The organism is Pseudomonas sp. ICMP 460, from assembly GCF_002723595.1.
Taxonomy (GTDB): Bacteria; Pseudomonadota; Gammaproteobacteria; order Pseudomonadales; family Pseudomonadaceae; genus Aquipseudomonas; species Aquipseudomonas kitaguniensis.
Genome location: NZ_LKBR01000003.1, coordinates 1 through 56,881, shown reverse-complemented (window position 1 = coordinate 56,881; position 56,881 = coordinate 1). Strand labels below are relative to the sequence as shown.

The 56,881-nt window shown below is 57.7% G+C and carries 50 protein-coding genes and 4 pseudogenes (1 of these 54 cut by a window edge); 30 read left to right on the top strand and 24 right to left on the bottom strand.

What is annotated here, in order from left to right:
* From ada to AO240_RS03545, 4 genes are all read right to left on the bottom strand, one after another.
* Positions 1 to 686: the 5' portion of a bifunctional DNA-binding transcriptional regulator/O6-methylguanine-DNA methyltransferase Ada gene (gene ada / locus AO240_RS03560; protein WP_099235171.1), read on the bottom strand. The gene continues 397 nt to the left of window position 1, outside the view; the window shows 686 of its 1,083 coding nt (coding positions 1-686); it begins with the start codon at positions 684 to 686; the stop codon falls past the left edge of the window.
* A 75-nt stretch (positions 687 to 761) separates the two neighbouring features.
* A complete protein-coding gene (gene alkB / locus AO240_RS03555) occupies positions 762 to 1,427 on the bottom strand; it encodes a DNA oxidative demethylase AlkB (protein WP_099235170.1) in 666 nt (221 codons plus the stop codon).
* A 3-nt stretch (positions 1,428 to 1,430) separates the two neighbouring features.
* On the bottom strand, positions 1,431 to 1,598 hold the full coding sequence (locus tag AO240_RS28585) for a hypothetical protein (RefSeq protein WP_099235169.1): 168 nt from the start codon (positions 1,596 to 1,598) through the stop codon (positions 1,431 to 1,433).
* Positions 1,599 to 1,624: 26 nt separating this feature from the next.
* Positions 1,625 to 1,927 (bottom strand): DUF1883 domain-containing protein, encoded by a 303-nt coding sequence (locus AO240_RS03545; protein WP_058413999.1) that lies wholly within the window; start codon positions 1,925 to 1,927, stop codon positions 1,625 to 1,627.
* 212 nt (positions 1,928 to 2,139) lie between these two features.
* On the opposite strand from AO240_RS03545, the gene AO240_RS03540 reads away from it, so the two are divergent.
* Both AO240_RS03540 and AO240_RS03535 read left to right on the top strand, forming a co-directional pair.
* Positions 2,140 to 2,490 (top strand): hypothetical protein, encoded by a 351-nt coding sequence (locus AO240_RS03540; protein ID WP_099235168.1) that lies wholly within the window; start codon positions 2,140 to 2,142, stop codon positions 2,488 to 2,490.
* A gap of 192 nt (positions 2,491 to 2,682) precedes the next feature.
* Entirely contained in the window at positions 2,683 to 2,913 is a 231-nt protein-coding gene (locus AO240_RS03535; RefSeq protein ID WP_058413997.1) for a hypothetical protein, read from the top strand.
* Between the two features lie 9 nt (positions 2,914 to 2,922).
* Here the strand turns inward: AO240_RS03535 and AO240_RS03530 are convergent, their stop codons facing one another.
* Together AO240_RS03530 and AO240_RS03525 are read right to left on the bottom strand one after the other, a co-directional pair.
* The gene (locus AO240_RS03530; protein ID WP_099235167.1) at positions 2,923 to 3,207 is read right to left on the bottom strand and encodes a hypothetical protein; all 285 of its coding nucleotides are present in this window, start codon (positions 3,205 to 3,207) and stop codon (positions 2,923 to 2,925) included.
* 144 nt (positions 3,208 to 3,351) lie between these two features.
* Complete coding sequence (locus tag AO240_RS03525; RefSeq protein WP_082649065.1) at positions 3,352 to 3,537, bottom strand: hypothetical protein; 186 nt, start codon at positions 3,535 to 3,537, stop codon at positions 3,352 to 3,354.
* A 310-nt stretch (positions 3,538 to 3,847) separates the two neighbouring features.
* On the opposite strand from AO240_RS03525, the gene galU reads away from it, so the two are divergent.
* Complete coding sequence (gene galU / locus AO240_RS03520) at positions 3,848 to 4,687, top strand: UTP--glucose-1-phosphate uridylyltransferase GalU (RefSeq protein WP_058413995.1); 840 nt, start codon at positions 3,848 to 3,850, stop codon at positions 4,685 to 4,687.
* A 114-nt stretch (positions 4,688 to 4,801) separates the two neighbouring features.
* Entirely contained in the window at positions 4,802 to 6,160 is a 1,359-nt protein-coding gene (gene gorA / locus AO240_RS03515) for a glutathione-disulfide reductase (protein ID WP_099235166.1), read from the top strand.
* Here gorA and AO240_RS03510 read toward each other — a convergent pair whose 3' ends face one another.
* Positions 6,161 to 7,168, bottom strand: coding sequence for a DNA-binding protein (locus AO240_RS03510; RefSeq protein ID WP_099235165.1), 1,008 nt, complete (start codon positions 7,166 to 7,168; stop codon positions 6,161 to 6,163). It abuts the gene before it with no gap.
* A 170-nt stretch (positions 7,169 to 7,338) separates the two neighbouring features.
* Here AO240_RS03510 and AO240_RS03505 point away from each other — a divergent pair, with 170 nt between their 5' ends.
* From AO240_RS03505 to ahpF, 3 genes are all read left to right on the top strand, one after another.
* A complete protein-coding gene (locus AO240_RS03505; protein WP_099235164.1) occupies positions 7,339 to 8,271 on the top strand; it encodes a site-specific integrase in 933 nt (310 codons plus the stop codon).
* A gap of 132 nt (positions 8,272 to 8,403) precedes the next feature.
* Positions 8,404 to 8,967 carry an alkyl hydroperoxide reductase subunit C gene (gene ahpC, locus AO240_RS03500; protein ID WP_056839222.1) on the top strand — a complete coding sequence of 188 codons (564 nt, stop codon included), beginning with the start codon at positions 8,404 to 8,406 and terminating at the stop codon, positions 8,965 to 8,967.
* Positions 8,968 to 9,097: 130 nt separating this feature from the next.
* Positions 9,098 to 10,663, top strand: a complete 1,566-nt coding sequence (ahpF, locus tag AO240_RS03495) for an alkyl hydroperoxide reductase subunit F (RefSeq protein WP_099235163.1) — start codon at positions 9,098 to 9,100, stop codon at positions 10,661 to 10,663.
* Between the two features lie 63 nt (positions 10,664 to 10,726).
* Here ahpF and gloA read toward each other — a convergent pair whose 3' ends face one another.
* Positions 10,727 to 11,248 (bottom strand): lactoylglutathione lyase, encoded by a 522-nt coding sequence (gloA, locus tag AO240_RS03490; RefSeq protein ID WP_099235162.1) that lies wholly within the window; start codon positions 11,246 to 11,248, stop codon positions 10,727 to 10,729.
* 198 nt (positions 11,249 to 11,446) lie between these two features.
* Between gloA and AO240_RS03485 the strand changes: the two genes are divergently transcribed.
* A complete protein-coding gene (locus tag AO240_RS03485) occupies positions 11,447 to 11,983 on the top strand; it encodes a DUF4946 domain-containing protein (RefSeq protein ID WP_099235309.1) in 537 nt (178 codons plus the stop codon).
* Between the two features lie 110 nt (positions 11,984 to 12,093).
* Here AO240_RS03485 and AO240_RS03480 read toward each other — a convergent pair whose 3' ends face one another.
* The 3 genes from AO240_RS03480 to AO240_RS03470 form a co-directional block, all read right to left on the bottom strand.
* Positions 12,094 to 12,459, bottom strand: a complete 366-nt coding sequence (locus AO240_RS03480) for a histone-like nucleoid-structuring protein, MvaT/MvaU family (protein WP_058413989.1) — start codon at positions 12,457 to 12,459, stop codon at positions 12,094 to 12,096.
* A gap of 199 nt (positions 12,460 to 12,658) precedes the next feature.
* Positions 12,659 to 14,200, bottom strand: coding sequence for an EAL domain-containing protein (locus AO240_RS03475; RefSeq protein WP_099235161.1), 1,542 nt, complete (start codon positions 14,198 to 14,200; stop codon positions 12,659 to 12,661).
* A 111-nt stretch (positions 14,201 to 14,311) separates the two neighbouring features.
* Positions 14,312 to 15,181: a LysR family transcriptional regulator gene (locus tag AO240_RS03470; RefSeq protein WP_099235160.1), complete on the bottom strand. Its 870-nt coding sequence runs from the start codon at positions 15,179 to 15,181 to the stop codon at positions 14,312 to 14,314.
* 76 nt (positions 15,182 to 15,257) lie between these two features.
* Between AO240_RS03470 and AO240_RS03465 the strand changes: the two genes are divergently transcribed.
* Positions 15,258 to 16,181, top strand: a complete 924-nt coding sequence (locus tag AO240_RS03465) for a DMT family transporter (RefSeq protein ID WP_099235159.1) — start codon at positions 15,258 to 15,260, stop codon at positions 16,179 to 16,181.
* 245 nt (positions 16,182 to 16,426) lie between these two features.
* Positions 16,427 to 17,503 carry a 4-hydroxyphenylpyruvate dioxygenase gene (gene hppD / locus AO240_RS03460; RefSeq protein ID WP_099235158.1) on the top strand — a complete coding sequence of 359 codons (1,077 nt, stop codon included), beginning with the start codon at positions 16,427 to 16,429 and terminating at the stop codon, positions 17,501 to 17,503.
* A gap of 55 nt (positions 17,504 to 17,558) precedes the next feature.
* Here hppD and rarD read toward each other — a convergent pair whose 3' ends face one another.
* The 3 genes and pseudogenes from rarD to AO240_RS03445 all read right to left on the bottom strand — a co-directional run.
* Positions 17,559 to 18,440 carry an EamA family transporter RarD gene (gene rarD / locus AO240_RS03455; protein WP_099235157.1) on the bottom strand — a complete coding sequence of 294 codons (882 nt, stop codon included), beginning with the start codon at positions 18,438 to 18,440 and terminating at the stop codon, positions 17,559 to 17,561.
* A 141-nt stretch (positions 18,441 to 18,581) separates the two neighbouring features.
* Entirely contained in the window at positions 18,582 to 19,589 is a 1,008-nt protein-coding gene (locus AO240_RS03450) for an aldo/keto reductase (protein WP_099235156.1), read from the bottom strand.
* Between the two features lie 81 nt (positions 19,590 to 19,670).
* Positions 19,671 to 19,898, bottom strand: a pseudogene (locus tag AO240_RS03445) (LysR substrate-binding domain-containing protein); the annotation flags it as partial.
* 1 nt (position 19,899) lies between these two features.
* On the opposite strand from AO240_RS03445, the pseudogene AO240_RS28810 reads away from it, so the two are divergent.
* Positions 19,900 to 20,237, top strand: a pseudogene (locus AO240_RS28810) (IS3 family transposase); the annotation flags it as partial.
* Here AO240_RS28810 and AO240_RS03440 read toward each other — a convergent pair.
* A pseudogene (locus AO240_RS03440) lies at positions 20,223 to 20,738 on the bottom strand (IS5 family transposase); the annotation flags it as partial. The pseudogenes AO240_RS28810 and AO240_RS03440 sit on opposite strands and share 15 nt — an antisense overlap.
* Before the next feature lie 229 nt (positions 20,739 to 20,967).
* Between AO240_RS03440 and AO240_RS03435 the strand changes: the two are divergent.
* The 5 genes from AO240_RS03435 (at position 20,968) to AO240_RS03415 (ending at position 25,312) form a co-directional block, all read left to right on the top strand.
* Positions 20,968 to 21,069: a pantocin A family RiPP gene (locus tag AO240_RS03435; protein WP_082649064.1), complete on the top strand. Its 102-nt coding sequence runs from the start codon at positions 20,968 to 20,970 to the stop codon at positions 21,067 to 21,069.
* A 75-nt stretch (positions 21,070 to 21,144) separates the two neighbouring features.
* A complete protein-coding gene (locus tag AO240_RS03430; RefSeq protein ID WP_099235154.1) occupies positions 21,145 to 22,269 on the top strand; it encodes a ThiF family adenylyltransferase in 1,125 nt (374 codons plus the stop codon).
* A complete protein-coding gene (locus AO240_RS03425; protein ID WP_099235153.1) occupies positions 22,262 to 22,927 on the top strand; it encodes a 2OG-Fe(II) oxygenase family protein in 666 nt (221 codons plus the stop codon). The genes AO240_RS03430 and AO240_RS03425 overlap by 8 nt, the downstream gene beginning before the upstream one ends.
* A gap of 7 nt (positions 22,928 to 22,934) precedes the next feature.
* Positions 22,935 to 23,846, top strand: a complete 912-nt coding sequence (locus tag AO240_RS03420; protein WP_158231383.1) for a DMT family transporter — start codon at positions 22,935 to 22,937, stop codon at positions 23,844 to 23,846.
* Positions 23,843 to 25,312: a carboxypeptidase M32 gene (locus AO240_RS03415; RefSeq protein ID WP_158231382.1), complete on the top strand. Its 1,470-nt coding sequence runs from the start codon at positions 23,843 to 23,845 to the stop codon at positions 25,310 to 25,312. The genes AO240_RS03420 and AO240_RS03415 overlap by 4 nt, the downstream gene beginning before the upstream one ends.
* Positions 25,313 to 25,405: 93 nt before the next feature.
* Here the strand turns inward: AO240_RS03415 and AO240_RS29190 are convergent.
* Together AO240_RS29190 and AO240_RS03405 are read right to left on the bottom strand one after the other, a co-directional pair.
* Positions 25,406 to 25,624, bottom strand: a pseudogene (locus AO240_RS29190) (integrase); the annotation flags it as partial.
* A gap of 108 nt (positions 25,625 to 25,732) precedes the next feature.
* Complete coding sequence (locus AO240_RS03405) at positions 25,733 to 27,043, bottom strand: MFS transporter (RefSeq protein ID WP_099235150.1); 1,311 nt, start codon at positions 27,041 to 27,043, stop codon at positions 25,733 to 25,735.
* A gap of 161 nt (positions 27,044 to 27,204) precedes the next feature.
* On the opposite strand from AO240_RS03405, the gene AO240_RS03400 reads away from it, so the two are divergent.
* From AO240_RS03400 to AO240_RS03385, 3 genes are all read left to right on the top strand, one after another.
* The gene (locus AO240_RS03400) at positions 27,205 to 28,311 is read left to right on the top strand and encodes a sugar diacid recognition domain-containing protein (RefSeq protein WP_099235149.1); all 1,107 of its coding nucleotides are present in this window, start codon (positions 27,205 to 27,207) and stop codon (positions 28,309 to 28,311) included.
* A 91-nt stretch (positions 28,312 to 28,402) separates the two neighbouring features.
* Positions 28,403 to 29,539 carry a glycerate kinase gene (locus AO240_RS03395; protein WP_099235148.1) on the top strand — a complete coding sequence of 379 codons (1,137 nt, stop codon included), beginning with the start codon at positions 28,403 to 28,405 and terminating at the stop codon, positions 29,537 to 29,539.
* A gap of 1,035 nt (positions 29,540 to 30,574) precedes the next feature.
* Positions 30,575 to 31,087: a GNAT family N-acetyltransferase gene (locus tag AO240_RS03385; RefSeq protein ID WP_099235147.1), complete on the top strand. Its 513-nt coding sequence runs from the start codon at positions 30,575 to 30,577 to the stop codon at positions 31,085 to 31,087.
* On the opposite strand, the gene AO240_RS03380 is transcribed toward AO240_RS03385, so the two are convergent.
* Positions 31,084 to 31,776 carry an aspartate/glutamate racemase family protein gene (locus AO240_RS03380; RefSeq protein ID WP_099235146.1) on the bottom strand — a complete coding sequence of 231 codons (693 nt, stop codon included), beginning with the start codon at positions 31,774 to 31,776 and terminating at the stop codon, positions 31,084 to 31,086. The two genes, AO240_RS03385 and AO240_RS03380, sit on opposite strands and share 4 nt — an antisense overlap.
* Before the next feature lie 163 nt (positions 31,777 to 31,939).
* On the opposite strand from AO240_RS03380, the gene AO240_RS03375 reads away from it, so the two are divergent.
* Positions 31,940 to 32,434, top strand: a complete 495-nt coding sequence (locus AO240_RS03375) for a hypothetical protein (protein WP_099235145.1) — start codon at positions 31,940 to 31,942, stop codon at positions 32,432 to 32,434.
* A gap of 83 nt (positions 32,435 to 32,517) precedes the next feature.
* Here AO240_RS03375 and AO240_RS03370 read toward each other — a convergent pair whose 3' ends face one another.
* Together AO240_RS03370 and AO240_RS03365 are read right to left on the bottom strand one after the other, a co-directional pair.
* Positions 32,518 to 33,918 carry a DUF1254 domain-containing protein gene (locus AO240_RS03370; protein WP_099235144.1) on the bottom strand — a complete coding sequence of 467 codons (1,401 nt, stop codon included), beginning with the start codon at positions 33,916 to 33,918 and terminating at the stop codon, positions 32,518 to 32,520.
* Between the two features lie 302 nt (positions 33,919 to 34,220).
* Positions 34,221 to 34,586, bottom strand: coding sequence for a response regulator (locus tag AO240_RS03365; RefSeq protein WP_099235143.1), 366 nt, complete (start codon positions 34,584 to 34,586; stop codon positions 34,221 to 34,223).
* A gap of 302 nt (positions 34,587 to 34,888) precedes the next feature.
* Between AO240_RS03365 and AO240_RS03360 the strand changes: the two genes are divergently transcribed.
* The 5 genes from AO240_RS03360 (at position 34,889) to AO240_RS03340 (ending at position 41,456) form a co-directional block, all read left to right on the top strand.
* Positions 34,889 to 38,386 (top strand): response regulator, encoded by a 3,498-nt coding sequence (locus AO240_RS03360; protein WP_099235142.1) that lies wholly within the window; start codon positions 34,889 to 34,891, stop codon positions 38,384 to 38,386.
* Entirely contained in the window at positions 38,387 to 39,217 is an 831-nt protein-coding gene (locus tag AO240_RS03355; RefSeq protein ID WP_371918586.1) for a protein-glutamate O-methyltransferase CheR, read from the top strand.
* The gene (locus AO240_RS03350; protein ID WP_099235141.1) at positions 39,214 to 39,813 is read left to right on the top strand and encodes a chemotaxis protein CheB; all 600 of its coding nucleotides are present in this window, start codon (positions 39,214 to 39,216) and stop codon (positions 39,811 to 39,813) included. Before AO240_RS03355 ends, AO240_RS03350 begins: the two co-directional genes overlap by 4 nt.
* Positions 39,807 to 41,000, top strand: a complete 1,194-nt coding sequence (locus tag AO240_RS03345) for a hybrid sensor histidine kinase/response regulator (RefSeq protein WP_099235140.1) — start codon at positions 39,807 to 39,809, stop codon at positions 40,998 to 41,000. Before AO240_RS03350 ends, AO240_RS03345 begins: the two co-directional genes overlap by 7 nt.
* 78 nt (positions 41,001 to 41,078) lie before the next feature.
* Positions 41,079 to 41,456 (top strand): response regulator, encoded by a 378-nt coding sequence (locus AO240_RS03340; protein ID WP_003217591.1) that lies wholly within the window; start codon positions 41,079 to 41,081, stop codon positions 41,454 to 41,456.
* Between the two features lie 41 nt (positions 41,457 to 41,497).
* Here the strand turns inward: AO240_RS03340 and AO240_RS03335 are convergent, their stop codons facing one another.
* The 4 genes from AO240_RS03335 to AO240_RS03320 all read right to left on the bottom strand — a co-directional run bounded on the left by AO240_RS03335 (position 41,498) and on the right by AO240_RS03320 (position 50,760).
* On the bottom strand, positions 41,498 to 46,210 hold the full coding sequence (locus AO240_RS03335; RefSeq protein WP_099235139.1) for a YopT-type cysteine protease domain-containing protein: 4,713 nt from the start codon (positions 46,208 to 46,210) through the stop codon (positions 41,498 to 41,500).
* 177 nt (positions 46,211 to 46,387) lie between these two features.
* A complete protein-coding gene (locus AO240_RS03330; RefSeq protein WP_371918590.1) occupies positions 46,388 to 48,010 on the bottom strand; it encodes an ATP-binding protein in 1,623 nt (540 codons plus the stop codon).
* A gap of 47 nt (positions 48,011 to 48,057) precedes the next feature.
* Positions 48,058 to 49,557: an ATPase domain-containing protein gene (locus AO240_RS03325; RefSeq protein WP_099235137.1), complete on the bottom strand. Its 1,500-nt coding sequence runs from the start codon at positions 49,555 to 49,557 to the stop codon at positions 48,058 to 48,060.
* Positions 49,558 to 49,701: 144 nt separating this feature from the next.
* Positions 49,702 to 50,760: a tetratricopeptide repeat protein gene (locus AO240_RS03320; protein ID WP_099235136.1), complete on the bottom strand. Its 1,059-nt coding sequence runs from the start codon at positions 50,758 to 50,760 to the stop codon at positions 49,702 to 49,704.
* Positions 50,761 to 51,016: 256 nt separating this feature from the next.
* Between AO240_RS03320 and AO240_RS03315 the strand changes: the two genes are divergently transcribed.
* Genes AO240_RS03315 through AO240_RS03295 form a run of 5 tightly spaced genes read left to right on the top strand, consistent with a single transcriptional unit; the run spans position 51,017 to position 56,577 of the window.
* Positions 51,017 to 52,666, top strand: a complete 1,650-nt coding sequence (locus tag AO240_RS03315) for an AMP-binding protein (RefSeq protein WP_099235135.1) — start codon at positions 51,017 to 51,019, stop codon at positions 52,664 to 52,666.
* A 21-nt stretch (positions 52,667 to 52,687) separates the two neighbouring features.
* On the top strand, positions 52,688 to 53,455 hold the full coding sequence (locus tag AO240_RS03310; protein WP_099235134.1) for an SDR family NAD(P)-dependent oxidoreductase: 768 nt from the start codon (positions 52,688 to 52,690) through the stop codon (positions 53,453 to 53,455).
* Between the two features lie 12 nt (positions 53,456 to 53,467).
* Complete coding sequence (locus tag AO240_RS03305) at positions 53,468 to 54,652, top strand: acetyl-CoA C-acyltransferase (protein ID WP_099235133.1); 1,185 nt, start codon at positions 53,468 to 53,470, stop codon at positions 54,650 to 54,652.
* 12 nt (positions 54,653 to 54,664) lie between these two features.
* Positions 54,665 to 55,792: an acyl-CoA dehydrogenase gene (locus tag AO240_RS03300; protein WP_099235132.1), complete on the top strand. Its 1,128-nt coding sequence runs from the start codon at positions 54,665 to 54,667 to the stop codon at positions 55,790 to 55,792.
* 11 nt (positions 55,793 to 55,803) lie between these two features.
* Positions 55,804 to 56,577 carry an enoyl-CoA hydratase gene (locus tag AO240_RS03295; RefSeq protein WP_099235131.1) on the top strand — a complete coding sequence of 258 codons (774 nt, stop codon included), beginning with the start codon at positions 55,804 to 55,806 and terminating at the stop codon, positions 56,575 to 56,577.
* Positions 56,578 to 56,881: the final 304 nt, after the last annotated feature.

The window sequence follows — 56,881 nt, the reverse complement described above, 5'->3', positions numbered from 1 at the left end:
TTGCGAAATTTATCCTGCAGCTCGCGCACCAGCGTGTCCGGGTCGTCCCCCAGCAAAATCGCGCAGACGCCGCGTTGGCTCTGCGCCACCAGAATCGCGCCCAGCGAGCATTGGCCCACGGCAAACAGAATCTGGCTGTGGCTGCCGCCGGCTTTGTAATCGCTGGGTTTCATGCCGAGCAGTTGCTCGGCCGCGGCATAAAAGCGGCTGTTGGAGTTGAAGCCGGCCTCGTACAGCGCCTCGGTCACCGAGTGCTGGCGGTGCAGGCCGTCACGTATTTTGCGCGAACGCAGGGCGCTGGCATAACCCTTGGGCGTCAGGCCAGTGACGCCTTTGAATACCCGATGGAAATGGAAAGGGCTTAACCCGGCCAGGCGTGCAAGCGCTTCCAGGTTGGGCGGCGTTTCAGCCTGCTCCAGGTGCCTGCACGCATTCGCCACCAACTGCGCGTGGTGCGCGGCCAATTGAGTCTGGTCACCCAGCGCGCGTTTACTCGGGCGATAGCCTGCGGCTTCGGCGAGGGCGGCGCTGTCGAAGAATTCAATATTGTCCGGGCGCGGCAAGCGCGAGGCACTGCTGGGGCGGCAATACACGCCGGTGGTTTTTACGCCATACACAAACAGCGCGTCGGCCTTGGCGTCGCGGGCGACGATGGCGGCCCAGCGGGGGTCTTGTTGGTTGCTCATGGCCTGCACTCTTGACGGGTCACGCGCAGATTAACCGCGTTGGTCACGCCAGGCACCCTCAAGCTTGCGGTCAAATCAGCCGGCGGTGCGAAAGGTCAGGTTGATGCGTTGCGGGCCCATGATCGGGTGCGCACCTTCCTTGATCGGCAGCACCCCATGAAAGCGCAGGCGATCGACGCCGCCCCAGACCACCACGTCGCCGTGGAACAGCGAGATCTTTTGCGTCTTGTCGCTGCGCGCGTGGCCGCCAAACAGAAAAATCGCCGGCAGGCCCAGCGACACCGAGACCACCGGCGCGCGGTAGCAGCGCTCGTTTTTGTCTTGGTGCAGGGACATTTTAGCGCCAGGCACATAGCGGTTGATCAGGCAGGCATCCGGCAAAAACGCGTCGAACCCAGCGTCGGTCGCCGCCAGCATCGCCAGTTGGCGCAACGCCTCTGGCATCGCCGGCCACGGTTGCTGGCTGCGCGGGTCAAGGGGGCTGTAACGATAACCGGCACTGTCGGTGGTCCAGCCCAGCTCGCCGCAACTGCTCAGCGCCGCCGACATGGTGAACCCACCGGGCGTGACCATCTGCCGAAACGGCGATTGCGCCAGCACCCCACGCAGTTCAGGCAGCAGGCGCTCAATCCAGGGCAGGGCGTAGCCCCTGAGCACGTAAGACTCTTCGCCAATCTGCTCGCGCCGCGCGGGTTGTTGCAGGGCGTCATCGGCGAACAAATCAGCAGTCGGGCCTGGCATGGCTTACAGCGCCTTGCTCACTTTTACATCGGTGATTTTGTCGCTGTCATCGTGCATCTTCGCCAGCGCATGCTTGGCTTCATCGACGCTGTTGGTTTTTAACTGCGCGAATTCAAAGCGGCGTTCGCCGTTAAGCTTGTAATTAATGACGTATTTAGTCGTGGTGGTCACAGCTATCTTCCTGTCGAGTGCTCGGATCAGCTCAGTTTGCTGCTGGTGCGACGAACGATGCGAATCTTGTGGGACAAAGCAGGCTTGCGCGTAACGCTGATGGCGCGGCGGGTGACCACGTCCAGGGTAATGTTCCAGAACCCGGTGCTCGGCGCGGTGATTCTGGCCGGGAAGTCCTCGAATGCGCCGCCGTGGTAGGTGTGGCGGCCACCGTTCTTGAAGCTGCGGAAGTTGGCGTCGCTCATCAAACGAATGTTGCAGGTCTGCGAGCATTCGATGACCACGATGTCGCCCTCGTTGAGATGCTCGCGCTGGTGGATGAATTTCATGGGGTGTCTCCAGAAGGGCTTTTTCTGAAAAATCAGAATGATACGTAGGATAAGATAGAGTTTATCAGCCCTAGCGCGGTTATTATCGGGTCGTCGTCGATGAGTTCGACAATTTAAAACAGTTATTTCTCAGGTTTTTAGAGATAAGTCCTACATTGATGGGAGAAATTTTCTCTCGGCGCTGTCCTAGGGTCTTTATCGGAGGTGTTCGTATGAAGTGGAGTGTGTTGGTGCTGGCCTTGGCGTTGGGTGGCTGTGCTTCGGTTGCAGATATCAAGCAGACCCCGCCAACCCTGGTGGTCATTTCAGGCAAAAAACCGCCTGAGTATGCCGCATGCGTGGTCCGCAAGTTGGCCGCGACTCGCCGCCCGCCGCAGATCGAACCGCATAAGGACGGTGTGCAGGTCATTGTGCCGCAGAAATTCTCGTCTGACCCGTCGGCGATCTTCGAAATTGACGACCGCTCCAGCGGCAGCAGCATCAAGCTCTATGAGAGCATGTCGAATGTGCCTATCCGCCCGGGTGACGTTAAAAAAGCCGGGGAAGATTGTATCTCCGGCTGAGCCTTCACAGGTTTAACCCGCACACAGTTGAGTCCGATAAAAAAGCCTGACGCTGCGGTTGCAGTGTCAGGCTTTTTTTGTGCTGATGTCGGCGCGGTGGCGAAGGCGCCGTTAAACTGTCGGTTATTCAATGCAAAAAATGCCGCGCAACGGTTGAGGTTGCACGGCACTTGTCTTTTTTGGAAGCCCGCCATGAAACGTGAACACGTCAGAGCCCGCCACGCCGAGGGTCAGATCTCGGCCACCCATGTCATCCAGAACCCTGCCGATCTTGGCGAGTGGATCGTATTTTTCAAGAAAAGCGGCGGGCGCAGTTATTTCCTGGTGGATGAGCAGGATGAGGTTGAGTCATTTGCGAAGCTGGACGATTTGATCGAGTTGCTGCGCGAACTCGGGATCAAGTTCGCCGAAATTCACCTGTAGCCCTGCGGCTTACTTGCAGACCACAACCACGCTGCGGCCCTTGAAGTTGCCGACGTCTTTGCCGAGGGTCTTGTCGTCTTCTTTCAGCGACGGCGTGCCTTCGGTTCCGACGATGCGGTAGCCGGTGCCGGCGCAGGAAGCGTCAGCTTTCTCGTAGCAACTGGCCCAGGAGTTCGCCTCGCCAGAACAGTCGATGGTCAAACCTTGCTCGCCGTTTTTCAAGTAGGTATCAGAGGTGGTGGTGCAGCCGGTGATCAGCGTCAGTGCCGCAGCCAGTGCCAGAATCTTGTTCATGTGTAAGGTCGTCGTCGAGGTGTTGGAGGGGCGCTGACACTGTCGTGGGGCGTTTGCAGCAGATTATAGCTAACTGCCATCAAGGTACAGACAAACACTACAAAGCCCCGTTCAACGGGGCTTTGTGCGCAAGCTTTTGAACGCTTACTTCTTCTTCGGCCGTGCGCTGGACGCGTGACCCGCTTCATCCACAAATACTTCGGCGACTGCCACTGCCTGACTCTCGGTCGCGAATGCGCCGGCAACACTGTCACCGTGGAAGTTGATCAAGTGCCAGCCGTCTGCGCGCTGGGTGATCAGGTAGCCGTTTACACCTTTTGGTTCTGACATCTATTAACAATCTCGTGGTCTGGTTCAAGGGCGCAATGATAGCGCCAAATGCCCCGAACGCGCGCAAGTTGTTGCAGCGCAGTGTTCTACACCCAAAAGCGTGCTAAAACAGTCAGAGGCCTTTTAAACAAAGGCGCTCAGGCCGGTTTTGTGTAACCACTGGTGACGCTCTTTGTATGATTAGCGGAACTTACGCCGACATTTTTTCTCTATGTTGACATCGCAACGCCAGCAGGAGCCATTGTAAGGTGACTGCGGCCTCATTAGACTGCGCCGAATTCCGTACGCACAGCCCTTTGTAAGGACTCATATGATCAAGAAATGCTTGTTCCCAGCAGCCGGTTACGGCACTCGCTTCTTGCCAGCGACCAAGGCCATGCCCAAAGAGATGCTGCCGGTGGTGAACAAGCCACTGATTCAGTACGGCGTCGAAGAGGCACTGGATGCCGGTTTGAACGAAATCTCCATCGTCACCGGCCGCGGTAAGCGCGCACTGGAAGACCACTTCGACATCAGCTACGAGCTGGAAAACCAGATCAAGGGCACCGACAAGGAAAAGTACCTGGTCGGTATCCGCAAACTGCTCGACGAGTGCTCGTTCTCCTACACCCGTCAAACCCAGATGAAAGGCCTTGGCCACGCAATCCTCACCGGTCGCCCACTGATCGGTGACGAACCGTTCGCCGTGGTGCTGGCGGATGACCTGTGTGTAAACCTCGACGGCAAAGGCGTTCTGGAACAGATGGTTGATCTGTTCAAGAAATACCGTTGCACCATCGTTGCGGTGATGGAAGTAGACCCATCGCAAACCAACAAGTACGGCGTGATCGCCGGCGACGAAATTGGTGATGGCCTGATCCGCGTTCGCGACATGGTCGAGAAGCCAAACCCGGAAGACGCTCCGTCGAACCTGGCGATCATCGGTCGTTACATCCTGACCCCGGACATCTTCAAGCTGATCGAAGAAACCGAGCCAGGCAAGGGCGGCGAAATCCAGATCACCGACGCCCTGTTGAAGCAAGCCAAAGACGGCTGCGTAATCGCCTACAAATTCAAAGGCCAGCGTTTCGACTGCGGCGGTGCTGAAGGCTACATCGAGGCAACCAACTTCTGCTTCGAGCACTTCTACAAGACGGGCAAGGCTTACTGATTCAGGCTTGCCTGACTGCTATGCCGATGTAAGTAAAAAGCCACCTTCGGGTGGCTTTTTGGTTTTTCGGCCCCATCTAAGTCGGTATGCTGATGCCCTGCCGAGGAGAATGAAATGGCCTACGATTTTGATCTGTATGTAATTGGCGCCGGTTCCGGCGGTGTGCGCGCGGCGCGTTTTGCCGCAGGTTTTGGCGCCAAGGTAGCCGTGGCGGAAAGCCGCTACTTGGGCGGCACCTGCGTCAACGTCGGCTGCGTGCCAAAAAAATTGTTGGTCTACGGCGCGCATTTCGCCGAGGACTTCGAGCAAGCCAGTGGTTTCGGCTGGTCGTTGGGCGAAGCAAAATTTGATTGGGCGACCTTGATCGCCAACAAAGATCGCGAAATCAATCGCCTTAATGGCATCTACCGCAACCTGCTGGTCAACAGCGGCGTGACCCTGCATGAGGGCCACGCACGCCTGGTCGATCCGCACCAGGTAGAGATCAATGGCCAACGCTTTACCGCCAAGCACATCTTGATCGCTACCGGCGGCTGGCCGCAGATTCCGGACATTCCAGGGCGCGAACACGCCATCGGCTCCAATGAAGCGTTCTTCCTCAAAGAGCTGCCCAAACGCGTGCTGGTGGTGGGTGGTGGTTACATTGCGGTTGAGTTCGCCGGCATTTTCCATGGCTTGGGCGCGCGCACCACGCTGCTGTACCGCGGCGACCTGTTCTTGCGCGGCTTCGACGGTTCGGTGCGCAAGCACCTGCATGAAGAGTTGACCAAGCGCGGCCTGGACCTGCAGTTTAATGCCGACATCGAGCGCATCGACAAACAGGCGGACGGCAGCCTCAAGGCCACGCTGAAAGACGGCCGCGAGCTGGAAGCCGATTGCGTGTTCTACGCCACGGGTCGCCGGCCAATGCTCGACAACCTCGGCCTGGAAAACACGGGCGTGAAGTTGGACGAGCGCGGTTTTGTCGAAGTGGATGAGCAGTACCAGACCGCCGACGCATCGATCCTGGCGATTGGCGATGTGATTGGTCGCGTGCAATTGACCCCGGTTGCGCTGGCCGAAGGCATGGCGGTGGCGCGGCGTTTGTTCAAGCCTGAGCAATACCGCCCGGTCGATTACGCGATGATCCCGACGGCGGTGTTCAGCCTGCCGAATATCGGCACTGTCGGCCTGACCGAAGAAGAGGCGAAGAAGAACGGCCACCGTGTGCAACTGTTCGAAAGCCGCTTCAGGCCGATGAAGTTGACGCTGACCGACTGCCAGGAAAAAACCTTGATGAAACTGGTGGTCGACGCCGACACCGACAAGGTGCTGGGTTGCCACATGGTTGGCCCCGACGCTGGCGAAATCATCCAGGGCTTGGCGATCGCGCTCAAGGCTGGCGCGACCAAGCAGCAGTTCGACGAGACCATTGGCGTGCACCCGACGTCGGCGGAAGAGTTCGTCACCATGCGCACGCCTGTCGACGACTGATCAGGTGTCGGGCGTTGCCTCTGGCGCCGTTGCAACGGCGGCCGCCAGGCGCAATGCCTCAATGCTGGCCTGGGCCTTGATCAGGTCCAACTCCAGGGCTTTGTGGGCGTTTTGCTGTTCGGTCAGGGCTTGCTGGCGTGATTGGCTCTCCAGCACTGCCACTCGCAAACGTTCTTGAAGCAGCGTGCGTTCACTTTCAATCAGGCTGACCTGCTGGCTCAACGTGAGCTGCAGCGCTTGGTCTTTGCGGGTTTGCTCCTGCAGCGCGGCCAATTCCTTCGCCGTCACCCGATGCTCGATCAATAGCCGCTCATTGTCGCGGTGCAGCTGGGTGATTTCATCCTGGCGCACCATCGCACTTTGCTGGGCCTGACGGAGTTCTGCCTGTACCTGTTGCAGTTGGCCTTCGTGGCGACGTTGCTCCTGCTCACGCTGCTCTTTGATCGCGTTGCGGTAATGCTCCAGCGCATCGCGCGCGTGCAGGTGCTTTTCTTCCAGCGAGCGAATCTGCTCGTCCTTGTCGTTAATCCTTAATTCGTAATCGCTGCACGCCTGGCTGAGCCCGGCGTTACGGGTTTGCTCGGTCTGCAAGCTGGCGCTGGTGGTGAGCAGGGCCGCGCTTTCTTCGGCCAGCGCCGCGCCTTGAATATCAAATTGCTGCTTGAGCTGGCTGTGCGCGGCTTCCAGCGTTTCTACCTGGGCGAGCAGGGCGGCTTTGTGCTGTTCGAATTGCGCCAAGGCCAGGTCGATGGGCTCCTGCGCCTTTTCTTTCAAGCGCTGCGCCAGCCGCGCCACCAGCTCACCGAGTTCGTCGTCAATCGGCGCTTCGGTGATGGTCAACCGGGTTTCGCTGTCGTCCAGCTCTTTCAAATAGCGGTGAATCGTGGTTTTCGAGCCGGTATTGCCCATTTCGATGCGTACCGCGTCGATGCTGGGGTTTTCGCCACGGGCAATGAGTGCCAGGCGCGCCGTTTGAACCACTGCTTTGTTTATGCCGCCGCGTGCCATGAGGTCTCCGTCGATTTAGTACTGTGTTACGTAGTATGTATATACGTACTATAACACGATTCTAAAAACGTTTAAATTTAGGATTTATCAGATGGGATATTGGCGTATTATCCCGTCTCACTAGCGTTTTAACCGCCGATACACCCGCTGGCAGTACGAATAGGCCCCTTATGAGCGACTTGGACCGTTACCTCAATGCCGCCACCCGCGATAACACGCGGCGCAGTTACCGTGCGGCGATCGAACACTTCGAAGTTAGTTGGGGCGGGTTCCTGCCGGCTACCAGTGACAGCGTGGCGCGCTACCTGGTCGCGCATGCAGGCGTGTTGGCGGTGAACACCTTGAAGCTGCGGCTCTCGGCACTCGCGCAGTGGCACACCAGCCAGGGTTTTCCCGACCCGACCAAGGCGCCGGTGGTGCGCAAAGTGCTCAAGGGCATTCGCGCCGTGCACCCGGCGCGTGAAAAACAAGCCGAGCCTTTGCAGCTCAAGCATCTGGAGCAGGTCGTCGGGTTTCTGCAAGAGGATGCAAACGCTGCGCGCGAGGCTGATGATCAGCCGCGCTTGCTACGCGCCAAGCGCGACACTGCGTTAATTCTGCTGGGCTTCTGGCGCGGTTTTCGCAGTGACGAGCTCTGCCGCTTGGCGATTGAGCATGTGCAGGCCACGCCCGGCGCCGGCATCAGCCTGTACTTGCCGCGCAGCAAAAGTGATCGCGAGAATCTCGGCAAAACCTATCAAACCCCGGCGCTGCTGCGCCTGTGCCCGGTGCAGGCGTACAGTGAATGGCTCAGCGCTTCGGCCTTGGTGCGTGGCCCGGTGTTCCGCGCGGTGGACCGTTGGGGCAACCTGGGCGAGGAGGGCTTGCACCCCAACAGCGTGATCCCGTTGCTGCGTCAGGCGTTGGAGCGCGCCGGCATTCCTGCCGATCAATACACCAGTCACTCGCTGCGGCGCGGCTTTGCGAGCTGGGCGCATCGCAGTGGCTGGGACCTCAAGTCGCTGATGAGTTACGTCGGCTGGAGCGACATCAAATCTGCGATGCGCTATGTTGAAGCCGCGCCCTTTCTCGGCATGACCCTGGCCACCCCGGCGCTGATTTGAGTTTTCTTCTATTAATACCGTCACTTGATAGGGAAAACCAATCGTTAGCATCAGGTTTGCCAATGAGCCACCAGCCGAAAGAGTGGGTAGGATTCACCCCATCAACTTCTTAACCCTGACGGAGATTCAACGATGCCTATCATCAACAGCCAAGTAAAACCGTTCAAAGCTACCGCCTACAAAAACGGCAACTTCGTAGACGTGTCGGAAGCTGATCTGAAAGGCAAATGGTCCGTAGTATTTTTCTACCCGGCTGACTTCACCTTCGTTTGCCCAACCGAACTGGAAGACCTGGCTGACAACTACGCCGAATTCCAGAAACTGGGCGTCGAAATCTACAGCGTTTCCACCGACACCCACTTTGCTCACGCTGCCTGGCACAACACTTCGCCAGCCATCGGCAAAATCCAGTACACCATGATCGGCGACCCAACCCTGACCATCTCCCGCAACTTCGACGTACTGATCGAAGAAGCTGGCCTGGCAGACCGCGGTACTTTCGTGATCAACCCGGAAGGTCAGATCAAGATCGTTGAACTGAACGACGGTGGTGTTGGCCGTGACGCTTCCGAGCTGCTGCGCAAAATCAAGGCTGCTCAGTACGTTGCTGCTCACCCAGGCGAAGTCTGCCCAGCCAAGTGGAAAGAAGGCGAGGCCACCTTGGCTCCGTCCCTGGACCTGGTCGGCAAGATCTAAGTCTGTGAACGACCTCAGGGCGGATTTTGCCGCACCTTAAGTAAGCTGCACCGCCCTCAAAACGCCTGGGCGAGTTTCGCTCGGGCGTTTTTTTGTCTGCAATAAATCGAATTAATAGGAAATCGCCCGTATGTTGGACGCCAATCTTAAAGCTCAGTTGAAGTCATACCTGGAACGGGTCACCCAGCCGATCGAGATCATCGCGTCCCTCGACGACGGTGCGAAATCCCAGGAAATGCTGGCCCTTTTGCAAGATGTAGCCAGCCTCTCCACGCTGATTACCCTGAAAAGCGATGGCGATGATGCGCGCAAGCCTTCGTTCTCCCTCAACCGCCCAGGTGCCGCTATCAACCTGCGTTTTGCCGGCATCCCTATGGGGCATGAATTCACTTCGCTGGTGTTGGCCCTGCTGCAAGTCGGTGGCCACCCGTCGAAGGCGAGTGTCGAGGTGATTGAACAAATCCGCGCACTCAAAGGCGAGTTCAGCTTCGAGACTTACTTCTCGCTGTCCTGCCAGAACTGCCCGGACGTGGTCCAGGCGCTAAACCTGATGGCCGTGCTTAACCCGAACATCCGCCACGTTGCCATCGACGGCGCGCTGTTCCAGGCCGAAGTTGATGAGCGCCAAGTCATGGCGGTGCCCAGCGTTTACCTCAACGGTGTGAATTTTGGCCAGGGCCGCATGGGCCTGGAAGAAATCCTCGCCAAGCTCGACACCAGCGGTATCGAAAAAGCCGCCGAAAAAATCAGCGCCAAAGACGCGTTTGATGTGCTGGTCGTCGGCGGTGGCCCAGCGGGCGCTACCGCCGCGATCTACGCAGCACGTAAAGGCATCCGCACCGGTGTGGCCGCAGAGCGTTTTGGCGGGCAAGTGCTGGACACCATGTCCATCGAAAACTTCATTTCCGTACAGGAAACCGAAGGGCCGAAACTGGTCAGCGCGCTGGAAGCTCACGTGCGTCAGTACGACGTCGACATCATGAACCTGCAGCGTGCAAGCAGCCTGGTGCCGGCAAAAAATCCCGGCGAGCTGCACGAGATTCGGTTTGAAAGCGGCGCGACGCTCAAGTCCAAGACGTTGATTTTGGCGACCGGCGCACGCTGGCGCGAAATGGGTGTGCCGGGCGAGCAGGAATACAAAGCCAAAGGCGTGTGCTTCTGCCCGCACTGTGATGGCCCGCTGTTCAAAGGCAAGCGCGTAGCAGTGATCGGCGGCGGTAACTCCGGCGTTGAAGCGGCCATCGACTTGGCCGGTATCGTCAGCCATGTGACCTTGCTTGAGTTCGACAGCAAGTTGCGCGCCGACGCCGTGCTGCAACGCAAGCTTCACAGCCTGCCTAACGTTGACGTGATCACCAGTGCGTTGACCAGTGAAGTCAAAGGCGATGGCCAAAAAGTCACCGGCTTGGCGTACAAGGACCGCGACAGCGGCGAGTTCAACACCATCGACCTGGAAGGTATCTTTGTGCAGATTGGTTTGCTGCCCAACACCGACTGGCTCAAAGGCACTGTAGAACTGACGCCGCGTGGCGAGATCATTGTCGATGCGCGTGGCGAGACGTCGCTGCCAGGTGTATTCGCCGCCGGTGACGTGACCACGGTGCCGTACAAGCAGATCGTCATCGCGATAGGCGAGGGCGCCAAAGCTTCGCTGAGTGCCTTCGATCACCTGATCCGCACGTCTGCGCCAGCGTAAATATTGCTGCGTAAATGAAAAAACCCCATGAGTGATCATGGGTTTTTTTTGTAAGCGCGACGTTTACATCGGCGCCGGCTGAATGATCTCAACCCAGTACGCGTCCGGGTCTTTGATGAACGCCAGGCTTTTCATGCGGCCATCGGTCAGGCGCTTCTGGAAATCACAGCCCAAGGCTTCGAAGCGTTCGCACGCCGCCACAATATCCGGCACCGAAATGCAGATATGGCCAAAGCCACGCGGGTCAGTGTTGCCATTGTGATAGGCAAAGTCAGCATCGTTTTCGGTGCCGTGGTTGTGGGTCAATTCGAGAATGCCCGGGATCGACTTCATCCACTGGGTGCGTGCGGCGGCGTCGGCCGGGATCTGCGCCTTGTCTACCAGGGCCAGGAAGTACAGGCTGAATTCGGCTTCGGCGAAGTCGCGCTTTTCAACCAGAGAAAAACCCAGCACGCGGGTGTAGAAATCCAGCGATTTGGTAATGTCCTTGACCCGCAGCATCGTGTGGTTGAACACAAAGTTGGCGGTGGCGGTGTCAGGTTGGGCGGTAACGCCCGGAAAAGTGTTGAGATCGTGCAGGCTCATGGGCCCTCCAGAAAAAATCGGGCAAACGCCGCGTGCAGTGATAAGAGCGTTCCATTGGCGTGCGGCAAGCATCCATGCGGGCGAACCATGATACGCAAGGCCCGCCTGTTGCGCCAAACGAAAAAGGGCACGCCGCACTTGCGAGGTGCGTGCGGCTGGCCGCAAACTTTGGCGCTTGAACCTTGGGTGTTTTTCGTCATGAGCAAATTGCGTAAACCGCTGTTGAGCGCGTTGTGTTTACTGTTGGGCAGCCCGTTGGTGCTGGCTGCCGACCCGGAAATTCATTGGCCCGATGGCTGGCAAGTCGAAGCAGTGCAACCCGATGGCGAGCCGCCCAAAACAGCTCAGGCCGTGTCGCGGCAGCGCGCGATCAAGAATGATGAAGATGGCAACACCTTGATGGTCATCGAGTTGACCGGTACACCGATTGAAGCCGGGCACACCGTTAATCTTCAAGGTGTATTGCTGGAAATGCGTAAATCCATCCAGAAGGATTTTGCGCAAGGCGGTTATCAAAGCGTGTGCAGCAAGATGCACCCTGCAACATTGAGCCGTCTTGAGGCGTTGGAAACTACCTGTGTGATTACCGAGAACGGAAGACACGTATTGTCACAAACATTGGTGGGCGCAGTGGATGCCGATAAAGCGTATGTTTTTTCATACGCTGGCCAAGCGCAAGCATACGATGCGAGCAAGGACGAAGTGAGTTCGGTGCGCGACAGCCTGAAACTTTGAAGGTGTTACCCGGCTGGATGTTTCACCGTATGAAATATTAGTTAAGTCAGGTTTCAATTCGCTTAACAAAAAGCCCCGACCTGCGGGGCTTTTTTGTTAGTGCGTGCTGATCAGCCGCGCAGCCAGGATTCGACAGTGGCGGCGCCGTGCTGTTCTTTCCAGGCTTTCAGGCCGCGGTGGTTGCCGCCCTTGGTCTCGATCAATTCGCCGGTGTGCGGGTTGTGGTAAACCTTGACCACGCGCGCGCGACGCTGTTTCGGTGCGGCGGCAACAGCGGTGCCGGCCTTGCCGTGGTTAGGGTCAAGGATCGAAATGATCTCGCGCAGGCCTTTGCCGTAGTGCTTCATCAAGCCTTGCAGCTTTTCTTCAAATTCGATTTCTTTCTTCAGGCCAGCGTCGTTCTTCAGGGATTCCAGCTGGGCCAGCTGCTCTTGAAGGGCTTTTTCTGCTGCGCGAAATTCGGCGAGTCTGGACAAAATCTTTACTCCAATAGTGTAGTTTGCTGGTATCAACTGCAGATAAAGCGATAAGCCAAGGGCTGTAAGGCAACTCAAAGAAAGTGGCCCTTCTGCGAGTTAAGCACCGGCTGGAAAAATTGTAGTAGTTAATGCCTCACGAGTAAATCACGGCGGTTGCCTAAATAATAATATTTCATCGGGCGTGGTACAGGGCTATTCAGTGGCTGGCCAGCGACTTAATAAACTCGTCGGCGGGTAACGGTCGACCGAACAGGTAACCCTGCAGGAAGTCCACACCCTGTGCGGCGAGGTATTCGCACTGCTCGGCTGTTTCCACGCCCTCGGCCACGGTGCGCAGCGCCAGCTTGCCGGAGAGTTCGATGATGCTGTCCAGAATATGCCGCGAGAGTGCATCGGCGCCGATCATGGCGACAAAGCTTTGATCGATTTTCAAGTAATCCACATTAAAGTTACGCAAGTAACCCAGGCTGGAATGGCCAGTGCCGAAGTCGTCGAGGGCAATCATCACGCCCAGTTGATGCAGGGCATCGAACAGGCGACGGGTGATGTCGGTAGGCTCAATCAGCTCGCGCTCGGTTAACTCCAGCACTAACGTGACTTGGCCAGGCGCGAAGGCGGCGAGAAATTCCCGGCAGTCTTGCACCAGGTCCAGGTCCAGGCAGTGGCGGGCAGTGATATTCACCGCAACATGAAAACCAGGGCGCAAGTGCCCGACGTGGGGGGCGAGGTGCGCCGCGGTTTGGCGCATCAAGGCACGGGTCATCGGCACGATCAAACCGCAATGCTCGGCCAGCGGAATAAACAGGTCCGGGCGCACCAGGCCTTCCTTCGGGTGCTGCCAGCGCATCAACACTTCACAGCCCGCCCATTCAAGGCTATCGCCGCGCACCACGGGCTGGTAATACGCGATGAATTCGTTGGCGCCCAGCGCGCGCTGCAATTCATGCGTCGGCGCGCTGGAACGCTTTTGCAGCCACCACGCAAGGACGCCGGCGAGTACGCCAAAAAACACCACCAAGCCAAACAGTGCCGGGTAACGCGCCGCCATATACCGCCACACTTCACCGGCTGGCATACCGGCATCCACGCTGTACGGATAGTGCCCGGACTGCAGGTGATGGTGCGCCACCGCAAACGCCGGCACCGCTGAGGTATGCACCTTGCCGTCGGCGTCCAGCCAGTTTGGCCCTACTTGCAGGGTCAACTGCGCGTAACGGCTGATCAGGCGCAACGTATTGGTCAAGTGGTAGCCGTCAACCGATGCAAACGCAGCCTTGTCGCCGTCGACCAAGCGGTACACCAGCAGCGCAGTGTCCGGGGTCACCGGGTTGCCATTCATTAACCACAGCCTGCCGTCAACGTAGTCATTCGGGTTGACCGCCGAGAGATGGCTATCACCGAACAGCGAGGTGCAATACATGTTTTTTTGCCAGGACAAGGTGGTTGCGCGCACAAACGGTCGGCGCGTGACCTGCTCACGCAGCGCCAGTTGCGCAGCGTTGTCACAAGGCTGGCCGGCCAACGGCAGCAAGGCCTGAGCGGCGAGGGCGGTGTTGTCGAGCATCAGGTCAAACTGGCGCACAGCCTCTTGGGCGGTGTGCGCGGTGCTTTGTTGCAGGGTGCGTTCGGCTTGCCAGTGCAGGCTGACCACGCCCAACACAATCGGCAGCAGGCCGCTGAGTGCAGTGATCACATAGCGGGTCGCGCGCTTTCGCGGGCCGTTGACAGTCAGGGGCATGTGAGGAACGGCCTGTTGCAAGTTGGAGGGGCGACGCGGGTTTATGCTGATGATAGAGGGCCAGGGCGAAATAATCTCGCTGTACCTGGCCGTTCGGCCAGTACGGCATCGCTAGAAGTCGAGACTTTGCGCCAATTGAATAAACGCCAGCGTCGCCGGTGTTGACTGGCGTTTATCCAACACCGCCAAGCCGATATCACGGGTCACGGGCGGTGAAAGGGCGCGCACTTGGTAGCGTGGGTCCGGCGTCTGCGGCAACGAGGCCTGTGCCACCACGCTGACGCCATCGCCCCGGCTCACCGCCTCCACGGTGCTGAGCAGTTGCGAGCAGCGGTAGCGCACATTCGGCGTCAGCCGCGCGGCACTGAATAACCGTGAAACCAGCTCCAGCGACCCCGCTTCGGTGAGTATGAACGGGCCATCACACAGCGCCTGCAACGCCACGCAAGGCTGGCTCGCCAGCGGGTGCGCCGCCGGCAGCAGGGCGACCATCTGGTCTTTAAACAGCGCAAACGTATCAAAGCGTTCCTGTTCCAGCACCACAAACCCGACGTCGATCCGCCGCTCGTCCAGCCATTGGATCACTTGGCGGTCGGGGCCTTCGTCAACATGCACCTCAATGCCTGGGTGCTCCAGCCGAAACTGCTTGAGAATGCGCGGCAGCAAACGATTGGACGACGTGGGGCCGAAAGAGCCGACGCGCAACGTGCCACGCTTCATGCCGCGGGCATCGGAGGCCTCTTGCTGCAGCGTGTTGACCACGCCGAGCACCGTGCGTGCGCGCATCAGCAGTTGTTGGCCGATGTCACTCAGTTCGACCTGTGACTGATGGCGCCGAAACAACTCGACGCCCAATTCCTGTTCAAGCGCCTTGATCGAATGCGACACCGCCGACTGGCTGATACCCAAACGGTGGGCGGCGCTGGTGAAGCCTTGCAGCTCCGCGACGCGCGAGAAGATTTCAAGCTGTGTGAGGGTCATGAGTATTTACTCATTTTACGATGAGATGTCATTACTTGCAGGATACCCCAATCCTGATCCGCAAAGAGCGCAACTGATGATGCCTTCCGCCGACCGCCTGACCTACCTGAAGCTCGCCGTTGTCAGCATGATTTGGGGCACCACCTTCGTCGCGGGCCGCTACCTGGCCGCTGAGGTTGACCCGCTGCTGGCGGCAACAATGCGCTTTGTACTGGCCAGCGTGGCGCTGCTGATGTTCATGGCTTTTACACGCGTGCGCCTGGTTAGGCCCCGCGCAGGCGAATGTTTGCAATTGGCAATCCTGGGTTTTTTCGGCATCTTTTTTTACAACGTGTGCTTCTTTTATGGCCTGCATTACATCAATGCGTCGCGTGCTTCGCTGATTGTGGCCTTGAACCCGGCGGTCATCGGCCTGGCGTCGTGGCTGCTGTTCAAGGAGCGTCTCGGCGCAGCCAAATGCCTGGGCATTGCCTTGTGCCTCGGCGGCGCGGGGGCGGTGATTGTCAGCCGTAACCCGCAGTTGTTGCAGGGCGCCGACACGGCCTGGGTCGGCGACCTGCTGATTCTCGGCTGCGTGCTGGGGTGGGGCGTCTACTCCGTGTGTTCGCGTGGCCTGAACCACAGCTTGGGGCCATTGCAGACGGTAACCTGGTCGATAATGTTGGGCACGGCGATGCTGACGGCCACCACGCTCGTCACCGGCAAACTCACCGTGAGCGCTGTGAGTGCGCTGCACTGGCCGCAACTGCTGAGCTTGCTCTACCTCGGCGTTGTGGGTTCGGCACTGGCCTATATCGCCTGGTACGACGGCATTCGCCGGATCGGCGCCACCCGTGCTGGCGTATTCATCGCGCTTAACCCGCTGACGGCGGTGGTCTGCGGCGCGTTACTGCTCGGCGAACACCTCAGCCTGCCCATGCTGCTGGGCGGGGCGGTGATTCTGCTCGGCATTTATCTGTGCAACAAACCCCTTGCGCAGCCCAAGCCATTGGGGCTTTGATAAGAGGGCTTACAAACACGGTTACGCTGTGTAGAATCGGTTTACGCATACAAGAATATGACTTGCGCTCACGCAAGCCTCGGCCGTCAGAGACTGATGTAACCATGAAGCTACTCGGCTCCCCCCTTATCTTCGGTGACTTCCTCGCCCGCAGCGTGCGCGGGCTCTCATGTGCACCGCCCTGCGACCTCATCCTTGCTCGCACATAACGATTTGTTACTGACAAGAATGATGAGGTGCCGAAAATGGCCGACCAATACGAAAACCCAATGGGCCTGATGGGCTTTGAATTTATCGAATTCGCATCGCCAACCCCAGGCATTCTGGAGCCGATCTTCGAGATCATGGGCTTCAGCAAAGTTGCCAGCCACCGCTCCAAGAACGTGCACCTGTACCGCCAGGGCGAGATCAACCTGATCCTCAACAACCAGCCCGGCAGCCTCGCGGCCTACTTTGCCGCCGAACACGGCCCGTCGGTGTGTGGCATGGCGTTTCGCGTCAAAGACTCGCAACAGGCCTACAACCGTGCCTTGGAACTCGGCGCCCAGCCGATCCATATCGAAACCGGCCCGATGGAACTCAACCTGCCGGCGATCAAAGGCATCGGCGGCGCGCCGTTGTACCTGATCGACCGTTTCGGTGAAGGCAGCTCGATCTATGACATCGACTTCGTGTTCCTCAAAGGCGTGGAGCGCAACCCGGTCGGTGCGGGCCTCAAGGTTATCGACCACCTGACCCACAACGTGTACCGCGGGCGCATGGCTTACTGGGCCAACTTCTACGAGAAGCTGTTCAACTTCCGTGAAGCGCGTTACTTCGACATCAAGGGCGAGTACACCGGCCTGACCTCCAAGGCCATGAGCGCGCCGGACGGCATGATCCGTATCCCGCTGAACGAAGAATCGTCCAAGGGCGCGGGCCAGATCGAAGAGTTCCTGATGCAGTTCAATGGCGAGGGCATCCAGCACGTAGCGTTCCTCACCGACGACCTGATCAAAACGTGGGACGCGCTGAAAAACATCGGCATGCGCTTCATGACCGCGCCGCCTGCGACTTACTACGAAATGCTCGAAGGCCGCCTGCCGAATCACGCTGAGCCGGTTGACCAACTGCAAGCGCGGGGCATTCTGCTTGACGGTTCTTCGATTGAAGGCGACAGGCGCCTGCTGCTGCAGATCTTCTCGGAAACCCTGATGGGCCCGGTGTTCTTCGAATTCATCCAGCGCAAGGGCGATGACGGCTTCGGCGAGGGTAACTTCAAGGCACTGTTCGAGTCGATCGAGCGTGACCAGGTGCGTCGCGGTGTATTGACCGCCGACTGACCCAAAAAAAGCCCGACCGAGTGTAATCTCGGCCGGGCTTTTTATTGCCTGCGCATCAGGCCCTGCGTTGGCGCATCAGGTGCTTGAAGCCTTCATACACCAGTACCAACACCGCCAGCCAGATCGGGATGTAGGTCAGCCATTGCCCAGGCTGGATGCCTTCGCCCAGCAATAGCGCCACCCCCAGCAGCAACACCGGCTCCACATAGCTCAGCAACCCGAACAGGCTGAAGGGCAACAACCGGCTGGCAACGATGTAGCTCACCAACGCCGAGGCACTGATCACACCCAGCAGCGGAATCAGCGCATACAACTTCGCGTGAGCATCAAATACCGCATAGCCCTGTTCACCGCTCTGCACAAACCACCACGCCACCGGCAGCATCAACGCCATGTCCAGCCACAAGCCGCCCAAGTGATCGGTGGTCAAGTATTTGCGCACCACAAAATAAACCGGGTAACCGATGATCACCACCAGCGTTGCCCAAGAGAATCCGCCAGCCTGGTACAACTCGTTCAATACACCGAGCGCTGCAAAAAATACGGCTATCTGTTGCAAGCGCGACAGGCGCTCGCCGTACACCAGGCGCCCGGTCAGAACCATCGTCAATGGCAACAGAAAGTAGCCCAACGACACCTCCAGGCTGCGCCCATTCAGCGGCGCCCACATGAACAACCACAACTGCGTACCGACCAAGGCTGACGACAACAGCACGCCGCCGATCAACCGCGGCTTGCTCGCCAACAGCCGCAGCAACTCCCACACGCGCCGCCATTCGCCGCTGACCAGCATAAATACGCTCATGCATGGCACGGTGAGCAGCATGCGCCAACCGAAAATTTCCAGACCGCTCAAGGGCGTGAGCAACGAGGTGAAGTAATACATCACGGCAAACAACACCGAGGCCAACACCGATAAAACAACACCTTTAGACACACTGTCCTCGCGAAAACCGATTGATAAAAACAGGGGGGATTTCAGCGAGGGATTATGGTGCTTTTAGCGGAAAAACGTTTGCGCTTTTTGGGCAAATTCTGTGGAGAGCCAGCTCTCCACAGACGCGTGGTTGATCGGTGACTAACGGGCAACGCGCCCCGAGACAAAGTGGCTGACGTCATTAAAGCCCGGTGTGGAGGAATGGCCCGGCGTGACCAGCGAGTCGATAAACGCTTCATCCTCAGCGCTGATGTTCACCTCCAGCGCCCCGGTGTAGGCATCCCACTGCGCCTCGGTACGCGGCCCGACAATCGCCGAGCTCACCGCCGAATTATTCAGCACCCAGGCAATCGCAAACTCGACGATCCCCACGCCACGCCCTTGCGTGTACTGCTGAATCTGCTGGGCGATGCGCAGCGATTCCATGCGCCATTCGGTTTCCAGAATGCGTTTGTCCTGGCGCGCCGCACGGCTGCCGGGCTCGGGTGCGACGTCGGGCGCGTATTTACCGCTGAGTACGCCTCGCGCCAGCGGGCTATACGGCACCACGCCCAAGCCGTAAGCGGCGGCTGCGGTAATTTGCTCGACCTCCGCCTGGCGGTTGACGATGTTATACAGCGGCTGGCTGATGATCGGCTTGTCTACGCCCAAACGTTCGGCCACGCGAATCACTTCGGCGATGCGCCAGCCGCGATAGTTGGACAAGCCCCAGTAGCGAATCTTGCCTTGGCGGATCAGGTCGCCAATCGCCGACACCGTGACTTCCAGCGGCGTGTTGTGGTCTTCACGGTGCAGGTAGTAGATGTCCAGGTAGTCGGTGTCGAGGCGCGCAAGGCTGGCTTCCAGCGCATTGAACAGACGTTTGCGGCTCAGGCCGCTGCGGTTGGGCAAACCGTCGGTAGGGCCAATCGCCACTTTGGACGCCAGCACCCAATCCTCGCGGTGGCGGGCGATGGCCTCGCCGACGATTTCCTCGGAGCGCCCGCCGGTGTACACGTCGGCGGTGTCGATAAAATTGATGCCCTGGTCCCAGGCCTTGTCGATGATGCGCAGCGAGTCTTCAGTGCTGGTCTGTTCGCCAAACATCATGGTGCCCAAGGTCAGCGCGCTGACCTTCAAGCCGGACTGGCCCAATGTGCGGTAAATCATGCAAAGCTCCTTAAGGCAGGCAAACGTGAGTCATGCAATACCAGACTCAAGGGCTCTGGAACAAGCCCTGCGCGCGTTTCTTCATGTGTTCAGAAGGGTCTGGCAACGTTGCTGCAGGAAGCGATGCAGCACTTTTACCCGTTCCGACACTTGCAGGCGGTGAGGGCACATCAGGTTGAACGGCGTGGGCTCGCCTTGCCAATCGGGCAACAGCGGCACCAGCCGTCCGGCCTGAATATCACGGGCGACATCCAGGTTGGCTTTGTAGGCGATACCGTGGCCCGCCAGCGCCCAGCGCCGAACAATTTCGCAACGTAGTTTGATCGGCGAGAAGTGTTTACGCGAGCCGCTGGTACTGCACTCGGACAATGGTTCCCCCATGGAATCGCTGACGCTGTTGAGCAAAATGCATGACCTGGGCACCACGACGTCTCATAGCCAACGGCGGGTGGGCAATGACAACCTGTACCCGGAATCACTGTTTCGGACATGGAAATACTGCCCGCAATGGCCGGCACATGGCTTTGCCAGAATGGACGCCGCGCGAGCCTGGGTAAGGGGCTTCACTGATATAACCAAGAGCATCGGCACAGCCGAATCCGCTTCGTGAACCCGGTCGAATGGTACCGAAGTCGGGATCACAGCCTTGGCTCCTTGCAGTTCAATCTGCTCCCGAATTTTCTCACTGTGATAACCCTTATCAGCAACGAGGGTATTTGCCGCAGGGAGCTTGGAAATCAACGAGGAGGCCTGAGTGCAATCATTGACCTGGCCTCCCGTGATTTCAAACTCGATGGGCAAGCCATAGGCGTCCACCGCCAAGTGAATCTTGCTGGCAGCGCCTGCGCTATGCTGGTGAGCCTTGGTATAGCTGCCATCAATGAAAGCCCACTCCAGGTCGGGCTCCACCACAAGCACTTTGAAGACCTTGAGCCATTTGCCGGCGGCGGACCACGCATTGAAACGTTTATAGACTTTATTCCAGTTTCCGAACGCCTTGGGAAGGTCTCGCCAAGGACATCCCGTGCGCATGCGATACAGCATATTCTCCACGGTCATTCGTAGATAACGCTTGTTGTAGATGGCCTTGTGCAGCAGAGTTTCCCGCAGCTTCGACCAAAGCCCGTCATTGAGCAGTAATCGGGGCATTGCACGCTCGTATCGATGTTAGGTCAGAGCTTCAACGATATGAGCTTGCACCTACAAATCAATCGGTTAGCGCAAAACAGCAACAGGCCCTAGAGGCCATAGAAATAACTTGAAGCAAAATAGAGGCGCGAAGCACCGGCCCGTACTCTATAAATATTAACGCGTTACAAAACGCAGTATTTGAACGTTTTTTTGAATGAAATTAACCTGAAAACCATTGAGGTGAATCATGCAAAACGTACAGTTCGAAGAACTTGAAGAGCGCGTATCGGCCATCTCTGAGGAGAAGGCTATGTATTCTGAAGGCGAAGAGGTCGAGCTGGAAAATTAATTCAGTTACGGTTCTCGGTGAGGGGTTGCTTACTGCAGCCCCTTTCTTTGTGGCAAACATAACTGCGAGCCTAATATGAATACCAACACCAAGCCTCTCATTAAGCGATCACATCACATCATACGGGCTGAGGACGGTGATATTTGCATCGGAGAGATCCCGGGGGTATCTAAGATCATTGTTGCACCGCCAGATTGGGTGAAAGAGGTTCTTGAGAAATTGGATGGCACCCGCACAGTACCGCGTATTGCCAAAGAATTAGGGCACCAGGGTGTTGAGGTGACAGAGGATGATCTCACTGGTTTTATTGCAACGCTTCATGAGATGAATTTGCTGGAGGATAATGCGTATTTTTCCAGTGCATTGACCAGTGAAGAAGTCGAGCGATACGATCGGCAAATGCTGCAATTCTCGCTCATGGATAAGGGGCATGTGCATTCTCAAGTTTATCAGGAGCGCCTAAAGTCCAGCACTGTCGTTATGTTCGGCATGGGAGGCTGGGGAACTTGGTGCTCTCTGTTGCTCGCACTGGCCGGTATTGGAAAGCTGCGCTTGGTTGACGGCGATGATGTCGAATTATCCAACATAAATCGACAAGTGCTTTACACAACTTCAGATGTTGGAAAAGAAAAAGTTATAGCGGCCAAAGAAAGAATTTACGAGTATAACCCTAATGTAAAAGTAGAAACATTCTGTGAGTTTGCTGCCCCAGATCCAAAGCAAATTAGCAAGCTGTTAGAGGGTGTGGATTTCATCGTGCTTGCATGGGCAAGCTTGGGTTATTACCGAAAGCACACACCGGAGGAAATGATCCACACCCTGGCTAAGGAGCGTGGAATTCCGGTAATGGAACTAGGAGGAGATCCGCTTGAAATATCCATTGGGCCATTATTCCTAAATGATGGGTCGCACAAATCTTTCGAAGATGTAAAGCAATCTGCGCGACAAACGTATTACAGTAAAAAAGCCAATATTGAGAAATTCCAGCGGGCTCGGCTGAAACACGATTTTTTGGATGGAGATCGGACTGTTAATGCCTGGCAAAGTGCGCCCTCTTTGTCGGCAATGGCTGGGTTGGCATGTGATCAAATCGTTAAGTGCATTACTGGCTACGATCGACCAGCGGTAGTAGGAAAGAGGATTTATCTATCAATGCAAACTCTAAATAAACGAGAAGAGATCGTTTTCGAACATGAATAAAGCATCAAGGTCTTTTAGAGAATACGGTTATTGTTCAATCGATCTGTCTTCATGTTTCCCGGATCTTGTGCGCGGGTGTAAAAACGCTTGCGATGGTATCGAGGAACAAGATTGGACCTACATCATCCGCAATTCTACTGAAGAAGTTGATCTGCCGTACAGTGTGTCCCCCTTACGCTTAAAGCACGTTAAAGCCGACGCACTTAAAGTTTACCACGAAGGAGGTTTTGCTTTTAGTTTTCGGCGATTGACAGCGTTAGAGGGTGTGCCGATTCATCCAGCTATGAAACTCTTCGACGATTATCTTATGAGAGAAGACTTCCTGAGCTTTTTGTCGACGCTCTCGGGGCGATCAATCGGAGCGATGGAAGTTCGCTACATTAATCGTTTTGATCAAGGTGATTTCTTAACAACTCATTGTGATCCAGGCTCAAATCTCGGAATAGCATTAAACCTCACGTCGCAGTGGAACCTGAATTTCGGCGGGTTAACTTTTATTTTGAACGAAACACGATCCTCAGTTCATGACACATTAACGCCTTCTTATGGTCGGCTATTTGTATTCGATACTTCGCAGCGAAAAGTCCCGCATTTTGTATCGATGGTAACGGCGTCTCCCGCTCAAAACCGGATCGCCCTCATTGCTCGTTATGGTTAATTTGATAATGTCGCCATTTCAAAAAAGTTTGCTTCTTATAGCAGTCATGGCCCTAATTTGGGGCGCTGGCTTGCCGGTGTCCAAAATAGGTGTTCAGACTCTGGGCGCTTGGCCATTCCGATTAGCATGCGCTTTTATCAGTGTTCTTTTCCTCTACGCAATATTTTGGAAGCCCGTGAATGATCTCAGCATAACTTTAGACGCTATGCTTTATCTAAAGCTCTTCATTATCGCAGTTCCAAATGTTTTCCTTGTCCCAATTTTAAACAATATAGCATTGGAGCGCCTAAGTATTTCCGACTCAACTTCTCTAATCTATACAATGCCTTGCTTTACCTCTTTTTTTGTGATGATACTCAATCGGAAATTCAATAGTTTCTCTATTGCTTCGCTGACGTTCTGCTCAATAGGAGTCTGGTTGATTATCGGAAGCTTTCAATTTTCTTCAAGCCACTTAATCATCCTGTCAAGCGCCGTCTCTTGGTCGATCGGCTCCATAATCGCACAGAGATTAGAGACTGATATAGATTTCCGGGTGAAAGTATTTTGGCAGGTAACCTTCGGCTGCTTTTGCGTCTTCTTGGTGTCTCCGCTATTTTTAGATTGGCCCACCGAAATTATGGAGTTTTCTGGAAACTTGTCATTGTCTGCTGCTGCGTCGATTTTATTTATGGGGGTTTTTGGCGGTGCGGTCGTTTTTTATATCTGGTTCTATCTAATCAAGCTTCAAAGTGCCGAATACGCTAGCTACGCGACTTTATTTTCACCTATCATTTCTGTTGTATTAGCCATGACCTACTTTGGCGAAAAACCTTCAGCTAGTACAATTATTGGTTTTGTTTTCATTCTTATAAGTGCATTAATCGTGAACATCTTGCGGCCTGCATGGGTTTCACGGACCCATCGGGAGACAACATGACTAATTCTGATGAAGTCATTGGACGAATCAACCAGCACTTTGAGAAAGATTACCAGTTACGCCATGCGGTGAGGCTAGCCGAGTGGGATCAATCACTTCATGTGAAAGCTGCGTCACTAGCTGCGCGCACTCAGTCGGTGGCAACCCTAAACGCTTTACGTCGAGATAATCTGGTCGAGTTGATGGAGTCGTGCGATTTGCCTGCCGCACTTCGATGTGCGGCAACACGCGACCAGTCGTGCCTTAGGGAGGTAGATCGGTACCTGCGCTGTCATCTTACGGTACCCGCTGAACTGCAGGACCGCAAGACCCGAGCAACGTCCAGAGCTGAGAGTCTCTGGGCGGATTGTAGATCGAGGAATGATTGGGAGAGTTATGCTCCAGCTTTATCAGCTGTTGTTGAGGTCATCCGATTAGAAGCCCAGCATCGCGCAGAGGCTACCGGCTTGGAGCTTTACGACAGTTTGCTGGATATTCATGAGCCTGGCCTTCGCATAGCTCAACTAAAGCCTGCTTTTGAGGAGTTGAAGGTATGGGCAATTGATATTCTCGCCAACTCTAAACCAGCTTCGACAGTAGCCGCTCAGCGCCGACTTCTTACGATCGATGACAAGGAAAAGCTTTTCTTAAATATTTCATGTGTTTTTGGGTTTGACCTCACAAGAGGTCGGATAGATTTTGGAGAGCATCCGTTTTGTGCCGGCGTGCCTGAGGATACACGGCTCATACTAAAAAAAGACTCTTCGATTCTTGATGGGCTGCTTGAGGTCATCCATGAAACGGGGCATGCATGTTATGAACAGAACCTGCCGACCTCCCCCCGTGGGCACCCGATCAACCTGCCTCGCTCAGTAGGCGTGCATGAGTCTCAGAGCCTTTTTTTCGAAAATATGATCGGCCGGCATCCCGCATTTTTGAATTACTTATCGAGAACTTTATCGGACAAGCACCAATTTCCGATTTCAGCTGATGAACTTAACTTCTACTACAACCAAACTCGCCTTGGACTTATAAGAATTGAGGCGGATGAGATATCTTATATTCTCCATATAATTTTACGCTTTGAGCTAGAACTAAAACTAATAAACGGCGAAATTGAAGTGTCTGATCTTCCAGAATGTTGGAACATATTAAGTGTTGATTATTTGGGGCTATCTCCGGGCAACGATTTTCGGCTTGGTTGCATGCAAGATATTCATTGGTCTCTCGGTCTTTTTGGGTATTTTCCTTGTTATGTCTTAGGCCAAGTCTACGCTGCACATCTGTTTCACCAGTTCACCGCCACTCACCAAGACTATTCAAGCGATTTCTGCAGTGGCAACATACGTCCTGCGTTTGACTGGTTAAAGGAACATATCTGGAGCCGTGGTAGCTGTGACGAGGTACTTAGCGTCTTTATGAGTAGTGAAAAAGCATTAGACACAAAGTTTTTAAGGCGTCTTTTAGAAAACCGTTACAAGACATAGGGGCGACACCGTATTGAAAGGTCCGGTGTTGTACTCAGTTTCTGCGGCCACCGAGTATACAAAATGATAGCGGCGCATGGCGCCTAAAAATCAACCTTTTGAATTGGGCGCGATCGGTAGGCCAAGCCTCCTGAGCGTGGTTCCACGCCCCGACGCCAGAGCCCATTCACCGACGTTCATTCGATCAACCGCTGCAATATACGCGGCGCAGGTCGACAGGCTCCAATCAACAGGGGAGCTAACCCCAGGTTGCTCACGCGCGAGCCAGATGCCAGTTCTCAAGATAAAACTGTAGTTGCTTTCCCGAGTGCGCAAGATAACTTCGACGTAAAGCTCTGGGGCGCTTTAGAAGGTGACGCGGAGCGCCACGGGATGCATTCCCACGCAGAGCGTGGGAACGATCAGCGCGCTATCAGCGTGTCAGGCTTTAAGGGTGCGCGTCATGCGCAGCGCGAGCGCGCTGCCGGCGACGATAACGGCGGCCAGCAAGTACAACGCAATGTCCGTCGAGCCGGTGGCATCTTTCACAAACCCGACGATATACGGGCTGAGAAAACCCGCCATCTGGCCCATCGAGTTAATCAACGCCAAACCACCCGCCGCCGCGCCGGCACTCAGCATCGCGGTCGGCACCGGCCAAAACATCGGCAGGCCGGTAAGGGCGCCCATGGTGGCGATGGTCAGGCCAAGTATTGCAATCGCCGGCGTGGTCGCAAAGTTCACCGCGATCACCAGACCGACAGCGCCCATCAACATCGGCACCACCAAATGCCAGCGCCGTTCTTTGCGCAAATCAGCCGAGCGCCCGACCAGCAACATAAACACCGCCGCCAGCAGATAAGGAATCGCGCTGAGCCAGCCAATCACCAGGTTATCGCTGAACCCGAGGTTCTTGATGATCGACGGCAGCCAAAAGTTGATCGCGTACACACCACTCTGGATACAGAAGTAAATCAGGCCGAACGCCCAGATTGCCGGGTTCTTGAACACCTCGGCCAGCGAGTCGGTGGTGGTTTTGGGTTTGTTCGCCAAATCCGTCGCCTGGTCAGCCTCCAGCACCGCGCGCTCGTGGGGTTTGAGCCACTTGGCGTGAGCAAAGCTGTCGCTGAGCAGGAAGTAGGCAAGGGCGCCGAGGATCACAGTCGGAATGCCTTGCAGCAAAAACATCCATTGCCAGCCCGCCAAACCACCTTGGCCAGCCGCGAAATGGGTGAGAATCCAGCCGGAAAACGGGCTGCCGAGCAAACCGGACACCGGGATCGCCGACATGAACAACGCCATGATCCGCCCACGGCGAAAGGTCGGGAACCATTGCGAAAGGTACAGCACCACGCCAGGGAAGAAGCCGGCTTCAGCCGCACCGGTGAACAAACGCAGGGTGTAGAAGTGCGTTGGCGTGGTGACGAACAGCAGGCAGGTCGACAGCGTGCCCCACACGATCATCATCAACGCGATCCAGCGCCGCGGGCCGAATTTAGTCAGTGCCAAGTTGCTCGGCACGCCGCACAGCACATAGCCGATAAAGAAGATCCCGGCACCGAGGCCGTACACCGTTTCACTGAATTTCAACGCGTCAAGCATCTGCAACTTGGCGAAGCCAACGTTCACCCGGTCGAGGTAGTTGAACAGGTAGCAGATGAAAATGAAGGGGATCAGGCGCAGGGTTACGCGCTTGTAGATGGCGTTTTTATCGTCATCGGTGGCCAGTGGGGCAGCGGCGCTCTGTGACATGGCATTCTCTCTTTATTATGATTTTTCGCGACGCGAGGGTAACGTTGATCGCCTAACGAGTCTCGGCCACCCGGCGGGCTGCTGTCTTTGTGCTTGCGCACAGTCAAGCAGGCTTTGCGCTGTGCCTATGACCAACCACGCCTTTCAAGGAAGTTAGCCCCATGTTCGAGCTGGATCATGACCTGGCGCAGGATATTGTCGATCGCACCATGGCCATCCTGCCCTATAACGTCAACGTCATGGACAGTCAGGGGCTGATTCTCGGCAGTGGCGAGCCAGAGCGCATCAACACCCGCCATGAAGGCGCGCAATTGGTGCTGGCCAACGGGCGCGTGGTGGAGATTGACGGGCAAACCGCCAAGCACCTTAAAGGTGTGCAACCGGGCATCAACCTGCCGCTGATGCACGATCAACGCTTGATCGGCGTGCTCGGCATTACCGGCGAACCCGAGCTGTTGCGCACTTACGCTGAGCTGGTGCGCATGACCGCCGAAATGCTCGTCAGCCATCGCCATCAGCAAGCCGAACAGCAATGGCGGCGCCAGCGTTGCGATGACCTGCTGGCCTTGCTGCTGGCGGAAACCGGCGATTCGCCGCGCTTGGTCGATGAGGCCCAGCAACTCGGGCTTAAACCGCAAATGCCACGTACGCCGTATCTGTTTGAACTGGGCGTGGGCCAGTCGGCAGAGGCGTTAAGCGCGTGGCTGACCAGCCGTTACCCGGACAGTTGGTGTGTCAGCTCCGCGCAATTCTCGCTGTTGTGGTGCCGGCCCGCTGCGGTAGCGGTGGACAACCCCAAACTGCTGGAAAAACTCCAGGGGCTGGGCTGGAATATCTTGCGCGTGGCGGTTGGTGGGCAGGCCGACGGTCTGGCAGGCTTACGCCGCTGTTATCGGCGTGTCGGCGACTTGCTGGCCTACGGGCGCGATGTGTTGCCCCACTCACGCCTGCTCACGCTCACTCGCTACCGCTTGCCCGTAATGCTTTGGCGTCATCGCAACGACGATGCCCTGGATGAATTGCTCAGCCCCTTGCGCAAGGTGTTGGCCAAGGACAGCAATGGGCAATTGCAAGCGACGCTGCGCAGTTGGTGCGAACACGACGGCCAAAGCCAAGCGTGTGCGGATGCGTTGGGCATCCACCGCAACAGCCTGCGCTACCGCATGGAAAGGATTGCCGAGCTGAGTGGCGTCGACCCGTTAACCCTCGACGGCATGCTCGCGCTGTACCTTGGCGTGCAGTTGCTGCCGCAGGGTTTGTCGGAATGAACAACAAACCTTGCTGGCACTTGTGCATTGGACCGGCGTTATTGGCGCAACCAACTGGCAGCATGGGCGTTATAAAAACCGGAGAAAGCCCATGAAAATCATCATCGCCCCTGACTCGTTCAAGGACAGCCTGAGCGCCGAAGGCGTCGCCCAGGCTATCGCCGAAGGGTTGGCGCAGGTGTGGCCGGATGCACAATTGATCGAGTGCCCGATGGCGGACGGCGGTGAGGGTACGGTGGAATCGGTGCTCGCCGCCTGCCAGGGCGAATGGCGGAGCCACAGGGTTCAAGGCCCATTGGGCGGCACGCTGGAGGCGCGCTGGGGCTGGCTGCCCGAGAGCCATACGGCGATCATTGAGATGGCCGAGGCCAGTGGCTTGCAACGAGTCGCGCCGGATAAGCGCGACGCCTGCTCCAGCAGCACCTATGGCACTGGCGAATTGATTCGCGCGGCCCTCGATATTGGCGCTCAACGCATCATCCTGGCGATTGGCGGCAGTGCGACCAACGACGCCGGCGCTGGGGCAATGCAGGCGCTTGGGGTGCAACTGTTAGATGCCGACGAACAGATTCTGGCACCCGGCGGCCTCGCGCTGGCCGGCTTGGCGCGCATCAGCCTTGAACACATGGACCCACGCCTGGCCCACGTGCGCTTTGAAATCGCCGCCGACGTGAACAATCCGCTGTGCGGCCCGCACGGTGCATCGGCGATTTTCGGCCCGCAAAAAGGCGCTAATCCGCAACAAGTTCAGCAACTCGACGCCGCCCTCGGCCACTTCGCCGATCACTGCGCTGAAGTGCTGTCCAAAGAGGTACGCGATGAGCCAGGCAGTGGCGCCGCAGGCGGGTTGGGGTTTGCTGCCAAGGCATTTCTTGGCGCGCAGTTTCGCGCCGGTGTGGAGGTGGTTGCCGAACTGGTTGGGCTGGATCAGGCCATACGCGGTGCAGACCTGGTGATCACCGGTGAAGGGCGTTTCGACGCGCAAACGCTGCGCGGCAAGACGCCGTTCGGGGTGGCGTGCATTGCGCAACGCCACGCTGTACCGGTGATTGTGATTGCAGGCACCTTGGGCGATGGCTACGAACAGATGTACGCGCACGGTGTGCATGCCGCTTTCGCCTTGCCCTCTGGCCCGATGAGCCTGCAGCAGGCATGCACTGAAGCGCCGCGCTTGCTGCGTGAGCGCGCTGCGGATATTGCGCGACTGTGGCGGACCGCAGCGTCCTGAGTTGTGGAGTGGTGATCGTCCCCACGCTCAGCGTGGGAATGCCGCCTTGGACGCTCTGCGTCCCGCTTAGAAGGTGTGGCTGAGTGGTTAGATCAAGAGCGCTTTTTTGGTAGGCCCCATTGCATCTTTGATGTAGCGCTGTTGCGCGGGGAACGGGCTTGGGGGTGTTCTTCAGGTTGGGTATATATCCGGTATTTGGGTTATGGCTTGTATGGGTTTCGCTCTTACAGCGAGTCACTTTTGAAAGGCCCGGAAGCCGGCCCAGCCAAAAGTAACCAAAAGGTCCTCGCCCCACCACTCGGTGCCTCGCTTAGGCTCGGCATGCCCGCACACAGGCTTGAATCCGTGGGCCGCCGCGATGGGCCATCCTTGGCCCAGCGCGGCTAACCCGGCGTCCTGCCGGGTTACCCACGGATTCAAGCCTGCGTGCGGCCATCGTGGTTTAACGGGGCGCTTCTAAGATCAAAAGCAAGAGCACGGCGGCCTGAAAGCCGACCTGAGTGGTTGAAGCAGATCAAAAGCAGTTTTGCATACACGGCAGATCTGTTTTTTTTGCTTTTTGTGGGAGGGGGCTTGCTCCCGATAGCAGTTTTACAGTTGATACATGAGTTGACTGACCCACCGCCATCGGGAGCAAGCCCCCTCCCACAGTTTGACCACATTCTGCTTGGGGGATAGATGATCGTTCCCACGCTCTGCGTGGTAATGCCGCTCCGGACGCTCTGCGTCCCGCTTTTTCAGCAATGGAATCTCCCACATTTGACCGCATTCAGCGTGGGAGATTGGGCCGCCTTCCGGGCCTTTCAAAAGTGACCCGCTGTAAGAGCGGAACCGATATAAGCCACAAACCAAATACCGGATATGCACTCAAAACCCAAGGCACAACCCTAAGCCCGACGGCGCAATCCCGCTCCCACAGTCGAGTGCATTCGGTTTGCAAGATTGTGTCGGCTGAATGACCGTTCCCACCCTAGCCATCGCGCGCGTGCGCTGCCTAAACTGACGGGCCACGTGTCTTTCAAAGGACGAAGCACAATGCCCACACCTGAACCCACTATCGTGATCCAGCGCTTCACCGAGGCGCACCTTGAGGGCGTCACTGCGCTCTACAACGAACCGGCCGTGTGCCGTCAGGTGCTGCAAATGCCTTTTCAGTCAGTCGAAGCCTGGCGTAAACGCTTGGTCATGGACAACGAACGCAGACTACAACTGGTCGCCTTGCAAGCGGGTGAAGTGATCGGCCAACTTGGCTTGGAACAGTACCTGCGCGTGCGCCAGAGCCATGTCGGTTCGTTCGGCATGGGCGTGGCCACGGCCTGGCAGGGCAAAGGCGTGGGCTCGCGCTTATTGACCGCCGCGCTGGACGTGGCCGATAACTGGATGAACCTGCACCGCGTGGAACTCACCGTTTACGCCGACAACGAGGCGGCGCATAACCTCTACCGCAAGTTCGGCTTCGAAGTCGAAGGCCGGCTGCGCGATTACGCGCTGCGTGACGGGGTATTTGTCGACACCTTGAGCATGGCGCGCCTGCGCAGTTCGGCTTAAGCCTGCAAAGCAAACGCCACCGCAGCCTGCGCATGCAGCTCGGTGGTGTCCAGCAGCGGCAAGTCGCTGTGCTGCGGCTTGATCAGCAGGCCGATTTCCGTACAACCGAGGATGATCGCCTGGGCGCCACGCGCGGCCAGCGACGCGATCACGCGTTGGTACACCTGGCGCGATGCGTCGCTGATCACGCCGACACACAATTCCTCATAAATAATCCGGTGTACGGCCTGGCGCTCATCTGCGTCCGGCACCAGCACGGTTAAACCCTGGGCCGCCAGGCGCGACTTTAGAAAGTCCTGCTCCATGGTGAACGCCGTGCCGAGCAAGCCGACCGTCAGTGTGCCGCGCGCTACCGCAGCAGCACCGGCTGCATCGGCGATGTGCAAAAACGCAATCGACACCGCCGCTTCAATACGCGGCGCCACCAAGTGCATGGTGTTGGTACACAGGACCACGCAGTCGGCGCCGCCGGCCTCCAGGCGACGTGCGGCATCTTCGAGAATCAGCGCGGCGTCATCCCAGCGGCCAGCATGCTGGGCTTGTTCGACGGGGCCAAAATCGACGCTGTACATCAACAGTTGCGCCGAACGCAGTGGGCCCAGTTGGTCGCGTACACGCTGGTTGATAAGGCGGTAGTACTCGGCGCTGGACTCCCAGCTCATGCCGCCGATAAGGCCGATGGTACGCATGCGATGCTCCTGAAAAGGCATGGAGGCTCACCTTACCCAGTGGCGGCAGATTAGTCATACGCAGTTACCTGCAAAATCACCCGTGCAGTTTTAAGCCGCACGGTCAGCCGCCGCATCTGCCATGATCAGCGCTCGCAACCTGGCTCACCCGAGGAGATCCGCAATGGACGATGTACAACAACTGGGCGAGATGCTTCGTCATTACGCTGACAGCGAAGCGCATAAAAAACAGCAATTCGATGTGCAGTCGGCGCGCTGGGCGCAGAAGCTCGGCGAGTTGTTCGGGCAGATTGAGCAATGGCTGGAACCGGTGAAAACCGTGGGTTTACTGGATGTCCATCGTGAGGCGTACGTCGCCAACGGCCCAAGCCTGCCGGTCGAGGCATCGACCTTCAAGACCGAAAAACTGACCGTAAACATCACCGGCAAAACCGTGGAGTTTGTGCCGGATGTGATGGGCGCGGGCGGTTCGATCTCCGTTTCGGTGATGGGCCTGACGGCCGCGCGCCACGGTAGCGTGTCGCTGGTACTGCCGGCGGATAAAAACGACTGGCTGTGGAAGAAGACCAACGGCCTCAAAGACCCGGACACCTTCGCTTTCGATGCGAACTTCCTGGCGTCGCAATTGCAAAGCCTGATCCCTCGCGAACGCGGCTAACCGGGTCGTAAACCGACGGCAGTAGTGCGGGCTGCGAAGCGCGTCAAGTGCCCGACCAAAAGCGCGTGGCCGGGCACGTAGTGTTACTTGAGCGGCGTCAACGGCGGCAACGTCCATTGGCCGTTAACCACCTCAGGCTTGGGCAGGTAAATCCGCAGTACTGCATAAAATGGGCGGGGCGGGGCGGGCAACCAATTGCTCTGTTCAGCTTTGGGCGGCTCGTGGTGCTGCAACGCCAGGGTCAAGCCGCCGTCCGCGTCCAGTTTTAGGCTGGGCAGCATCTGTGAGTTGATCGAGTAGCGTTTTTTCAGGTTCGGCACCAGCAGCTTGGTCTTGGCGTCGTACATGGTCAGCGACCAGAATGCATCGGTCGGCGGCAGTTGGCCCTTGGCAAAGTGCAGGGTGTAGCTGTGACGTGCACCGTTGGCGGGTTTGCCTTCGCTGTCGACAACATAGCGCAGGTAAACGGCTTCATCGCCCGAGTTACCGAAAGTACCCATATCGGCACCGGCATAGCGGTACAGATAGTTGTTGTTCAGGTGGTCGCGACTGCCGAACAGATCACGGGTGGGTACTTGATGCGTATCGAGCTTGTCTTTCTTGAACGCCGCAAATTCAGCGCGGGCATCGGAGATGCCATCCTCCAGGGCTTTGCGTTGTTCGGCGGTCAGTTGTTTGACTTTGAATGGCGCGCCGGGCGCAATGCCGATTTTGGCAAAGCGCGCCAGCAGGTCTTTCTCGCTGTCCTGAGGGGCAGCGAACGCCAGCATGAAGTTCAAGTAGCGAAACAACTGCGGGCCTTCGGTCATCGTGGCCATCGGCTTGGGCCATTCGATCTTCGGCACCGGTGGCGGCGCGGCTTGTTTTACATAGCTGCTCAGCGGCTGCACTTTGTAGCCGCTCTGAATCTGCTTGACCTTGCTCAAGTCTTTATCGTCAAACAACTGCGTGCGGTACAGCGCGTAGGCAATATTGCTTTCGCTGTAAACCACGCGATCGATGTCGACCGGCTGCTGACCTTTCCAGTCCGGCCCGGCGATCATGTAGTGGCCGCCATTGTTGCCGGTACTGCGCGTGCCCAGGTAGGCGAAGTTCTGCCTGTAGAGGTCGATCAACTGTACCGAGTAATAACGGTTGTCTTCGATCTTGGGCAAGGTCAGTACCAGCGGCTCTTTACGCAAGTCCATCCATACGAAAGAGTAGGGCGTGTCCGGGTTCGGGTTGACGAGCGCGGTGTCCTTGGGGGTGACAACCTGGGCGGTGTTGCCGATGTGGTTGAACGGCGCCTTGAAGTTGGCACCGCCCTTATCGACGGCCTGGGTGTAGAGCGTCTTGTACATCTCCACCACCGGGTAGCCATACAAGTAGGCTTCCCTGGCTATGGCCCGGGCTTCGCTGGGCGTTGCGGTAAAATCGGCCCAGGCGCCGGTACTCATGAGTATCGAGAGGCTCGCCAACAGCAGGCGCGTCGGTTTTCTGATCATGTTGTTGCGTCTCTTAAGAAACTGGAGTGATGTTGTCGAATTTCCAGCGGTTATAGACGTAGGCCGCGGTCGGCGCATACCGTCGCAAATAGCTGAACCCGTAGTTGCCGGGCAGAGTTTGCACTCAGTTGCGCAGGAAGTCTTTTAGCGCGTGCGCTCTCACGTAAAGATCGTTCGATCGTTCACGGTTTTTGCTCAATGGCGCGCGTAAAAATGCTCAGGGAAGGGCGTGGCGGAGAGGTGAGTAAGTGTCGCGGCAAGCAAACGGCCGCCCTTGTCGGGCGGCCTCGCACGCTCGCGAGTTATGCGGCGGGCAGCATCGACTTAACTTTGTCGCGCAGTTGGTCAATGGAGAACGGCTTGGCAATCACCTGCATGCCGGCGGGCACGTCGATGTTGTCGGCATAACCGCTGGCAAACAGGATTGGCAGAGCAGGGCGCAATTCACGCACTTTGCCTGCCAACTGCTTGCCGTCCATATCGGGCAAGCCGACATCGGTCATCATCAGGTCGATAACCTGCTCGGTGTTTTCGACCACCTTCAACGCTTCTTCAGCGTCCGCAGCTTCAACTACCGCGAACTCCAGTTCTTCGAGTACATCGACGATCAGCATGCGCACAATGGCGTCGTCTTCGACTACAAGGATGGTGGAGGGGTTAGCGGACATAATCAAAACTCTCGGAATAATGGAGGGACGGGTCTTTAGCGCATGAAAGACCATTCTCTAATGAGTGGCGTCCATCTCGGCAAGTTCCGTTGGCGTCGATATTGTGAAGGGGTTGGGCGCAAATGTCGCGTGGCAGGCGACGGTTTTAAGGCCGGTGAATATTCCAGTGAACCCGGCCTTAAACAACCTTAAATTGACGCCCACTGCTCAGTTGATTGCGCCAAATCAACCAAGAGCCATAGCCTTGGCCCACGTTGTTCGGGCAAACTCCCGGGTTTTCCACACTTGGCCAAGGCATGCCCATGACTCGCGCGTCGTCTGTCGATGAACACAGCTTTCGTAAACTTCTCAGCCGCAACGTTGCGCTGCCGTTGAGCGTGGGTGTGCTCAGCGCGGTGTTTTTCGTGGTGCTGATCACCTATTTGCTGTCGGTGATTCAGTGGGTCGAGCACACCGACCGTGTCATCAACAACCTGAATGAATCGTCCAAGCTGTCGGTCGACCTCGAAACCGGCATGCGCGGCTTCCTGATCACCGGCGATGAGCATTTTCTGGACCCTTATGAGGTTGCGAAGCCGAGGATCATTGCTGAGTTGCGTAATTTGCAGGAGTTGGTCGCGGACAACACCCAACAGGTGGACCGCCTCAAACGTCTGGAGGCGCTGCAAGCCGAGTGGAACAAATACGCGCAGTCAATGATTGATTTGCAGCGCGAAAGTGGTGACTTCCGTGGTGCGGTCAAAGCCGGCCGTGGCAAGCGCCTGACTGACGAAATTCGCAAGGAATACCAGGACGCTGTGTCGATGGAGCAGCAGCTGCGTATTAACCGCAATCAAGAGGTGACAAGGACCACGGTGTTCAGCGTCACGCTGTACCTGGTCTTTGTGCTCGGGCTGAGCGGGTTCCTGGCGTATTTCGGTCGCAAGAATTTAGTTACTCTTTCAGATAGTTACAGTGCAAACCTCGCGTCACAAGAAAAGATTGCGCGACGCCTGGAGCAGCAAGCCTGGCTGCGTAATGGCCAGACCGAACTGGCTGAACAGGTGCTCGGCCAACTGACCTTGAATATGCTCGGTCGCAACATCCTGCAGTTTTTTGCCCAGTACATGGGCTCCGCCGTGGGCGCGCTGTATGTGCGCGAAGAACACGGCGGCCTCAAACGCGTGGCCACGTATGGCTTCTCGCGTGAACAGGAGCAGCAGGCGCAGTCGATTTACAGTGACGAAGGCATTGTTGGCCAAGCCGCTCAGCTGGATCGACTGATTCGCCTGGACGATGTGCCGGTGGATTATTTCAAGGTCAGTTCCGGCTTGGGTGAAGGCACTACCCGCAGCGTATTGGTGATGCCGACCAGCGATGATGACCGCGTCAACGGCGTGTTTGAACTGGGTTTTCTGCGCCCGCTGGAAGAGCGTGATGTGGAGCTGCTGGAGCTGATCGCCGGTAATATCGGCACCTCCATCGAAGCCGCGCGGTATCGCCAGCGCTTGCAGGAAGTGCTCGCCGAGAGCCAGCAACTTAACGAAGAGCTGCAAGTGCAGCAGGAAGAACTCAGGACCGCCAACGAGGAACTCGAAGAGCAGTCGCGGATTCTCAAGGAATCGCAGGCCCACCTGGAAACCCAGCAGGCTGAACTTGAGCAGACCAACGAGCAATTGGCCGAGCAGGCCCAGACCCTGGCCGACCAGCGCGACGCCATGGACCGCAAGAACGTCGAGCTCAACCGCGTGCAACTGGAGCTTGAAGAACGTGCTGACGAATTGCAGCGCTCCAGCAAGTACAAATCCGAATTCCTCGCGAACATGTCCCACGAGCTGCGCACGCCGCTGAACAGTTCGTTGATTCTGGCCAAGCTGCTGGCCGAAAACCCTCAGGACAACCTCAGTGCTGAACAGGTCAAGTTTGCCGAGTCGATCTATTCGGCCGGCAATGACTTGCTCAACCTGATCAACGACATTCTGGATATTTCCAAGGTCGAAGCCGGCAAGCTCGACATGCGCCCGGAAAATTCCAGCGTGGCACGGCTGGTGGACGGCCTGCGCGGCATGTTTGAGCCGCTGGCCGCCGACCGCAAGCTGGGTTTCCAGGTGGACATCCAGGAAGGCGCGCCGACCTTGCTGTTTACCGACCGCCAACGCCTGGAGCAAATCCTCAAGAACCTGCTGTCCAACGCGGTTAAATTCACCGAGCAAGGTGAAGTCAGCCTGTCTGTGTCCCGTGCGCCGGGTGAGGGCATTGCCTTTACGGTGCGCGACTCCGGCATCGGCATTGCGCCGGACCAGCAAGAAAGCATTTTTGAAGCCTTCCGCCAGGCCGATGGCACCACTAACCGCCGCTACGGCGGCACCGGCCTGGGCTTGTCAATTTCGCGCGATCTGGCGGCGTTGCTCGGCGGCTATATCAGCGTGACCAGCGAACCGGGCAACGGCAGTGTGTTTACCCTGGTGTTGCCGGAGCAGTATGTCGAGCGCGAAGAAGGCGCCGCACCGATCGAGGCGCCACGCCAGGTCGTGGCCGCCCCGGCACCCAAGCCGATTGCGATTTCACCACTGCCAGTGGCCGACGCCCAGCAGATTCCGCGCTTTGCCGACGACCGTGACAAGGCGCCATTCACCACCCGCTGCATTCTGGTGGTGGAGGATGAGCCGAACTTTGCGCGCATCCTCTTCGACCTGGCCCACGAGTTGGGCTACCACTGCCTTGTGGCCCACGGCGCGGACGAAGGTTACAGCCTGGCTGAGGAGTTCATCCCTGATGCCATTCTGCTCGACATGCGCCTGCCCGATCACTCCGGGCTGACCGTGCTGCAACGCCTCAAGGAACACGCGAGTACCCGCCACATTCCCGTGCATGTGATTTCCGTGGAAGACCGCGTCGAAGCCGCCATGCACATGGGCGCCATTGGTTACGCGGTCAAACCCACCACCCGCGAAGAGCTCAAAGACGTGTTTGCGCGGCTCGAAGCCAAACTGACGCAAAAGGTCAAGCGCGTGCTGCTGGTGGAAGACGATGACTTGCAACGCGACAGCATTGCCCGCCTGATCGGCGACGACGACATCGAAATCACGGATGTCGGCTACGCCCAGGCCGCGCTGGACCTGCTGCGCACCAACGTCTATGACTGCATGATCATCGACCTCAAGCTGCCCGACATGCTCGGCAACGAGCTGCTCAAGCGCATGGCCACCGAGGACATTTGCTCGTTCCCGCCGGTGATCGTTTACACCGGGCGCAACCTGACCCGCGACGAAGAAGCCGAGCTGCGCAAGTACTCGCGCTCGATCATTATCAAAGGCGCGCGCTCACCTGAACGCCTGCTGGACGAAGTGACACTCTTTCTGCACAAAGTCGAATCGCAGCTGTCCCATGACCGCCAGAAGATGCTCAAGACCGCGCGCAGTCGCGATAAAGTCTTCGAAGGGCGCAAAATATTGTTGGTCGACGACGACGTGCGCAATATCTTCGCCCTGACCAGCGCGCTGGAGCACAAAGGTGCAGTGGTGGTGATCGGGCGTAACGGCCGAGAGGCCATCGACAAGCTCAATGAAGTAGACGACATCGACTTGGTGCTGATGGACGTGATGATGCCGGAGATGGACGGTTACGAGGCCACCGCGTTGATCCGTCAGGACCCGCGCTGGAAGAAGTTGCCGATCATCGCAGTGACGGCCAAGGCCATGAAGGACGATCAGGAGCGCTGCCTCGCGGCCGGTTCCAACGATTACCTGGCCAAGCCGATTGACCTGGACCGTTTGTTCTCATTGATTCGTGTATGGCTGCCCAAGATGGAACGCATTTAAGTGGAGCGAAGTTTCTTGGAAAAAAGCAGTGACATTGAGCTGCGCCTGTTAATCGAGGCGATTTACCTCAAGTACAGCTACGATTTTCGCGATTACTCCGGTGCGTCGGTCAAGCGGCGCGTGGCCCATGCGCTGCGCCAGTTCGACTGCGCGACCATTTCTGCGCTGCAGGAGCGGGTGTTGCATGACCCGGCCGCGTTCATGCAGTTGCTGCAATTTCTAACCATTCCGGTGAGCGAGATGTTCCGCGACCCGTCGCACTTCCTCGCGATTCGCCAGGAAGTGGTGCCGCTGCTCAAGACCTATCCGTCGATCAAGATCTGGATCGCCGGGTGCAGCACGGGGGAGGAGGTCTACTCGATGGCGATCCTGCTGCGTGAAGAGGGCTTGCTGGAGCGCACAATTATTTACGCGACGGACATCAACCCGGCCTCGCTGGATAAAGCCAAGCAGGGGATTTTTTCGCTTGAGAACGTGCGCGCCTACACCGCCAATTACCAGCAGGCCGGTGGACAGCGTTCATTTGCCGACTACTACACCGCCGCGTACGATTACGCGATTTTCGACAAGACCCTGCGCGAGAACGTCACGTTTGCCGACCACAGCCTGGCGACCGATAGCGTATTCTCTGAAACTCAGTTAATTTCGTGCCGTAACGTGTTGATTTATTTTAATAAAAATTTGCAGGACCGAGCGTTTGGATTGTTTCATGAGTCGCTGTGTCATCGCGGCTTTCTGGTGCTGGGCAGCAAGGAAACCCTGGACTTTTCCGCCTACAGCAAGCAATTCGAACCCTTGGTCAAGCAGGAACGGATCTACCGAAAATCATGAACGATGCCGCAGCCAACCCGTATCGCGCGATTGAAGCCATCGTCGTCGGCGCGTCTGCCGGTGGCGTCGAGGCGCTGCTGAAAATTTTTGGCGAACTGCCTGACGACTTTGGCCTGCCGATCATTACGGTACTGCACCTGCCGGATGAGCGCCGCAGCCAGTTGGCTGAAGTGTTTGCGCGGCGCTTGCGGATCCCGGTGAAGGAAGCGCGGGACAAGGAACTGATCGACGCGGGCACCGTGTATTTCGCCGGGCCCGGCTATCACCTGTCGGTAGAGCATGACCGCAGCTTGTCGTTAAGCCAGGAAGACCGCGTGCACCATTCGCGGCCGGCCATTGATTACTTGTTCGCGTCGGCCGCCGATGCCTATGGCGAGGGCTTGCTGGCGATTTTAATGACCGGTGCCAACCAGGACGGCGCGCATGGGCTGGCCTATGTCAAACAGTCCGGCGGCACCACCGTCGTACAAGACCCCAAAGAAGCAAGGATCGCCGTGATGCCCCTGGCAGCCCTGGCGTTGCAAACACCTGATCATATTCTAACCTTGAGCGAAATTGGCTCATTGCTGGCTTCCCTGGAATCTTCCCCATGTTAAGTACTGTCCAGGCCAAACTGCTGATCGTCGACGATTTGCCGGAAAACCTGCTGGCCCTCGAAGCGCTGATCAAGCGCGAGGACCGACAGGTTTTCAAGGCACTGAACGCCGACGAGGCCTTGTCACTGTTGCTGGAGCACGAGTTCGCCATGGCGATTCTCGACGTGCAAATGCCCGGCATGAACGGTTTCGAGCTGGCCGAAATGATGCGCGGCACTGAAAAAACCAAAAACATTCCGATTGTGTTCGTCAGCGCCGCCGGCCGCGAACTCAATTATGCGTTCAAGGGTTATGAAAGCGGTGCCGTGGACTTCCTGCACAAGCCGCTGGACATCCATGCGGTCAAGAGCAAGGTCAATGTGTTCGTCGACCTGTATCGCCAGAGCAAGGCGATGAAGCAGCAGGTTGAAGCGCTGGAGCGCAGCCGCCGCGAGCAGGAGCTGCTGCTGACCCGCTTGCAGACCACCCAGACCGAGCTGGAACAGGCGGTGCGCATGCGCGATGACTTCATGTCGATCGTCGCCCATGAAGTACGCACCCCGCTTAACGGCCTGATCCTGGAGACCCAACTGCGCAAAATGCATTTGGCCCGGGACAACGCCGACGCGTTCACCCTCGACAAAATGCACGCGATGGTCGACCGCGATGAACGCCAGATCCGTAGCCTGATCCGGCTGATCGAAGACATGCTCGACGTGTCGCGTATCCGCACCGGCAAACTGTCGATTCGCCCGGCGCACTTCGACCTGGCCCAGTTGGTGCGCAACCTGGTGGAAAACTTTGCGCCACAAGTGGCGGCTGCCGAGTCGTCCATGCAATTGGACGCCGAAGGGCCGGTAGAAGGCCTTTGGGATGAGTTCCGCATTGAGCAGGTCGTCTCCAATCTGCTGACCAATGCCTTGCGCTACGGTGCCAAAAGCCCGGTGGAGGTGCGCGTCTACACTGAGCATGGTGAGGCGCGCGTGGAAGTGCGCGACCATGGCATCGGCATCAGCGAAGACAACCAGAAGCGTATTTTTCAGCAGTTCGAGCGCGTGTCCGCCAGTCATGTGGCAGCCGGTCTGGGCCTGGGGTTGTTCATTTCCGAGCAGATTGTCGAGGCCCACGGCGGAACCATCGAAGTGCACAGCCGCATAGGCGAGGGCGCGCTGTTCCGGGTGTGTTTGCCGCTTGAGGCGTCGACATGAAATCAGTCGTCACCTCAACGCAACCTCTGCGTGACCCCATGGTCGTAATTGCAGCTATTGACCGGACAAAGGCTTCCCATGAGTGAAGATGCACAAGATGTCGTTTTGATCGTCGAGGACGATGAATCCATTATGTTTGTGTTGGGTGAATACCTGGCAGGCTTGGGCTATCGGGTCTTGAAGGCGATCGATGGGGAGCAGGCGTTTGAAATTCTCGCCACCAAGCCGCACCTCGACCTGATGGTGACTGACTACCGCCTGCCGGGCGGGATTTCCGGGGTGCAGATCGCCGAGCCCGCGATCAAGCTGCGTCCGGAACTGAAAGTGATCTTTATCAGCGGTTACCCGCAGGAAATTCTCGACTGCAACAGCCCGATCACACGCAACGCGCCGATTTTGGCCAAGCCGTTTGACCTGGATACGCTGCAAGAGCATATCCAGCGGTTGTTGGCTTGAACATGGCGGCGCCAAACCAGGCCGCCGCGCATTTCAGTGACTCAAGGTTGTGCTTTCTGAACAGTGGCGTTTAGTGTGCTGGCTGGCGTGTAGGCGTACTGCCAACTGACTTTTCCGCCGAGCCCGTCGAGAAAGTCTTGAAGCCCTTTGTGCTTGCCATCGCTAAGTGCGTAGACCGTCATTGCGCCGCTGATCTGTGGCGGGCTGCCACTCTTGATCATCGCCAGATCCAGATCCGGACTATTGGTGTTGAAGAGGAACAACTCATTGCTGCTGGTTTTTTGTATATAGACCGTATGAGCAAAGTCGCCCCCTTCATTGGCGTACTTGAAATTGAGAAGCCCGGATTCGGTAATATCGTCGGGATTGAACTTGGTTTTCAGGCGGTCGGGTTTGATACCCATCAGTTCGAGATAACGCGGTGAATAGTTAGTGCCACCCTTGAGTTCTACGGCGCCCATCATGGCATCGTAGACCTGCGGCGAGAGGGTTTTTTCAGCTTGCCCAACGCGCGCAGAGGCCTGGTAACATATCAGCCCTTGGTTATCTGGGTGGGCGTGCAGTTTCTCCCAGTTAAATTTCAGCTCTTCGTTAGTGAGGTTGCGTGGACGCCCTGACGGGGTCAGTGGGGCGTCATACAACACGTTAACATCTGCGCCAAGCACACTGTTTTTTTGCATCCAGAAATCGTCATGATCAGAGACTTTTAACTGCAAATTATTCTTGTCAGGGCCGTGAGTTTTATATTGAACGTTGAGTTTTTTATCGTGGAAGAGTTTCTTCAAGCCCCCCTCCATTGCTTCGGCACTTGAAAACGTTGCCAAGCCGAAATTCGGATCATAAAACCAGAATGTTTTTTCGCCATCCTTCAGCTTGACGCCGGCGGCCATCGCATGGCCCGGAGAATCGATCATTATGCTCTTTGGAACGTTAGCGTCGTTCAACTCCTTTATCATGCCTTGATACGAAATCTGCCGCGGAATTTTTCCGGCATGGAAACCCGCTGCGCTGCCTACTTGGGTCTGGAGTTTGCTAAGCGTTTTAACAAAGCTTCGGGAGGCTGGGTCCGTGGGAAACGCCGCGGCCGTGTAGAGATTTTTTATGAACTCGGCCTCCTTTCCTTCCGCCATGGCGTTCGCCATGACGCGTGAAAGTGCAGCGCACTGCCCATCAGACAGTTGTAATGTCTGCGTCAGGTAGACGACTTGTGGCATGGGGATTACGCTACCGAAGCGAGGCTCTATATTGTCAATGAACCTGGCAGCACCGGTTCGGCCAAATTGGTAGGCGATATCATCGTACTTTTTGGTAATGATGCCTATTTGCTCAGCATTGAGCTTTTTGTTAGCGGACAACTTCATGATGTCTTCTATTTTTTTAGCCTTGTCCAAACCGGGAACTTTACTCGCCGCACCGATATAATAGCCATTATCAAACTCCGTTGTTCCGCGGTGTTTTATGACGCTGGCTTTCCATTCATTGACAACCTCATCGCTTATTTTTTTACCGGGGTCGGCCGCGGTCGCCCATTTGCCGAACTCTTCTACATTGATTCGTGGGGAGGGTAAAAAGTCCTTCAGGGGAAGGCCGTAGGGCTGCTGGGTGATTGGGTCAACGGCAAACCATTTCCCGTTTCTCTGCGCTGCTAACGTTTCAACGAGTTCTCCCTGTATCCTGGCGGTGCCTATCGCTCCTGAATCGAAACCTTTCAAGGCTTTTATCGCGTCATATATTTCAGGCGTTGTCCACTTGGTGAGTTTCCTACTGCCAAATTTTGCCAGGTTCTTCCCGCCGGTTGCGGCGCTACTCACTAATGCGCCAATGCCGTCAAGCGGGTTGAGTGCGCCCAGGGCGCCACGGCCGAGGATTTTGGCGCCATACCTGAAGTATTTGAATGCGGATGCCCCCGCCTTCAGCGCTTTGGCGCCTTTTGCGGCGGCTCCGAGGCCGACGAAAAAACCCATCGCATCCAGTGCCAGGTCAACGATGCCTTCGCCGACGTTGCCCTTCGAAAAGTTATTGATAGCAGAGTAAAGCGGTATCAGGTTCAGAAAAAACTCGCCCAACGCTTTAATCGGGTTTCCTTCGGTATCAAACGTTGTCTTGCCCTTGGCGGCCTCTGCATGCGCTCGAATATCAACGGTCTTTAACCTGGCGTCCGCGATATACTTCGTCCTCTCGCTAAAATAGCTGTTGGGCATTCCGTGGTCAGACTTTTCGGCGAGAAGGTTTTGAGTATAACTGCCGGAAGGCACCACAGGCTCAAGGTAAAAAAACTCTTCGCCCAGCGCTAATTGCGAGGCGCTGGGTTGGGTGTCAAGTAGACGCTTGTCGTTTAAGTCTTCACGCTTATAGACAGTGTTATTTTTTGAGTCTATTGCATACGCGTAAGATTTCCCCTCGAACTTGACGTGCACAATCAAACTGTTGGGATGTTTAATGTTTAATTGTTCTACCTGTCCGGTGGCATTGCGTCGTACCACGCGTCGTTCTTTAGCCACGCTTAACTGACCATTTTCAATGATCTGACGATCATGTAACGGCAAGGTTGAAATTAAATTTTTGGTTTGCGCAGCTACGGCCGACTCAATGTCATTAAAGTAGCCTTGGAGTTCACGCTGAAACCTTTCAACCAGGCCCGACAGTGGCTCGGCGTCCGTGGGTGACTGTGTATGAACGGCGCTTGGATCGACTGTATCATTAGAGGTAGTCCACTTCAGATTAGAGGCCCCGAGCCTGCCGCTAAGGTATAAATCCAATACCGAGTAGGGGCCTGGTTTATCGAGGCGACGCGGATCGTAATTTAGGCACTTGGCCTGAAGATCGTCCAATGATAACTGCGGGTTTAGCCTGCGCAGTTTGTCCAGCGCCATCTTTGAAAGTGTGGGCATGCCTCTCGCAAACGTTTTGGAGCCTGCACTCAACTCGGCCACTTGCGCGCTATAGGCCTGGTAGACCGCATCCATTTGCGGCGCTGTGTACACATCTTCCCGATTCGAAACAATAATGCCGTTAGCGACGCCCCAGTCTTTCAACGCATCATTTTTTGCACTCAGTTCAACTGACTGTTCTTCATGTGAAAGCACCGGCACGTCGGCGCGCATCATCACCTGTGCATATGTCATTTGACTGGTTGAACCGGGTGCCTGCGCTTCGATGCGCGCCACCGCGGTGCTGAAACTGACCCATGTGTGCGAGCCAATTTTCACGCCCGCGGGTATCTCCTTGACCAGCAGCCCCGGCTGCTTGCGCGACAACAACACAAACACCGCAAGGGGCGCGGTCAGAGGCGTGGCCTTTCCCACGCGGATCAAGTGATCACTCAGCGCACTTCGCAGGGTGCAAGCATCCTTTCCCCAGAAGTCAGGGTTGGCCAAGTCGAACCCTGCGACGTGGGTTCTGGTTGAGATGGGCGGGTCAGTGAATACGCTTTCCTTGTCCAGTGAGGTCTGCAGCGCCGCGAGCATCCAGTCGTTCATAGCCTCAGGCGACGCTATTTCGCCCAATGTAGCCTCAGCGTTATGACCCATCCAGCGTGCTTTGGAAGAGCCGAGGATGTCACTGAGGACTTTACGAGGATTGGCATCGAAGCTGCTCGGTTCCCAATCAAGATCACGGGTCCAATGGGTGAGCACGTTATCGTCTGGCTTGTCTTTCATTGCATGACGAATCACAGAGTGGAGCTTGCGTTGGTCTTCATTGCTCAGTAGCGTCGGCCCTGAAAGCGCACCGCCCAAATCTGCGAGAGCGGGCTTTACCGGTGGTGCGCTACTGAGCGCTCGGGCTACTCCCACAAGCTGATCGTAGTGGGTGGGAACCTCTATACCCTGGTCCACCATAAACCGGTGCAGGCTGACGGTCGCCCCAGGGCTCAAGTGGTGTTCCCTGAAATATGATGACGCGGGGTCCACAGTGAAAACCGAGTTTTTCAACGCCTCTTGCTGGGCCGGGCTAAAAGGTTGTTCGCGCTGTTTTGGACTGCTACCAGCGCTGTAGGGCTGTACGAAGTTCGAGAGCCTCCCGAGTTTTGCAACCAGGCTCCCGGTTATCTGAGCGCTCAGCGCCCGGCGATTATTAAAGTCACCCAACCGAGTCTTTTGAAGGCTCAGGTTCTCCTTGAAAGGGTTACTCGAATCTACAGGTGTGAAGGGCGGGCCTTCCAACACCTGATCGGCGTGTGCTGTTATGAGCGCTTTTTGAGCGGTTTTGGGCGTGGACTGATCGATGGGAATGTACTTGCCATAGAAAAATCCGATCTCTTGCACGGCTGCGGTATCTCGTGCACCCACCGTAACAACCCCGCCGTTCGGTGTCAGCGCTTTGGCAGCGCTGATAAGCAAAGGCCAGCCGGGGAAGTCATATAAGCTAATAGATATGGGGCGACCCGCAAACTCGGAGGTGATAGTGCCGCTGCGGGCATCAAGTGTGACGCGTCCTGACAGGTCGATGTTTTTCTCGGCGGCCCAATCCTGCATTGCCCGGCCTGCAACGATATCGTGCAGATGCGTACGCCATTGCCCGAAAGACGAATTTCGCGGGATGCCTGGAACGACCAACTGGTGAGGATTCAGATTATTATCGTGCAAGACCGGGCGTTTTAACGCATCGGCGTACAACGTGGTCAACCGCCTGTCCGCTTCGGCCTGAAGTGTTTCATCGGAGCGTTCCGCAGCCTTTGTCGGGGGGGCGTCGGCCATCAGTGGCTGATAAGAAGGGAATGGCGCAGACCCATTCGCCACGGGCAGGGCGCCCATTTGGGCACCGTATTGAGTCGGAGTTAAAGTCGGAGTTAAAGAAGATACGATCATTGATGGAATTTCTCTGCCGATGCTGATTGAAGTGTTGTTTCGTACTTAGCGCGAGAACACTGAGTAGGAAAAAACCAGACATCGATTCCATCTTTGCTGGGTAAAAAACGTGACTTTGCGTTACTACGCCTGAATCATCTCGCGCACCTTCGCCGTCAACAAATCAAACGTGAACGGCTTGGTGATCAGTTGCATTCCGGGGTCCAAAAAACCACCGCGCACAGCGGCGTGCTCGGCGTAACCGGTGATAAACAGCACCTTGAGCCCCGGGCGTATTTGCCGGCCGATTTCCGCCAGTTGCCGGCCGTTCATGCCGGGCAGGCCGACGTCGCTGATCAGCAGGTCGATGCGCTGGTCGGACTCGATGATCGGCACAGCGCCGCTGGCGTCGCCGGCTTCGACGAAGGCGTAACCCAATTCTTTCAACACCGCGCTGACCAGCACCCTGACCGCCGGGTCGTCTTCGACGATCAACACGGTTTCGCCCGCATTGGCGTAGGGCAGCAACTCGGGATTAATTGATTCTGCGACCTGCATTTCGCCGATAAAACGCGGCAAAAACAGGCTGACGGTGGTGCCTTTGTCGACTTCGCTGTGAATCGTCACATGGCCGTGAGACTGCCGGGCAAACCCGTAAATCATCGACAGCCCAAGCCCGGTGCCCTGGCCAATCGGTTTGGTGGTAAAGAACGGATCAAACACCCTGGCCATCAGGTTTTCGGGAATACCGCAGCCGTTGTCGCTGACACTCAACTCTACGTAATCACCAGGCTCCAGGGTGCCGTAAGCGGCGGTGAAGACGCTGTCGAGGTGGCGGTTGGTGGTTTCAACCACTAGTTGGCCACCATTGGGCATGGCATCCCGGGCATTGATTACCAAGTTGAGCAGGGCGCTTTCCAACTGGTTCGGGTCGGCCTCGGCAGTCCATAACTGCGCGGCGAGGCGCATGTCGAGCTGGATACTTTCATCGATGCTGCGCTGCAGCAGTTCGCCCATGGAACTCACCAGTTGGTTGAGCTCTACAGGCTTGGAGTCGAGCGATTGCCGGCGCGAAAATGCCAGCAGACGGTGGGTCAGGCCCGCCGCGCGGTTGGCCGAGGTCACCCCCAGATCGATCAGGCCGTCGAGGTCATCCAGCTTGCCGCGCGAAATGCGCCGGCGTAACAGCTCCAGGCTGCCGATGATGCCGGTGAGCATGTTGTTGAAGTCATGCGCGATGCCGCCGGTCAATTGGCCAACGGCTTCCATTTTTTGCGACTGGCGCAGCGCTTCTTCATTGCTGCGCAGTTGCGCGGTGCGTTCCTCCACCTGTTGTTCAAGGGTTTCGAGCGTACGCTGCAGGCGCAGTTCGCTTTGGCCCAAGTCAATCAAGCGGTCGCGTGCTTCATATTGCCTGCGCCTGCCGCGCAGGGCGGTGCTGACCAGGCTGATCAAGGTGGCGGGATGGAACGGCCGCTCCAGGAACGTCACGTTGCCGAGCAAACCGCTCAGGTGAGAGGAGCCGTTCTGTTCGCTGCCGCCGTGATGGGTCATCAATACAATCGGCAAGTCCGACCACGCCGGCTGTTGGTGCAAAAGCTCCAACAGCGGCTCCAGGTCGACGCCGCGCAGGGCTTCGGCGGCAATAATCAGCAAGCCGGCGCCTTGCTCAAGTGCTTCGCAGAGCATGCTCAGGTTCGTTGCGATGATGCCGCCGTAGCCGGCCTCATTGAGCATCATCAGCGCCAACGAGCCGTCGCGGCCCATCGGCGCCAGTATGATCGCGCGCTCGGAGAGGGGAGCGATACTTGCCACTAGCCCTCTTCCTTGAGCAGAGGTGAACCGGCGCCCATGTAGGTTGGAATGCCGCGCAACACGCCCTGGAAATTATCCAGTGGTTCGCCGACGGTCATGCCCTGGCCGCTGATACGGTATTCACGAATCGTCGATTCATGCGCGCCGGTGCGCTTTTTGATGATCGAGATGGCGCGGCGCACTTTGCCCAGTGCTTCGAAATAACGCAGCAAAATCACCGTGTCCGCTAAATAGGTGATGTCGACCGGCGCCTGCATATCACCGACCAGTCCATGCTGGGCAACTGTCATGAATGTCGCCGCACCACGGCGGTTCAAGTACAGGAGCAACTCGTGCATGTGCAGGATCAGTGCGTTTTCTTCCGGCATCGCGGCCTGGTAGCCGTTGATACTGTCGATGACCACGGTTTTGATGCCGCGCTCATCAACGCAACGGCGCACCCGGTGTGAGAATTCGCCAGGCGACAATTCGGCGGCATCCACTTGTTCGATCAACAGGTTGCCGGTCTCTTGCAGCGCGGCGAGGTCGATGCCCATGTTTTTCATGCGCTCGAACAACAAGCCCAACTCTTCATCAAAGATGAACAGCGCGGCTTTTTCGCCGCGCGCCACAGCCGCTGCCGCAAAGATCATCGAGATCAATGATTTGCCGGTGCCCGCAGGGCCGAGTATCAAGCTGCTGGAGCCGGTCTCGACACCGCCGCCCATCAACGCATCCAGTGCGCGAATGCCACTGCTCAAGGTCTGGCGTACATAGCCACCGCGATGCTCAGCCGCGACCAGGCGCGGGAACACATGGATGCCGTCGCCCATAATGGTGAAGTCGTGAAAACCGCCACGGTATTTCTGGCCACGGTATTTGACGATCCGCACTCTGCGGCGTTCGGCACCGTAGCTGGGCGTCAGTTCTTCCAGGCGGATAACCCCGTGGGCCACGCTGTGCACGGTTTTGTCGAGCGACTCGGTGGTCAGGTCATCGAGCAACAGCACCGTGGCGTCGTAACGCACAAAGTAGTGCTTGATCGCGAGGATCTGCCGGCGATAGCGCAGCGAGCTTTGCGCCAACAGACGGATTTCGGACAGGCTGTCGAGCACCACGCGGGTTGGCTTGATGCGTTCGACCACTTCAAAAATCTGCCGCGTGGCTTCACCCAACTCCAGGTCGGAGGAGTACAGCAGGCTTTGCTGGTGGTCCGCATTGAGCAGGCTTTCGGGCGGGGTCAGCTCGAAGATATGGATATTCTCGTCCAGGTCCCAACCATGCGACTTGGCACCTTGGCGCAATTCGCGCTCGGTCTCGGACAAGGTGATGTACAGCGATGTCTCGCCGGCTTTCGCGCCCGCTTGCAAAAAATGCAGCGCGACGGTGGTTTTACCGGTACCGGGTTCGCCTTCCAACAGGAACAGGTGGCTACGCGATAGCCCCCCGGAAAGAATGTCGTCAAGACCTTCAATACCGGTGGCCGCCTTTTCACTGAGCTGCGCATTGGATGTAGACAAGAAGTTTCCTCAAGTCACGTGCAAGTAGAGGTGGCGCACCGCCTCTGGCGCGCCATATTCACTTGACCGTAGTGGCCCGTAGCCGTTCAAAGTTTGCTGATATTTGTATGCTGCGTTAATGGCTTACGCGTTTTTGCGGCGCGATCACAGGCCTTGCTGCAACGCCGGATCGTCGGGGTTCTGTTGCTCAAGCTGTGCCAGCAACACTTGCACGTTCTGCAACTGGCCCGTCTCTTTCCAGTAGTTGACCAACAACACCCGGGCTTTGCGATTGGCTGGATGACGCTGGATGATTTCCTCCAACTGGCGCTGCGCCGCTTCCAACTCTTGTTGGTCGTGCAGCGTGGTGGCCAGGTCGTAGCGGTAATCCTGATTGTCGGGCGCAAGCTCCACCGCTTTCGACAGGCCGAGCAGCGCATAAGGGCGCTCGCCATGGTGTAACAGCCACAGGCCCAGCGCGTGTTGCAGGTAGGCCGATTCAGGGTGCGCCGCCAACTGACGCGCCAGCAGTTGGCGCGACTCGTCGGTCTTGCCCTGTTTATCCAGCAGCTCGATTTGCGCGACCACCGCCTGCAGGTTGTCGGGCTGCAAACGCATGGCCTGTTCCAGCGCATGCTGCGCGTCCGGCAGCAGGGCGCTGTGGATGTACAGGCGCGCCAGTTGAATCCAGCCTTCGGCGGTTTCGGGCTGGCTTTTAAGCGTTTTGACGAACTCATCCAGCACTTGCTGCAACGGCCCGAAGTACAGGCCCAGTGTGTCCGGTGACAGCCCGAGCAAGGCGTTGGCCGCGGCGAAACGCACCTCTTGCTCCGGGTCATCCAGCACCGGCCCTAATAACAAGGTGCGCTGGCCGGTGGGCACCAGGCCGACAATGCTGCGAATCGCCGCTTCACGTACCAACGGCGAGGTATTGGCCAAGTCTTTATCGGTGAGTTTGAGTGCTTGCGGGCTTGGGTAATTCGCCAGTTCGGCATGCAATGCCACGCGCCGCTCCGGCGACAGGTCGGGCCGGCCGAGCTGTTGATACAGCACACGCGCCGCGCCCGGCTCACCGTTATGCGCCTGCTTCAAGGCTTTCGAATAACTCTGCGCGATGGCAGGCGGCACAGCCACTGGCGTGCTGCGCGAGAAATACCAGGTGAGCAACACAATCAACAACAGGGCGCACAGGCCGACGATGGAATAACGGCGTGACTTTGACATGCAGGCGTCCAAAAGCTGGGAGCAGCTATCGCAAAGTCACAAGCTTCGGCCAGACCACGGCGAGTGTCAAACCCGTATCAGGTCAGCACAATCACTGGGGCTGACCGGCTGATCAGTGGGATCAATGATTGGCCAAAGCAGTCAGCCATGTTGATGGCTTTGACTATTGCTGCGGGCTGCGCTCTGGAGCGACTATTTCGCGGAATCTTGCCCTGCAAAGCGTCCTGAAAATAAAAACACACAAGGATTAGAAGCGATGCGTGAGTATTTGGCGGTCACCGCCGAGTTTGATTACCAGCAAACCGCAGACGCCGCACTGGCCGGCAACCTGCAAGCGCTGAATGCCTGTGTAGAGTGCTGCGACCGCCACGCGCTGCCGGGGCGCATCGCGTTGTTCTGGGAAGGCAAGGACGGCGCCAGTGCCACCGTGACCTTCAGCCAATTGCAGGACCACGCGGCGCGCTTCGCCAACTTCCTGCTGGCCCACGGCATCAGGCGCGGCGATAAAGTCGCGGGGCTGTTGCCACGCACTGCTGAATTACTGGTAGTGGTGCTGGCCACCTGGCGCATCGGCGCGGTGTACCAGCCGCTATTTACTGCGTTCGGCCCCAAGGCCATCGAGCACCGCCTGAGCGCGGCTGGCGCAGCCCTGGTGGTCACCGACGCGGTGAACCGCCCCAAATTGGCCGAGGTGCAGGGTTGCCCAACCATCGTCACGGTCGCCGGCGCCAAAGGTGAAGGCATTGTACGCGGCGACTACAGTTTTTGGGCCGAAGTGGCGCGCTACTCAAACGTCTGCGAACCGCTGTTATTGAGCGCGGATGATCCTTTCCTGCTGATGTTCACCTCGGGCACCACCGGCCCGGCAAAAGCCCTGTCGGTGCCGCTCAAGGCAATTGTCGCCTTCCAGAGCTACACCCGCGACGCGGTCGATTTGCGCCCCGACGATGCGTTCTGGAACGTGGCCGACCCAGGCTGGGCTTATGGCATCTATTTCGGCGTGACCGGCCCGCTGTCGATGGGCCACCCGATTACCTTCTACGATGGCCCGTTCACGCTGGAAAGCACCTGCCGGGTGATCAACAAATACGCGATAACCAACCTCACCGGTTCGCCCACCGCGTATCGCCTGTTGATTGCCGGCGGCGAACAGTTCGCCGAGTCGATCAAGGGCAAGCTGCGCATTGTCAGCAGCGCCGGCGAGCCGCTGAACCCGGAAGTGATTCGCTGGTTCGCCAGCCACTTGGGCGTGACCATCCACGACCACTATGGCCAGACCGAGCTGGGCATGGTGCTGTGCAACCATCATGGCCTGGCGCACCCGGTGCATGTGGGCGCGGCCGGGTTTGCCTCACCGGGGCACCGCATCGTGGTGCTTGATGACAACCATCAGGAATTGCCCGCGGGCCAGCCGGGCATCCTCGCCATCGACCGCGAACACTCGCCCATGTGCTGGTTCGCAGGCTATGACGGCGTGACCACCAAGGCCTTTGTCGGCGCGTATTACCTGAGCGGCGACACCGTGGAGCTGAACCCCGACGGCAGCATCAGCTTTGTCGGGCGCAGTGACGATGTGATCACCACCTCCGGCTACCGCGTCGGCCCGTTCGACGTGGAAAGCGCGCTGGTCGAACACCCGGCCGTGGTCGAGGCGGCGGTGGTCGGCAAACCCTGCCCGCAGCGCACCGAAGTGGTCAAAGCCTTTGTGGTGATCAGCCCGCAATACAGCGCAAGCCCACAACTGGCCGAAGAACTGCGCCTGCACGTGCGCAAGCGCCTGGCCGCGCACGCTTACCCCCGAGAAATCGAATTTGTCAGCGACTTGCCGAAGACCCCGAGCGGCAAGCTGCAACGCTTTATTTTGCGCAATCAGGAAATCGCCAAGGCTCAGGCCGCACAGGCGTAACCCACCTCAAAGGACACAATGATGCAGATTGAAAACAAGGTATTTCTGGTCAGCGGCGGTGCTTCGGGCCTCGGCGCGGCCACCGCCGAGATGCTGATCGCGGCCGGTGCCAAAGTGATGCTGGTCGACCTGAACGCCGAAGCGGTGGCCGCAAAGGCCGAGCAGCTCGGCGATAACGCGCGCAGCGCGGTGGCGGACATCAGCCAGGAAGCCGCCGCCGAAGCCGCCGTGCACGCCGCCGTTACGGCGTTTGGCGGTTTACACGGCTTGGTCAACTGCGCCGGTGTGGTGCGCGGCGAAAAAATCCTCGGCAAAAACGGCCCACATGCGTTGGCAAGCTTTGCCCACGTGATCAACGTCAACCTGATCGGCAGCTTCAACTTGCTGCGCCTGGCAGCGGCGGCAATTGCCGAAACCGAGGCGAATGCCGACGGTGAGCGCGGCGTGATCATCAACACCGCCTCGGTGGCAGCCTTTGACGGGCAGATTGGCCAGGCGGCGTATGCGGCCTCCAAAGGCGCGATTGCCAGCCTCACGCTGCCCGCTGCGCGTGACCTGGCGCGCTTCGGTATTCGGGTGATGACCATTGCCCCCGGCATTTTCGAAACACCGATGATGGCCGGCATGACGCCGCAGGTGCGCGCTTCGCTGGCCGCCGGCGTGCCATTCCCGCCACGCTTGGGCAAGCCCGCCGAATACGCCGCGCTGGTGCGGCACATCATCGAAAACAGCATGCTCAATGGCGAGGTGATCCGTCTAGACGGCGCCTTGCGCATGGCCGCCAAGTAAGGAGGGCAACTCATGAACGATCCGATTGTTATCGTCAGCGCCGTACGCACGCCGATGGGCGGCTTTCAAGGCGACCTCAAAGGGCTGACCGCGCCGCAGCTGGGCGCGGCGGCGATTCGCGCCGCCGTGGAGCGTGCAGGTGTTGCCGCCGATGCGGTGGATGAAGTGCTGTTTGGTTGCGTGCTGCCCGCAGGGCTCGGCCAGGCGCCCGCACGCCAGGCCGCATTGGGTGCCGGGCTGGACAAGGGCACGCGCTGCACCACGCTCAACAAGATGTGCGGTTCGGGCATGCAGGCGACGATTCTGGCCCACGACGCGCTGCTGGCCGGGAGTGCCGAGGTGATCATCGCCGGCGGCATGGAAAGCATGTCCAACGCGCCGTACTTGCTCGACCGTGCGCGCAGCGGCTACCGCATGGGGCACGGCAAGGTGCTCGACCATATGTTCCTTGACGGCCTCGAAGACGCCTATGAAAAGGGCCGCCTGATGGGCACCTTCGCCGAGGACTGCGCCGAGCACAACGGCTTTACCCGCGAGGCTCAGGATGCCTTCGCGATTGCCTCGCTGACCCGTGCGCAGGAAGCGATTACCCACGGCAGCTTTGCCGCCGAGATCGTGCCGGTGCAGGTCATGGTCGGCAAACAGCCAACAACCATCGTGCATGACGAGCAACCGCCCAAAGCCCGCCTGGACAAGATTGCCAGCCTTAAACCGGCGTTCCGCGAAGGCGGCACGGTGACGGCGGCCAACTCCAGTTCGATTTCCGACGGCGCCGCAGCGTTGCTGCTGATGCGCCAGAGCCAGGCGCACGCGCGTGGGCTCAAGCCGTTAGCCGTGATTCATGCGCACGCCGCCTTCGCCGATGAACCGGGGCTGTTCCCGGTGGCGCCGGTGGGGGCGATTCGCAAGCTGATGAACAAGACCGGCTGGCAACTCGATGAAGTCGACCTGTTTGAGATCAACGAAGCGTTCGCCGTGGTCAGCCTGGTGACCATGAGCACGCTGGAAATACCCCACAGCAAAGTCAACATTCACGGCGGCGCCTGCGCGCTGGGCCACCCGATCGGTGCCTCCGGCGCACGAATCCTCGTGACCTTGCTCTCGGCGTTGCGCCAGCAAGGCCTCAAGCGCGGGGTTGCCGCCATCTGCATCGGCGGCGGTGAAGCCACCGCCATGGCTGTTGAATGCCTGTATTAAGGACTCATCACAATGCTGCCGACTGACGAACACCTGCAAATCCGCGAAGCCGCACGGCAATTCGCGCAAGAGCGCCTCAAGCCGTTCGCTGCGCAATGGGACCGCGAGCACCGCTTCCCCAAAGAGGCCATCGCTGAAATGGCCGAACTGGGCTTTTTCGGCATGCTGGTGCCGGAACAGTGGGGCGGCTGCGACACCGGTTACCTGGCCTACGCCATGGCGCTGGAAGAAATCGCCGCGGGCGACGGCGCCTGCTCGACCATCATGAGCGTGCACAACTCGGTGGGCTGCGTGCCGATTCTGACTTTCGGCAACGAGCAGCAGAAACAGCAGTTCCTCACGCCGCTGGCGAGTGGCGCGATGCTCGGTGCCTTTGCATTGACCGAACCGCAAGCCGGCTCCGACGCCAGCAGCCTGAAGACCCGCGCGCGCCGTGACGGCGAGCATTACGTGCTCAACGGCTGTAAACAGTTCATCACCTCCGGGCAGAACGCCGGGGCGGTGATTGTGTTTGCGGTCACCGACCCGGCAGCCGGCAAACGCGGGATCAGCGCGTTTATCGTGCCCACCGATTCGCCGGGCTACACGGTCGCGCGGGTAGAAGACAAGCTGGGCCAGCACGCGTCGGACACCTGTCAGATTCTGTTTGAGGAACTGAGAGTGCCGCTGGCAAACCGTTTGGGCGAGGAGGGCGAAGGCTACAAGATCGCCCTGGCCAACCTTGAAGGTGGGCGCGTGGGCATTGCCGCGCAAGCGGTGGGCATGGCGCGCGCTGCGTTTGAAGCGGCGCGTGACTATGCGCGCGAGCGTGAAAGCTTCGGTAAAACCCTGATCGAACACCAGGCCGTGGCGTTCCGCCTGGCCGACATGGCCACGCAAATCGCCGTCGCCCGGCAAATGGTGCATTACGCCGCCGCGCTGCGTGACAGCGGTAAGCCAGCCTTGGTGGAAGCGTCGATGGCCAAGCTGTTCGCTTCGGAAATGGCCGAAAAAGTCTGCTCGGCTGCCTTGCAAACCTTGGGCGGTTACGGTTACCTGAGCGACTTCCCCTTGGAGCGGATCTACCGCGATGTGCGGGTCTGCCAGATTTACGAAGGCACCAGCGATATTCAGCGCATGGTCATCTCACGCAATCTTTAAGGAGCCGGAACATGAATTACGAGACTATTTTGCTCGAAGTACAGGGCCGCGTCGGGCTGATTACGCTTAATCGCCCGCAAGCCCTGAATGCCTTGAATGCGCAACTGGTCAGCGAGCTGAACCAGGCGCTGGACGGCCTGGAAGCCAACCCTGAAATCGGCTGTATCGTGTTGACCGGCTCGAAAAAGGCCTTCGCCGCCGGAGCCGACATCAAGGAAATGGCCGAGCTGACTTACCCGCAGATCTACCTGGACGACTTGTTCAGCGACAGCGACCGCGTGGCCAACCGCCGCAAGCCGATCATCGCGGCGGTCAACGGCTTCGCCTTGGGCGGCGGCTGTGAACTGGCGTTGATGTGCGACTTCATCCTGGCCGGTGACACGGCCAAGTTCGGCCAGCCCGAAATCAACCTCGGCGTGCTGCCGGGCATGGGCGGCACCCAACGTCTGACGCGTGCGGTGGGTAAGGCCAAGGCCATGGAGATGTGCCTGACCGGGCGGTTTATCGATGCGGTGGAGGCCGAGCGCAGCGGGATAGTGGCGCGGATCTTTGCGGCTGATGACTTGCTTGAAGAAGCGCTGAAAGTGGCCGCTGTGATTGCAAGCAAATCGGTGCCGATCAGCATGATGGTCAAGGAGAGCGTGAACCGCGCGTTTGAGGTGAGCTTGTCTGAAGGTGTGCGCTTTGAGCGCCGGGTGTTCCATGCGGCGTTTGCGACGCTGGATCAGAAGGAAGGCATGGCGGCGTTTGTGGCCAAGCGGCCGCCTGAGTTTAAAGACCAGTAAAGCGGGTTCGATGTGTGCTTTGGATTTTCGTACATATCCCGTATTTGGGTTATGGCTTATATCGGTTTCGCTCTTACAGCGAGTCACTTTTGAACAGCGCAAAAGTAACCAAAACGCTCTTGCCCCACCACTCGGTGCTCTTACAGCGAGTCACTTTTGAACAGCGCAAAAGTAACCAAAACGCTCTTGCCCCACCACTCGGTGCCTCGCTGTGGCTCGGCATGCCCGCCCGCAGGCTTGAATCCGTGGGCCGCCGCGATGGGCCATCCTTGGCCCAGCGCGGCTAACCCGGCGTCCTGCCGGG

Bases quoted from the DNA above. Each gene is read 5' to 3' on its own strand.
- hppD (WP_099235158.1), top strand. From the start codon at position 16,427: ATGGCCGACCAATACGAAAACCCAATGGGCCTGATGGGCTTTGAATTT.
- AO240_RS03525 (WP_082649065.1), bottom strand. From the start codon at position 3,537: ATGTCAGAACCAAAAGGTGTAAACGGCTACCTGATCACCCAGCGCGCA.
- AO240_RS03375 (WP_099235145.1), top strand. From the start codon at position 31,940: ATGGACGATGTACAACAACTGGGCGAGATGCTTCGTCATTACGCTGAC.
- AO240_RS03485 (WP_099235309.1), top strand. From the start codon at position 11,447: ATGAGCAAATTGCGTAAACCGCTGTTGAGCGCGTTGTGTTTACTGTTG.
- gorA (WP_099235166.1), top strand. From the start codon at position 4,802: ATGGCCTACGATTTTGATCTGTATGTAATTGGCGCCGGTTCCGGCGGT.
- AO240_RS03340 (WP_003217591.1), top strand. From the start codon at position 41,079: ATGAGTGAAGATGCACAAGATGTCGTTTTGATCGTCGAGGACGATGAA.
- AO240_RS03300 (WP_099235132.1), top strand. From the start codon at position 54,665: ATGCTGCCGACTGACGAACACCTGCAAATCCGCGAAGCCGCACGGCAA.
- AO240_RS03315 (WP_099235135.1), top strand. From the start codon at position 51,017: ATGCGTGAGTATTTGGCGGTCACCGCCGAGTTTGATTACCAGCAAACC.
- AO240_RS03545 (WP_058413999.1), bottom strand. From the start codon at position 1,927: ATGAAATTCATCCACCAGCGCGAGCATCTCAACGAGGGCGACATCGTG.
- AO240_RS03435 (WP_082649064.1), top strand. From the start codon at position 20,968: ATGCAAAACGTACAGTTCGAAGAACTTGAAGAGCGCGTATCGGCCATC.
- AO240_RS03380 (WP_099235146.1), bottom strand. From the start codon at position 31,776: ATGCGTACCATCGGCCTTATCGGCGGCATGAGCTGGGAGTCCAGCGCC.
- AO240_RS03360 (WP_099235142.1), top strand. From the start codon at position 34,889: ATGACTCGCGCGTCGTCTGTCGATGAACACAGCTTTCGTAAACTTCTC.
- AO240_RS03330 (WP_371918590.1), bottom strand. From the start codon at position 48,010: ATGGGCCGCGACGGCTCGTTGGCGCTGATGATGCTCAATGAGGCCGGC.
- AO240_RS03365 (WP_099235143.1), bottom strand. From the start codon at position 34,586: ATGTCCGCTAACCCCTCCACCATCCTTGTAGTCGAAGACGACGCCATT.
- ahpF (WP_099235163.1), top strand. From the start codon at position 9,098: ATGTTGGACGCCAATCTTAAAGCTCAGTTGAAGTCATACCTGGAACGG.
- AO240_RS03470 (WP_099235160.1), bottom strand. From the start codon at position 15,181: ATGACCCTCACACAGCTTGAAATCTTCTCGCGCGTCGCGGAGCTGCAA.
- AO240_RS03405 (WP_099235150.1), bottom strand. From the start codon at position 27,043: ATGTCACAGAGCGCCGCTGCCCCACTGGCCACCGATGACGATAAAAAC.
- AO240_RS03540 (WP_099235168.1), top strand. From the start codon at position 2,140: ATGAAGTGGAGTGTGTTGGTGCTGGCCTTGGCGTTGGGTGGCTGTGCT.
- AO240_RS03510 (WP_099235165.1), bottom strand. From the start codon at position 7,168: ATGGCACGCGGCGGCATAAACAAAGCAGTGGTTCAAACGGCGCGCCTG.
- AO240_RS03350 (WP_099235141.1), top strand. From the start codon at position 39,214: ATGAACGATGCCGCAGCCAACCCGTATCGCGCGATTGAAGCCATCGTC.
- AO240_RS03530 (WP_099235167.1), bottom strand. From the start codon at position 3,207: ATGAACAAGATTCTGGCACTGGCTGCGGCACTGACGCTGATCACCGGC.
- AO240_RS03465 (WP_099235159.1), top strand. From the start codon at position 15,258: ATGATGCCTTCCGCCGACCGCCTGACCTACCTGAAGCTCGCCGTTGTC.
- AO240_RS03345 (WP_099235140.1), top strand. From the start codon at position 39,807: ATGTTAAGTACTGTCCAGGCCAAACTGCTGATCGTCGACGATTTGCCG.
- galU (WP_058413995.1), top strand. From the start codon at position 3,848: ATGATCAAGAAATGCTTGTTCCCAGCAGCCGGTTACGGCACTCGCTTC.
- AO240_RS03370 (WP_099235144.1), bottom strand. From the start codon at position 33,918: ATGATCAGAAAACCGACGCGCCTGCTGTTGGCGAGCCTCTCGATACTC.
- AO240_RS03425 (WP_099235153.1), top strand. From the start codon at position 22,262: ATGAATAAAGCATCAAGGTCTTTTAGAGAATACGGTTATTGTTCAATC.
- AO240_RS03310 (WP_099235134.1), top strand. From the start codon at position 52,688: ATGCAGATTGAAAACAAGGTATTTCTGGTCAGCGGCGGTGCTTCGGGC.
- AO240_RS03320 (WP_099235136.1), bottom strand. From the start codon at position 50,760: ATGTCAAAGTCACGCCGTTATTCCATCGTCGGCCTGTGCGCCCTGTTG.
- ahpC (WP_056839222.1), top strand. From the start codon at position 8,404: ATGCCTATCATCAACAGCCAAGTAAAACCGTTCAAAGCTACCGCCTAC.
- gloA (WP_099235162.1), bottom strand. From the start codon at position 11,248: ATGAGCCTGCACGATCTCAACACTTTTCCGGGCGTTACCGCCCAACCT.
- AO240_RS03305 (WP_099235133.1), top strand. From the start codon at position 53,468: ATGAACGATCCGATTGTTATCGTCAGCGCCGTACGCACGCCGATGGGC.
- AO240_RS03395 (WP_099235148.1), top strand. From the start codon at position 28,403: ATGAAAATCATCATCGCCCCTGACTCGTTCAAGGACAGCCTGAGCGCC.
- AO240_RS03430 (WP_099235154.1), top strand. From the start codon at position 21,145: ATGAATACCAACACCAAGCCTCTCATTAAGCGATCACATCACATCATA.
- AO240_RS03450 (WP_099235156.1), bottom strand. From the start codon at position 19,589: ATGATTTACCGCACATTGGGCCAGTCCGGCTTGAAGGTCAGCGCGCTG.
- AO240_RS03400 (WP_099235149.1), top strand. From the start codon at position 27,205: ATGTTCGAGCTGGATCATGACCTGGCGCAGGATATTGTCGATCGCACC.
- AO240_RS03415 (WP_158231382.1), top strand. From the start codon at position 23,843: ATGACTAATTCTGATGAAGTCATTGGACGAATCAACCAGCACTTTGAG.
- AO240_RS03535 (WP_058413997.1), top strand. From the start codon at position 2,683: ATGAAACGTGAACACGTCAGAGCCCGCCACGCCGAGGGTCAGATCTCG.
- AO240_RS03385 (WP_099235147.1), top strand. From the start codon at position 30,575: ATGCCCACACCTGAACCCACTATCGTGATCCAGCGCTTCACCGAGGCG.
- AO240_RS03505 (WP_099235164.1), top strand. From the start codon at position 7,339: ATGAGCGACTTGGACCGTTACCTCAATGCCGCCACCCGCGATAACACG.
- AO240_RS03420 (WP_158231383.1), top strand. From the start codon at position 22,935: ATGTCGCCATTTCAAAAAAGTTTGCTTCTTATAGCAGTCATGGCCCTA.
- AO240_RS03295 (WP_099235131.1), top strand. From the start codon at position 55,804: ATGAATTACGAGACTATTTTGCTCGAAGTACAGGGCCGCGTCGGGCTG.
- alkB (WP_099235170.1), bottom strand. From the start codon at position 1,427: ATGCCAGGCCCGACTGCTGATTTGTTCGCCGATGACGCCCTGCAACAA.
- AO240_RS03475 (WP_099235161.1), bottom strand. From the start codon at position 14,200: ATGCCCCTGACTGTCAACGGCCCGCGAAAGCGCGCGACCCGCTATGTG.
- AO240_RS03335 (WP_099235139.1), bottom strand. From the start codon at position 46,210: ATGGGCGCCCTGCCCGTGGCGAATGGGTCTGCGCCATTCCCTTCTTAT.